Raw genomic sequence first — 54,589 nt, forward strand, 5'->3', positions numbered from 1 at the left:
GTGTAACACTTATTCCTACTTAATAAAACAGAAAAAGCAGCAATCACTCATTTTTGTAAGAGTAATTGCCACTTTTCTTTTCCCGTTTTTCAAAGTGGAAATAAACTTTTCACTTCAGTCATCTTTATACGCTCTGTCATCCTTATGCGCTCTGCTCGTCCTCCAGCCTCCACCTGGACAGCACCCTGCCGAACTGTTTGGCGATGAGCCCCACCATGACTGCCGCTGCCACGGTCCCCTCCCGGACACCCTGGAGGCTGCCTGTGAAGACGAGAGACAGCAGGATGGCGGTAAGGACGAGAGTTACATCAAAGCACACCTTCATGTAGCCGAACCTGAGGGAGGGGACAGCCCTGCAGATGGCCAGCACCACCCCTTCCCCGGCCAGTACCACCACGCCGGCTTTCACCTCCAGGCTGACACCGGCTGCCACAAGCAGGATGCCTGCAAGGCAGACGAGCCACTGCTGCCAGTATGTGTGGCACGAGATCCCCTGCACGGCCCACACGCCGAAATCCGTCAGATAGCCGAAGAAAAAGGCTACCGGGAGCTGCATGAGCTGGATGGGATGATAGTTTTTCCGAAGGATCAGGATCTGCAGGAGGATGAAGACGCAGTGCATGGCAATGGTGGCTGTCCCCACAGTCAGAGGAGAAAAAAGGCTCAACACATAGGGAACGCTGGATATGGGAGAAGTGCCGAGGCTTGCCTTGATGGAAAAGGCCACGCCGAAGGACATGATGGTCAGGCCCGCAAAAAGGAGCAGATAGCGCTTTAGAATGTAAGTAGTCAGTTTGTTCAATACGGTCATTCCTTTCTGAAAATGTGGCATCACCGAGGGATGCCGAAATGTCTGTCAGAGGAAAGAGGGACTCTTGATTTACCTGCTGACTTCTCTATTATAACATTTTCGGGAGAAACTGTACCTGCCTATATGGCCGCAAGGCTGCGATTTTTAAAAGAAAAGTGCAACAAACAAAAATGAAAACAATAATTATCAGATAAATAATTGACTAATGCAAGAAAAGGAACTACAATTATAGAAAAGATACGAAGGGAGGCGGAAGCTATGACGAGAGAAATTCTTTTGATCATTCTTTTTGCGGCAGCGCTGGTGGCAGTGTGCTGGATGCTCATGGAATACTGGCTTGGCACAAGAGGATTTGGGATGAACGGAGAGATCGGAAGACTCCGTTTTGGAAGCAGGACTGCCTTTGCTCTCGCTCAGTTCTGGAAGCGAGTGGACGAGGCGAAGGATATCCCCGATGAACCGCTGAAGCGGGAAATGGGGTTGGCTGACAACGGTCTTCCGTCCGGAGAAAAATAAGGAGTGAAGGAGTGACGCTGTTATGACAGAAGAACTGATCCATGAACTGAAGCATGTAAAAAACGCACTTGTAAATAAGGAGATGAAAGGGGAAGCCTGGGAGGAAAAGCAGCAGATGATCCGCAAGCTGGAGGACGTCACCAGCTACCTGAAGGACGCCCTGGGACAGGGAATTGAATTCTGACGGGTGCCGGGAGCCTGGGAAGTACAGAGGCGCTGGTGCTTGACATGGACGGACTTCTGTCCGACTCGGAGGCAAGGGAATGAGAGGATAAGAAAAAGCATGGACGGAGGCAAAAAGGCCGCTTCCTGTCCATGCTTTTATCGTCTGTCAGAAGACCAGGGCTCTGTCTCCCGCTCTCTTAGTTGAAATCCGGAACCTTTGAGAGGGCGGCTGCGTCAGCCACCAGAGTCACATCGTTGTGCATCTGGAGGATGGAGGCAGGGACGGCGGGAGTGACCGGGCCGAAGAAGGCATCCCTCACGATGTCAGCCTTGCCCTCGCCGTTTACGACCAGGAGGATCTTCCTTGCCTGCATGATGGTCTTGATACCCATTGTGTATGCCTGGCGGGGGACATCGTCTGCGGAGGCGAAGAACCGTTTGTTTGCCTCGATGGTGCTCTCCTGGAGGTCTACACAGTGGGTCTCCTTCTCAAAGGCCTCACCCGGTTCGTTGAATCCGATGTGCCCGTTGTGTCCCAGGCCCAGAAGCTGCAGGTCCACGCCGCCCAGAGACTGGATCAGCCTCTCATAGCGGGCGCACTCCCTGGCGCTGTCGGGCTCTGTGCCGTCCGGGAGATGTGTGTTTTCCGGGAGGATATTTACATGGTCGAAAAGATTGTGGTGCATGAAATAGTAGTAGCTCTGGTCATTGTCTTTTGTGAGCCCTTTGTACTCGTCCAGGTTCACTGTGGTGACTGCGGAGAAATCCAGGTCTCCCTTCCTGTACCAGTCCACCAGCTGCTCGTATGTACCGATGGGGGTGGAGCCTGTGGCAAGACCCAGCACGCAGTCAGGCTTCATGATGATCTGGGCGGAAATGATATTTGCCGCCTTGCGGCTCATGTCGCGGTAGTCTGTAGCTCTGTAGATTTTCATATGGATAACCTCCTCAAAAATATTTTATATAGATGTAGATCAGGCTTTTTCAGACAAGGACAGCCTCTGCAAAGTATTCCGGCATGTGGAAGGAAGGCACCGGGGAGGTGATGGGGGCGTAGGCCGCATAGTGCTCGATGTCCGCTGCCTCGGATATCTTGTAGAAGTTGCAGTAAAAGGTGCTTCCCTTTTCCAGCTTCACAGGCCCGTATATGCGCTCCAGCACAGAAAGCGGGATGTGGAAGGAAGCGCTCCAGCGGTCCTCCTCGATGACGGCCCTGGCCTGGAACTGCTCGGCCTCCTCTCTGGAAAAAAAGGACCGGTAGGTCCGGGAGGGACCGTAGCCGGCGAGAAGGGCGCCGTTTGCGTTGATCTCAAAATTCAGATAGGTGCCGGAGGCGTCCTCTTTCTGGGGAAACAGAAGGAAGGCCTCCATGGCGCTGTCCTGGTAGACCGGGTCCAGGTAGGACTGATAGGTTCTCCTTGGATCCTTTTCCTCGCATACCATGCGCACATAAAATCCATCCCCCGGCACAAACCCGATATAGAAGCAGGTGCGGGGAATGGAGGAGGTGCCCCACAGAAGATGAGTGATCTCGAAGGGGGCGACAGTATTCAGTTCTTCTTTGTCTTTTAATATCTTTACATTCATCATGTCTCCAATGTAGCAGACAAAGGAGAGAAAAACAACAGCTTCAAAAAGAAAAATATGAAAGTGCAAAAAAAACAATTTATTGTGCTATAATCATGTCCTTTTCTTCCTGAACGATCCCTGGCGGCTCGCCTTAAGCCTCCCATCTGCCGGAGGCGCCGCAGGGGAGAAAGAGCCCTGAGGCCGTCACAGGAAGAGCAATCTCCTGGGACTGTACATGCCCGCCAAAGGACTTCAGCTCCGTGCTCAGCATGTAGGTGAGCACAGCCGGGGCCAGCCCTGTGGTGTAGGAGTTTACCAGGAAAAAGAGGGGATTGTCTGACAGGACCTTTGTGCACAGCTTGATAATGGGGTGGATGGACTCCTCGATCTTCCAGATCTCTCCTTTTGGTCCCCTGCCGTAGGAGGGCGGGTCCATGATGATGGCGTCGTAGTGGTTACCCCTGCGTATCTCCCTCTCCACGAACTTGGTGCAGTCGTCCACCAGCCACCGTATGGGCGCGTCCTTCAGCCCGGAGGAGACAGCGTTCTCCCGTGCCCAGGTGACCATGCCCTTGGAGGCGTCCACGTGGGTCACGGAGGCCCCGGCCGCAGCGGCAGCCAGTGTGGCGCCCCCTGTATAGGCGAAGAGGTTCAGCACCTTGACAGGGCGTCCGGCCTGCCGTATCTTTTCGGAAAACCAGTCCCAGTTGGCTGCCTGCTCCGGGAAGAGGCCTGTGTGCTTAAAGCTGAAGGGCTTCAGGTTAAAGGTCAGGCTTTTGTAACGGATGGTCCACTGGGAGGGGAGGTCAAAGAACTCCCACTCCCCGCCTCCCTTTTTGCTGCGGTGGTAGTGGGCGTTGCATTTTCGCCAGCCCTTCAGTGTCTTTGGAGTGTCCCAGATGACCTGAGGGTCCGGGCGGATCAGGAGATAGTCGCCCCAGCGCTCCAGCTTTTCTCCTCCGCTGCAGTCCAGCACCTCGTAATCCTTCCAGTTGTCAGCTATCCACATATATCTCAACCTCGCTTCTTCATTATTGATCCTATCTCGCTAACAATAGCTCGCTGTGCGGAGAATTATAGCATACCTTTCACATGCCTTCAATTCCAATGGGAATATGTTTCTGAAATTTGTGGAATATTACGGATATGACCTTTACCTTTTGCACTATCAGTGATAGAATGTTTCTATAAGTGAGCGGAAAGCCCGCGGAAGAAAGGTGGAATACAGTATGATCACAGTCAATGCAATGGGAGATAAATGCCCGGTACCGGTCATCAAGACAAAGAAGGCTATGCAGGCCCTGACAGGCCCGGAGACTATCGAGGTCCTGGTAGACAATGAGATTTCCGTACAGAATGTGACAAAGATGGCTTCCTCAAGCGGCGGAAAGGTGACCTCCGAGAAGCTGGGGGAGGGCGAGTACAAGGTGACGATCCAGATGGAGGGAGCTCCGGCGGCAGCGGATGCAGCCGGGGAGACAGCCTGCATCCCGGATGCGAGAGGCAACATGATCGTCGTCATGGCGTCAGACCGGATGGGAGAGGGAAATGACGAGCTTGGAAAAGTTCTGGCAAAAAGCTTTATTTTTGCGGTGACACAGCTTGAGGAACTGCCTAAGACCATGTTATTCTATAACGGCGGCGCCACGCTCACCTGCGAGGGCTCGGACTGTCTCGAGGACCTGAAATCCCTGGAGGCCCAGGGTGTGGAGATCCAGACATGCGGCACATGCCTGGACTACTACGGACTGAAGGAGAAACTGGCAGTCGGATCTGTGACAAACATGTACAGCATCGTGGAGACGATGGCCGGCGCTGCGAAGATCCTGCGCCCATAGACGGGACGGGAGAGCGAAGGAGGATATTTTTATTATGAAATCAGATGTCAGACTGACCACCCTCAGCAAGACAGCGGGATGAGCGGCCAAAATAGGTCCGGAGACCCTTGCTCAGGTTCTGAGCAAGCTGCCGAAATTCCAAGACGACAATCTGATCGTCGGCATTGAGACGTCCGACGACGCAGCTATCTATAAGGTAACAGACGACATAGCCATGATCCAGACCGTGGACTTTTTTACTCCTATCGTGGATGACCCATACATGTTTGGCCAGATCGCGGCGGCCAATTCCCTGAGTGATGTGTGGGCTATGGGCGGTGAGCCGGCGGTGGCCCTGAACATCGTCGGATTCCCGAACTGCCTTGACCCCGCCATCCTGGGAGATATCCTGGCGGGAGGAGCTGACAAGGTGAAGGAGGCCGGAGCTGTCCTGGTGGGCGGGCATTCCGTACAGGACGATGAGCCCAAGTACGGCCTGTGCGTGTCCGGCTTCGTGCATCCGCAGAGGATATTTAAGAACTACGGGTGCAGGCCGGGGGATGTGCTGGTGCTCACCAAGCAGATCGGGAGCGGTATCATCAACACGGCCGTGAAAGCGGAGATGGCGTCTCCCTCCGCTATACGGGAGACCCAGACTGTGATGGCGTCTCTGAACAAAAAGGCAAAGAAGGTGGCGGAGAGATACCACGTATCAGCCTGCACGGATATCACAGGGTTCGGGCTTCTCGGGCACTGTGTGGAGATGGCAGAGGCCAGTGAGGTGACATTTGAGCTGCGCGTCCGCGACATCGCCTACATGGAGGACGCTATAGACTATGCGAAGATGGGCCTTGTGCCCGCCGGGGCATACAAGAACAGAGGCTACTCCATGAACAAGGTAGAGACCGGAGGCGTGGAGGAGCACTATATCGATCTTCTGTACGACCCGCAGACATCAGGAGGCCTGCTCCTATCTGTGGCGCCGGAGGAGCTGGAGAGTGTGATGCGCGACTTTGAACATGCGCATATGGATACAAAGGTATCCGTGATCGGGAAGGTGGGGCCGAAAAGCGACAAGCTGATCGTCCTCTCCTGACGGTCATATCCAACAGGATGCGAGGAAGGGAATATGGATAAAAGTAAGTTATACCGCAGCATACCCAAGGTGGATGTTCTGCTGGCGGATGAGGAAATACAGGGGCTGATCGGCGCCTACAGCCGGGATACGGTCATGGAGGCGATACGGACGGAGACAGATGCCCTGCGGGCCTTTATCGGGGCCTGCCGGGATGAGGAGGAGGCCCGGGCCAAGACAGAGCGGCTGAAGGCCGATATTGAGGAGCGTGTCAAAGCCATCAATACACCCAATATGAGAAAGGTGATCAACGGTACAGGGACGATCCTGCACACCAATCTGGGCCGGGCCCCTATTTCCGGGGAGCATTTGAAAAAGGCCGCAGACATTGTGAGCGGGTACTCCAATCTGGAATACAACCTGGAGGCAGGGAAGAGAGGGGAGAGATACTCCCATTTTGAGCAGCTTCTGTGCCGGCTCACGGGGGCCGAGGCAGCTATGGCCGTAAACAATAACGCGGCGGCCGTCATGCTCATCCTGAGCTCTCTGGCCAAGGGCGGAGAGGTGGTGGTCTCCAGGGGCGAGCTGGTGGAGATCGGAGGGAAATTCCGTATTCCCGATGTGATGGAGCAGAGCGGCGCCACCCTGGTGGAGGTGGGGACTACGAACAAGACCCACCTCTCAGACTACGAGGAGGCGGTGACAGAGGAGACCAGTGCCCTCCTCAAGGTCCACACGAGCAACTACCGGATCGTCGGATTTACAGAGACCGTGGAGATTGATGAGCTCATCCCGCTGGCCAGGGAGAAGGATATCCCTGTCATCGAGGATCTGGGAAGCGGCGTGCTCATCGACCTTTCCAGATACGGACTTACATACGAGCCCACGGTGCGCAGCTCCATAGAAAAGGGCGCGGACGTGGTCTGTTTCAGCGGGGACAAGCTCCTTGGCGGCCCTCAGGCCGGCATCATCGTGGGGAAGAAGAAATACATCGATATGATGAAGAAAAACCAGCTCACCAGGGCGCTGCGGATCGACAAGTTCACGGCCGCGGCTCTGGAGCTGGTACTCCATGAGTACCTGTCAGAGGAGAAGGCTGTCCGCAATGTGCCGGTCCTTAAGATGATCACACAGCCTGCCCATGAGGTGAAGAGGGCGGCAGACTCCTTTGCGCGGAGACTGAGAAGGCTGCATCTGGCCGCGGGGATAGAGGTGGTCCCCTGCCAGTCCCAGATCGGCGGCGGCTCTCTGCCCCTGGAGAGACTGGACAGCTGGGGGGTGGCCATCTCACCTGAAAGGATCACCGTACCCGAGCTGGAGGAGCGGATGCGCCGCCTGCCGGTGCCCATCATCCCCAGGGTGGTCAATGATACCATACTCATGGACATGCGGACCGTGACAGTGAAGGACGCGGTCCTGGCAGCCCGGGAGCTTGGCGGGCTTGAGGAACTGGAGGTGCCGGAACAGTGAAACATATTATCATCGGAACAGCGGGCCACATCGACCACGGCAAGACCACACTCATAAAAGCCCTCACCGGGAGAAACACGGACCGGTGGGAGGAGGAGCAGCGCCGGGGGATCACCATTGACCTTGGCTTCACCTGGTTTGACCTGCCCGGGGGAGACCGGGCGGGCATCATCGACGTGCCCGGCCATGAGAAGTTCATCAACAACATGGTGGCCGGCGTGGTGGGCATGGACCTGGTTCTCCTTGTGGTGGCTGCGGACGAGGGCATCATGCCCCAGACCCGGGAGCACATGGACATCCTGAATCTGCTGGGTATTGAGAAGAGTATCATCGTCCTGAACAAATGCGACCTGGTGGAGGAGGACTGGCTGGAGCTCGTGGAGGAAGAAATAAAAGAAGAGCTGTCAGGCACCTTCCTGGAGAAGGCGCCGGTAGTGCGGGTTTCCGCTGCGACCGGAGAGGGCCTGCCCTATCTGGTGGAGGTGATCCAGAGGATGGCGGAGGAAGAGGTGGAGGAGAAGGATACGGACACCATTCCCCGCCTGCCTGTCGACAGAGCCTTTTCCCTCCAGGGCTTTGGGACCATCATCACGGGAACTCTCCTCAGCGGGACTATCACCAGGGAAGATACACTGGAGATGTATCCCATCGGAAGGACCAGCAAGATACGGAGCATACAGGTCCATGGAGAGGATGTGGACAAATGCTTTGCCGGACAGAGGGTGGCGGTCAACCTTTCCAATATCAAAAAGAGGGAGATCAAGAGGGGCTGCGTACTGGCACCCCCGGACAGCATGAAAAATACGGACCTTCTGGACGTAAAGATGCGCATCCTGGACTCCTCCATGCGGGTGCTGACCAACCATGCGCGCCTCCATCTCTTCACCGGCACAAGCGAGATCCTCTGCCGCGCGGTCCTGCTGGACCGAGAGGAGATCGGGCCGGGAGAGGACGGATACGTGCAGCTTCGGCTGGAGGAGGAGATTGCCGTAAAGAAGGGGGACAAATTCGTTGTCCGTTTCTATTCGCCTATGGAGACTATCGGAGGCGGCGTGATCCTGGAACCCAATCCGGCTGTCCATCGGCGCTTCCAGCAGCAGGTCATCGAGGACCTGGAGAGGAAGGAGTCCGGCTCTACGGCGGATGTAGTGGAGATGCACGTGCGCTCCCACGGGGAAACCATGATCACCCTGGCGGAGCTGTCCAAGCTGACAGCCCTCACCGCAGATGAGGTTACCCGGGATGTGGAGGAGCTGGAAAAGGAGGGGACTGTCCTGGTATTTCCCATGAGGAAAGACACCTATGTGTGGCACAGGCAGGCCGCGGCTCGTGCCAGAGAGCGGATCCTGGGAGACCTTGCGGATTACGAGAAGAAATATCCCTACCGCTACGGTATGAAGAAAGCGCAGATCCACACGGCGCTTTTCCCGAAGATAAAGCCCAACGTATTCGACCTGTACATCAGCCGGCTGGAGGATGAGCAGGCTGTCAGGAGAGTGGAGGAATTCCTCTGCACGCCGGACTATCAGGTCCGCAAAGACAGTCTCTACCAGCAGGTGTCCGGAGCTCTCCTGGAGGCTATGGAGAAGGCCGGGTTTGACTTTGTGCGGTACGGAGAGATACCTGTAAAGGGAGTGAGCCAGGAGGTGGAGGACGATATCCTGAATATCCTTCTGGAGGAAAAGCAGGTCGTGAAGGTGACAGAGGAGATGTACACCCTGTCATCCTACATGGAGCAGGCAAAAGAGAAAATACGGGAAAAACTGAAGGAGGAGCCTGTGATCACCATCGCCCAGGTCCGCGACATGTTCCACACAAGCAGGAAGAGCGCCAAGCCGATCCTGGAGTACATGGACACTGTCAAGGTCACAAGGAAGACGGGCGCGGAAAGTGAAAGGGTAGCATACTGATGAATTTAAAACAATTGGAGGCGTTTGTGGAGGTGGCGCAGTCCGGCAGCTTCTCGAAAGCGGCGAAGAAGCTGTTCCTGACCCAGCCTACTATCAGCGCCCACATCGCCTCCCTGGAAAAAGAACTGGATACAAGGGTTTTCGTGCGGAACACAAAAGAGGTGGACCTCTCCCCTGAGGGGAAGAAGCTGTACACCTACGCGCGCCAGATCCTGGATCTGACAGAAAAGATAAAAGAAGAGTTCGGCAGACACGAGGAGGAGGCAAAGTGTGTCACGATCGCAGCCTCCACCATTCCCGCGCAGTATCTTCTCCCCGATATCCTGACCAGATTTAACGAGAAACATCCCGGCGAACAGCTCAGGATCCTGGAGTCGGACAGCGCCCAGGTGGCGGAGCAGGTGGCGGAGGGGTCTGTGGACATAGGATTCACCGGGACTGTGCTGGAGAAAAAATTCTGCAAGTACATTCCCTTCTATAAGGACCAGCTTGTGGTCATCACCCCGAACACGGAGAAATACCAGGAGTACAAGAGGATGGGCGGCGATATCTCCTGGATACAGGAAGAGAGCGTCATCATGCGGGAGGAGGGGTCCGGCACCCGCAAGGAGGCGGAAAAGCAGCTTCGCCACCTGGGGATACGGACGGAGCGTCTGCGCATCATCGCCAGCATCGCCAACCAGGAGACCATAAAGAAATCGGTCACCCAGGGCATGGGCATCTCCATACTGTCCAGGCTGGCGGCCAAGAACGAGGTGGAGAGCGGCCGGGTGCTGGAGTTCCCCATTCCCGAGGCGGACGAGGGAAGGGACCTGAACCTTGTGTACAACAAGAACCATCCTCTGACCAGGTCAGCACAGCGGTTTATAAAGACGGTGAAGGAGATCTACGACATTAAATAAGTTTCTGGAGCAAACTTTGGTCAACATAGCAAATTACGTAAAAAAGGGCCTCGCACTGGTTTTTGTGCGGGGCCCTGACATGTCAGGAAGCTATTCAGAATATTTTTTCTTTGCTGTAACAGCTGTTCCCAGTGAAGCAAGCAAAGCAATGAACAGCCAGCAGATAACTATGTGGGTGTCACCTGTCCGGGGAACGGTTTGGGCATCAGCAGTATCGGTGCCGCCGGAGGATGCCGGAGTCCCAGGCGTCTGGCCTGTATTACTTTCAGAAGAGCTCTCCCCTCGGATGACGGCCGTGAATGTTCTGCCGGGCTTTCTATCTGTGGAAGATGGTCGCTGCTCAGTTCAGTAATAGAGAGCATTTCATCCTCTGTGATGACTGAGTCGTATGCTTTTCCCAGCGTGTCGCAGATGACCTGGCGCAGATGCGTGTCGGGGATAAAAATTTCGCTGTCTCCTGCTTTGGCGTCCATAGCGCCAGTTACTGACATTCCTGCTGATAAGGCGGCTGCGATTAATAATAGTAGCTTTTTCTTCATATTTCCGCCATTCCTACTCCCCTTATCCCTCATGTTTCAAGATTAACTATACAAGAGAAAAAAGAGGGGTGTCCAATTGGTAATTTTGATAAAATATCATAGTGATAGAAAAATACAATAAATAAGGCGGCGTATTATGTCCTGCGATCGGAATGGAAGGCTACAGGGCGTTTCCCTGCGGAGAGCGATATTGAGGCAGTAGGGCTGTGTGATTTATAGAAAATACAAATAAGTAAAATCCATATATTGATTTTAACGATTAGACGTAAAGACATAAGGGGAAGTATACTAAGAAGGAAGCCAGAAGACAGATTGGGGGAATGAAAATGATCTATCTGGATAATGCGGCAACGACGATGCAGAAGCCGGAGGAAGTGATCCGGGCGGTGGTGACAGCCATGCAGTCCATGGGAAACGCCGGCAGGGGAGCCCACTCGGCTTCTCTGGAAGCATCGAGGACTATATATGACACGAGAGAGAAGCTCTGTCACTTTTTTGGGGGGAAGGACCCCCGCCAGCTGGTTTTCACCAGCAATTCCACCGAGAGTCTGAACACAGCTATCAAGGGAGTCCTGGATCCCGGAGACCATGTGATCACCACTATGCTGGAGCACAATTCCGTGCTGAGGCCTCTGTATGAGATGGAGGAGAAGGGCGTCCGCCTGACCATCGTGGAAAGCGATAAAAAGGGATGCATTGAGTATGATGATATTGAGAAAGCCATCTGTCCGGAGACGAAGGCCATTGTATGTACGCATGGGTCCAACCTGACAGGCAATCTGGTGGACATTGAGAGAGTAGGGGAGATCGCCTCGGGGCACGGCCTGCTCTTTATTGTGGACGCCTCCCAGACGGCAGGCGTGTTTCCTATCGATGTGGAGAAGATGCACATAGACATCCTCTGCTTTACAGGCCACAAGGGCCTCCTTGGCCCCCAGGGGACAGGTGGCATGTACGTGAGGGAGGGCGTCAAAGTACGGCCTTTAAAGAGCGGCGGCAGTGGCGTTCAGACCTACAGCAGGACCCATCCCTCCCAGATGCCGACAGCTCTGGAGGCGGGTACCATGAACGGACACGGCATAGCGGGACTCCACGCGGCCGTGGAGTATATCGAGCGGACCGGCATGGACAAGATCCGCAAAAGAGAGCAGGAATGCATGTGGGATTTCTACCATGGAGTAAAAGATATTCCCGGCATTACTGTGTACGGAGATTTTTCCGGAGGGGAGAGATGTCCCATTGTCTCCCTCAATATCGGTGACTATGACTCCTCAGAAGTTGGCGATGAACTTCTTACAGAATATGGAATTTCCACAAGACCCGGAGCCCACTGTGCGCCTCTGATGCACCAGGCCCTGGGAACGGTGGAGCAGGGGGCGGTAAGGTTCAGCTTTTCCCACTACACCACGGATGAGGAGGTAGAGACGGCCATAAGAGCCGTCCGGGAGCTTGCGCGGGATGAGGAATAGCAGTTCCCGCAGGCTTTTGGTGAATTTGTTTTCTTGAGTGAAGGAGAGTAAAAGGAGGAAGTACAAATGAATTTTAACTTGTCAGACTCAAAGAAAAAACTTGCGCTGGCAGGGGTGGTATGTGGACTTGTAGCTGCAGCTCTCGCATACTTCGGAAACCCGGCCAATATGGCGATCTGTATCGCCTGCTTTGTCCGCGATACAGCGGGAGCACTGGGCATGCACCAGGCAGATACAGTACAGTATGCCCGCCCTGAGATCATAGGCATCGTTCTCGGCGCCTTCGCGATCTCAGTAGCTACCAGGGAGTATCGTTCCACGGCCGGGTCTTCACCCATGATCCGCTTTATCCTGGGAATGGTCATCATGATCGGTTCCCTGGTATTCCTGGGATGCCCGCTTCGTATGGTGATCCGTATGTCCGCAGGCGACCTGAATGCCTGGGTGGCCCTGATCGGCTTTATCCTGGGCGTTGCCACGGGGGCCTTTGCCCTGAAACAGGGCTTCAGCCTTGGACGGGCTCATGAAGCCCAGAAGTCCAGCGGCGTGGTGCTGCCGGCCATCATGGTGGGCATCCTGCTGCTTGCTCTGTGTACCACGCTTCTCAAGTCCAGCGAGGCAGGACCGGGAAGCATGCACGCGCCCATCATCATCTCCCTCATCGGCGGCCTGATCTTCGGCGCATTTGCCCAGAAATCAAGAATGTGCTTCGCGGGCAGCATCCGAGACGTGGTCCTGATGAAGAACTTTGACCTTCTCACTGTGATCGCGGGCCTTTTTGTTGTCATGCTGATCTACAATATCGCCACAGGAAACTTCAAGCCTGGATTTGACACACCGGGTATCATCGCCCACTCCGAGCACCTGTGGAACATCCTGGGCATGTATGCGGTGGGCTTTGCGGCCGTGCTTGCAGGTGGATGCCCGCTGCGCCAGCTTGTCCTTGCGGGCCAGGGATCCTCAGACTCCGCTGTGACGGTGCTGGGCCTGTTCTTTGGCGCTGCTCTGTGCCATAACCTTGGACTTGCTTCCAGCGGAACAGCTCTCAACGCAGAGACGGGAGAGGTAGTCGCAGGAGCGGCTACACCTGCCGGAAAGGTGGCGGTGATCATCTGTATCATTGTATGCTTTGTCATCGCGTTCACAAATAAAAGAGAGAGTGCAAAATAGTTTCAAATATGTTATTCTAGGAAAGAAGGTAAAATAATATGAAGGAAGTAGATGCAAGAGGTCTTTCCTGCCCGGAGCCTTTGATGCTGACCGCACAGGCCCTGAAGAATGCAGACGGCCCGGTAAAGGTGCTCGTCAGTGAGCCTCACCAGAAGATGAACGTGGAAAAATATGCAAAAGACCACGGGAAGAAGGCAGTGTCAACAGAGAAAGACGGTTGCTTTGAAGTAGTGATCGAGTAATGAGAAAAAAAGAATTAAAGCTGGTAGTAACATTTCACACAACAGCAGACGCTATGGCTATGGAGAAGACGTGCAAGGAAAAAAATGCCCCCGGCCGTCTGATCCCCGTGCCCAGGGCGATATCCGCAGGCTGCGGGCTTGCGTGGTGTGCGGCCCTGGAGGAGCGGGAAGCTCTCCTCATGGTGATGGAGGAGGCGGGGATAGAGAATGAAGCCCTCCACGAGTGCATGGTGTGACAGCAGAGGGAACACCGGCTGAGAGAAAATGAAGAGAGACTGCGCGAGGCGAAGCCCGGCAGTCTCTCTTTTTTTGATGGAGCGCAGTCCGCTTCCCGGCCTGTCAGAGGCCCTTGCAGAAGGTGTCCAGGACGTGGGGGAGCAGCTTGTCGCTCTTCTCTGTCAGGGAGAATTTCCCCTTGAACAGGGACCAGTCGTACAAAAGTGCCCTCTCGTACATGGCGTAGACATCCATCAGCTCGGTGGCGGTGGATGTGGGAGCGAACTCCCCGCGATCCAGCCCCTCCTGGATAAGCTGGGTGACCCACTGGAAATAAAATCTCTTCTTGTCAGAGAGGGATTTCTTGTCCTTGGTGACCAGCTGGGAGGAGTACAGGTATGCCAGCAGGTGGAGGTCCACGCTGCTCTCGATCATGAAAAAGAGCTCGTGGTTCAGGTAGAGCAGCTTGTCGTAAACAGTCATCTCCGGATCCATGGACACAGAGAGCTCTTCGTACTTCTGGTCAAACAGATTGGAGAGAGTGTTCAGGAGTGCTTCCTTCCCCTTGAAATAGTGATAAAAGGTTCCTTTGGAGGTCTTGGAAGCGTTGATGATGTCTTCCACGGTCGTGTTGTCGTAGCCGTTCTTGTAAAAGAGGTTCCACGCTGCCTTTACGATCCGGCTCTTGGTGGACTGCCGTTTCTTTGCCATGTTCTCATCCCTTTCTGAAAGCGGTTAAAGCAAAAGGAGAGCGGTCCTCACCGCTCTCCCTGATTATCCTGATATAAAGAATATCCTCGATATCCCCCGGCTCGGCCTTGTTTAGCCAACCTGGAAGCCGTATTTCAGCGGATCTTCCGGATCGATCAGGTATGTAGCGACACCTGTCAGATATGCGCTTCCTGTGATCATCGGGATAACTGCATCATAGTCAGCAACCTTTGTTGTCTCTTTGATCACGCCCTTGAAGAGGCTTCCCATGAAGCTTTCATAACGGAATTCCTCGCCAACCTTGATCTCTCCCCAGTGATGGAGAGTAGCCAGCTTCGCGCTTGTACCTGTTCCGCAGGGTGAACGGTCAGCCATGGCATCGCCGAAGATAACAACGTTTCTTAAGTCAGCCTTGTCCGGATTCGGAGTCGGTCCGTAGAACTCAACAAGATCAACTGTGTCGATGTCAAGCAGCGGATGCTTTACAGGGATTTCCTTGTTGATGACATCCAGCATCTTCATACCAAGCTCTGTGTAAGCCGGAACGGTCTTTCCGTTGATTTCTCCGATATCAAGCTGTGAGGTGTCGACCAGGGCGAAGAAGCTTCCGCCGAAGGAGATGGTGAAGCTGATCTCTTTTCCGTCGATCGTCACTTTCTGGTTCTCTTTGTAAACAAATGCGGGAACGTTTGTCAGAGTAACGCTCTCAACCTTGCCGTTCTTTACCATGGCCTTTGTGCGGATCAGTCCGGCAGGAGCTTCGAGTACCACGTCGTTCTCGCCCTCGTGGGACTCAACGAAGCCAGCCTCAACAGCTACTGTGACAGCACCGATCGTGCAGTGTCCGCACATGTTCAGGTATCCGCCTGTATCCATGAACATAACGCCAAAGGAAGCCTCTGGGTCAACCGGCTTGCACAGGAAAGCACCAAACATATCGTGATGCCCTCTTGGCTCGAACATCAGAGCAGTACGTACCTGGTCATAGTTCTTCTCCATCCATTTTTTCTTCTCGATCATTGTGTTGCCTTCCGGCTCCGGGAATCCGCCATAAACAACACGGCAGAACTCGCCTTCGGTGTGGGCGTCTACAACCTGCAGAGCAGCCTCAAAGCGGTCGAAGTTAACGTTAGCTTTTAACTCCATAATTACTACCTCCTTAGAATAAGAAAAATAAATGTTTCCTCATAGATAAAATCTATAAGTTTTTTATAAAAACATTTCAGAAACCCCCATGTTTCCTCCATGTCTTATACGAAAAACAGCAGCAAATCGTTGGAAAATTAACGATTAGACCGTATTCTAGTCCCTTGTCTAGTATGCCGTTCACCTTTATATTAACTATTATGGGGGAAATGCCTTGAAAAGTCAATGATTTTTTGTTAATATAAAAGTGTTCAGAAAAGGCTTGAATTCTGAAAAAACCTGTGCTATTGTTAATGAGCATGAGATATAAATACGGGGGTAGATGGGTGACTGGTGTGCCTCCTAGTCTTCAAAACTAGTGTGGGGCGTTAAGAGCGTCCCGGGTGGGTTCGATTCCCACATGCCTCCGCCAGAAAACACCTGATTTCTGTTAAAAAAGTAGCAGAAAGAATTTATAGATAAAATTTATAAAAACTGACCGGAAAGTCTTCTTTTGATTGGTCGAGTGAAGGTTCGATGGGATAAGTAAATGGAAACGGCCGGACCGTATCTGTTTTTGCTTAGATAAAAAAGAAGAAAAGGAGAAGAGTGTCATGGGAAATGTACAGATCTTACTGCGCCAGCATGTGGGCGCACCGTGCGCGGCTATCGTGAAAGCCGGCGATGCAGTGGAAAAAGGCACACTGATCGCCACACCGACTGGACTTGGGGCAAATATTTTTTCCAGTGTTTACGGTGTGGTAGAGGAAGTGACAGATGATCGCATCATCATCAAACCAGACGAAGAACAGAAAGAAGAATTCGTTCCTATCAAAGAGGGGACAAAGCTCGAGATGGTAAAGGAAGCAGGAATCGTTGGAATGGGCGGCGCCGGTTTCCCGACAGGCATTAAGCTGAACATCAACCTTGCTGAGACTCCCATGGGTGAGATGGATCCGGAGATCAACCCGGAGCTGCCAGAAGGATTCAAGCTGGAGCACAGCTACATCCTGATCAATGCGGCAGAGTGCGAGCCCGGACTGGAGCACAACATCCAGCAGCTCGAGGAGCAGACGGATAAAGTAATCCGTGGTGTGAAATATTGTATGGAGATCACACATGCCGACAAAGCAATCTTTGCTATTAAGAAGAAACATCACAAAGCCATCAAGATCCTGGATGCAGCTCTGAAGAGCGAGCCGGACATCTCCATGCACATGATGGCAGATATCTATCCGATGGGCGAGGAGCGTGCCGTAGTAAGAGAGTGCCTTGGCGTGAACCTTACAACAACACAGCTTCCGTCAGCAGCAAGATCCGTGGTTGTAAACCTGGAGACAGTTGCAAAAGTAGCAGAAGCTATCGATGAGAGAAAACCATGCATCACAAAGAATGTAACCGTTCGCGGTAAACTGGTGGGCGGTAATGAAGCACACGTATTCATGGATGTTCCGGTTGGTGTAAGCGTTGGAGAGCTGATCGAGAAGGCTGGCGGTATTGACGGCGAGTACGGCGAGATCATCATGGGAGGAGCTTTCACAGGAAAATCTACAGAACTGGATGCTCCTATCACAAAGACTACCGGCGGTATCCTTGTGACAATGGAATTCCCGGATCTTCACGGCGCAAAGACAGGACTTCTTGTCTGTGCCTGCGGCGGAAGCGAGGAGCGTATGCGTGAGATCGCTTCCAAGATGAATGCCAATGTCATATCTGTATGCAGATGCAAACAGGCTATCGAGAACAAGCCGGGTGCTCCGCTGAAATGCTTAAGACCTGGTAACTGTCCCGGACAGGTTAAGAACAACATGCAGTTTAAGAAAGACGGATGCGAGTACATCATCATCGGTAACTGCTCTGACTGCTCCAACACAGTTATGGCTTCCGGTCCGAAGATGGGACTGAAAGTTTTCCACCAGACAGACCATGTGATGAGGACCATTGGACATCCTCTTTACAGAACACTGAAGATCTCGAAAGAGGTAAGCCAGGACATCGACTTCTAGGATGACCTGGAGAGCTACGGTATTTCTGTCGCAGATAAAGCCTGCGGGAGACACCCCGATACTCCCGCAGGAGAGAAAAGTGAGAGGTATTTTCTCTTTGTCGGCGGCTGAAAATATACACCCTTACCCGTGCAAAGCGCGGGTAAATAACAGCCGGGTATCCCGCAAGAGATACCTGCAGGCAACAAAACAAGGAGGGAAAAAATATGTCAATCACAGCTGAAACAGCTAAAGCACATGCGCATGATCCTGCAGTACTTTGTTGTAGAGCCGAAGGCGGCATTACAATCGAGCCAGCTAATCTGGAAGATCCGGCAATCTTTGACGATCTTGTAGATTCAGGATTACTGAACCTTGATGGATGCCTTACCATCGAGGAAGTATTAGGCGCAAAACTGAAAGAGACCTGCGACTCTCTTTGCCCGCTTACTGCTGACAAAGTAGAGGGAGCAAAGGCTCCGAGCGCACCGGAAGCAGAGGAAGCTCCGGCAGAGGAAGAGGCACCTGCAGCAGCACCGGTTGCGGCAGCACCGACAGCAGCAGGCGGAGTTCTGAAGATCCACATCGGAGAGGGCAAGGACATCAACCTTGAGATCCCGGTTGGAGCTCTTGGAAACGGCGGCGCAGCAGTTGCAGAGGTTCCGGCAGGAGCAGTTGCGGCAGACGCGGCAGCACCGGCAGCAGAGGCTGGCGAGGAGAAGGTTGTAGGAACCTTAACAAGAAAGCACTTCAAGATCACAGAGGTTAAGAGAGGACCTGAGACAAAGATCGAGGGAACAACTCTTTACATCCGTGAGGGAATCGAGCAGGAAGTAATCGACAACCAGGAGCTGGTTAAAGATTTCCACCTGGAGATCATCACTCCTGACAAATATCACACATATTCCGAGACTATCATGGACGTACAGCCCATCGCTACAAAAGAGGGCGACGCTGACCTCGGTACAGGTGTGACAAGAGTTCTGGACGGCGTTGTTATGATGCTGACAGGTACAGATGAAGGCGGAGTTCAGATCGGTGAGTTCGGTTCTTCTGAGGGATACCTTGACGAGAACATCATGTGGGGACGTCCGAGCTGCCCGGATAAAGGCGAGATCTTCATCAAGGGTAACATCGTGATCCAGGAGAAGACAAACATGGAGCGTCGTGGACCTATGGCTGCCCACACAGCTTTTGATGTCATCACACAGGAAATCCGCGAGGTTATGAAAGAGCTTGATGACAGCCTTGTTGCTGAGACTCAGGAACTGAAACAGGTTCGTCGTCCTGGCAAGAAGAAAGTCGTTATCGTAAAAGAGATCATGGGACAGGGAGCTATGCACGACAACTTCATCCTTCCGGTAGAGCCGGTTGGTATCCTTGGTGCAAGGGCTAACGTTGACTTAGGAAACGTTCCTGTATGCGTATCTCCGCTTGAGGTCCTTGATGGATGTATCCACGCTCTGACATGTATCGGACCTGCATCCAAAGAGATGTCCAGACATTACTGGAGAGAGCCTCTCGTTCTTGAGGCCCTTCATGATCCGGAGGTTGACCTTTGCGGCGTTGTATTCGTAGGAAGCCCGCAGATCAATGCAGAGAAGTTCTATGTATCCAAACGTGTAGGCCACACAGTAGAGATGATGGACGTTGACGGAGCATTCGTTACAACAGAAGGCTTTGGAAACAACCACATCGACTTCGCAAGCCATATCGAGCAGATCGGTATGAGAGGTGTTCCGGTTGTAGGAATGTCCTACTGTGCAGTACAGGGCGCTCTCGTTGTTGGTAACAAGTACATGACATACATGGTTGACAACAACAAGTCTGAGTCCGGTATCGAGAACGAGGTTCTCGGATGCAACACTCTGTGTGAAGAGGATGCTATCCGTGCACTGGCTATGCTGAAGACAGCTATGGCAGGCGAGGAAGTAAAGGCTGCTGAGAAGAAGTGGAACCCGAACGTTAAGTCTACAAACGTAGAGCTGATCGAGGCTGCTTATGGCAAGAAGGTTGATCTTGTTGAGAACGAGCAGTCCCTGCCGATGAGCCAGAAGCGTAAGGAAAAATACGACTAATCAGAGGCGGTTGCATGAACAACGAACGTTTGCACTATGGCGACAGGATCATTTACATGGAAGGCGTTGTCGTGGATGTTGACGACTGCAGCATCAGCGTGGACCTGAAAGGACGTCTTGGTTTCTTCAAGGCTCCAAAGAGGATGTTCATATGCGACACAGAGCCGAAGGTGGGACAGGAGGTCGGATGGAACATGAGCTTTCCGGAGCAGCTTGGCCCAGAGGTAAATGAGAAATATGTCAGCAATATAGAAAAAGAAAGACGCAATCAGGAAAAGATGCGTGAGCAAATGGAAAATAAGGAGGTTTCAAAATGAGTTTAACGGTTGTTAAAGGTTTACAATCTGAAATTTTTGTTCCGATTACACCTCCTCCGGTATGGGCGCCTGTAACAAAAGAGCTGAAAGACATGTCTATCGCTCTTGCAACAGCTGCTGGTGTTCATAAGAAATCACAGGAGAGATTCAATCTTGCCGGCGACTTCACATGGAGAAAGATCGAGAACACAACACCATCCAGCGATCTGATGGTATCCCACGGTGGATATGACAACAGTGATGTCAATAAGGACATCAACTGTATGTTCCCCATCGACAGAATTCATGAGCTTGCTGCAGAGGGCTTCATCAGAGCATGTGCTCCTGTACACGCAGGTTTCATGGGCGGCGGCGGAAACCAGGAGAAGTTCAAACATGAGACTGGTCCGGCCATCGCAAAGATGTTTACAGAAGAGGATGTTGACGCAGTAATCCTCACCGCTGGCTGAGGTACCTGCCACCGCTCTGCAGTACTGGTGCAGAGAGCGATTGAAGAGGCTGGAATTCCTACGATCATTATTGCAGCCCTTCCTCCGGTTGTACGTCAGACCGGAACTCCTCGTGCGGTAGCTCCGTTAGTACCTATGGGTGCTAATGCGGGTGGTCCTCACAACGTAGAACAGCAGACACAGATCGTAAAGGCTACTCTGGAGCAGTTAGAGAAGATCTCCACACCTGGAACGATCGTACCGCTGCCGTATGAATACGTTGCTAAGATCTAATATCTGAAATATTGGATTGAGCGTCAGACAGGATTTTAAGGGCAGATGTATGTTGCATCTGCCCTTTTTGTAAAAAAAGCAGGATAAAAAAATAACAATATCATGGAGGTGGTAAAATGGCAGAGCAGGTAAAAGATCTGCGCCGTCTTGTGATCAAGGCCTTCCACATGACAGATGTGGAGTGGGGAGAGCACAACGACATCAATGTAGACGGACATATGACTGTCAGCAAAGAGATGCTGGATAAGCTCGTGGAGGAAGAAAAAGACTACATAGAGAAGATTGACATCCAGATCATTAAGCCAGGCGACCATGACCGCTGGACAAACACGATCATGGACATCATCCCGATATCCACTAAGGTCCTTGGAAAGATAGGGGAGGGCATTACACATACCATCACAGGAGTATACGTGATCCTTACAGGTGTGGATACTGTAGGAAAGCAGTGCCATGAGTTTGGGTCCTCGGAGGGTAATCTGAAGGAGCAGCTCGTCCTCAACAGAGCAGGAACACCTGGAGACGACGATTACATCATATCCTTTGACGTCACCCTGAAGGAGGGCATGGGACAGGAGAGGCCAGGCCCGACAGCAGCTCACAGGGCCTGCGATAAGTTTATCCAGACATATCGCGAGAAGCTGAAGAAATTCAAGGGCGAAAAATGCACAGAGCGCCACGAGTATCACGATATCGTGAGACCTGGCAAGAAGAGAGTACTTATTGTAAAACAGGTGGCTGGACAGGGCGCTATGTACGATACGCATCTGTTTGCGAAAGAGCCATCAGGTGTGGAAGGCGGACGTTCCATCATAGATATGGGCAATATGCCGATCCTTGTGACGCCCAATGAATACAGAGACGGAATTATCCGTTCCATGCAGTAGGAGGTGAACAGTATGGGTATCGGACCATCAACAAAAGAAACATCACTTCATCATTTCAGAGACCCTCTTCTGGATGTGGTTTCTCAGGACACAGATGTGGATCTGATGGGTATCGTTATTGTGGGAACACCGGATGACAACGTAGACAAAATGCTCGTTGGGACTCGTACAGCTGTGTGGGCTGAGGCCATGCGTGCGGACGGCGTGATCATCTCATCGGACGGCTGGGGAAACAGTGACGTGGACTTTACGAACACCTGTGAGCAGCTCGGGACGAGAGGGATAGCCGTGACAGGCCTGAATTTCAGCGGTACTGTGGCCCAGTTTGTTGTCACGAACAATTATCTTGACGGCATCATAGATATAAACAAGAGCGCGGACGGCACAGAGACCAATGTTGTCGGGGAAAACAACGTTGTGGAGCTGGATTGCAAGAAGGCCCTGGCTCTTCTGAAGCTGAAGATGAGAAAGGCGGAGCAGGAGAGATAGGACAGGAAAAAAAGCTGTAAAGAAAAAGCACGACATCTGCTCATGTCGTGCCCTTTCTTCTTGGTATGTCATTGAGAGGTTTTTCCTCGTTGCAATGCAGTTTGTATGTATATATACAAAGCTGGGGAAAAGTATCTCCTTGACGGAGAAAAGTATATATAAATTGTAGTTCACCAATGCAGGACTGCCCTTGGGGAAAGCGGTCGGCATCAGATCAACTGCAACTGCAACCTTTATTAAGATTGGGTTAACTATAGCACAAGATGGCCCGGGTGTCAAGACACCTGGAGAAGGTGGGGAAAAGTTGTATGTTTATACAAATAAAGTGTATTGCCGGATGCTGAATTTGTATAAATTTAATAAAGTGACGTATTATCACTTTATCAGACAAAAGCGACGGCAGACCGCACTTTCTGTAGGCATATGCCCGGAGATGTGGTATAATATCCACGAGACGGCAATCCTGTCGAAACGAAAGGGAGGAATGGAGAAATTGGAAGAAGTGAAAATGGAGCAGCAGACGGCGGCCGATCCGCGGAAGAACCGGTATGTGGTGGACATCCGGCGGGACAAGGCCATGATGATGAAATATATCAAATTCTATAACCGGGTGAAACACCCGCGTGTCACCTTCAACCTGGTTATGACAGGCATCCTGCTGGCGCTTGTGCCGACTCTGGTAAAGAATATGGCGCTGCCCGGCGTGATCGTCTGCTACGGCGTGGGCGCCCTGCTCGTTGCGACGGGACTGTTCCGGCAGTATCTGGCGCTTGGCACGATGAGAGGGGACCCGGCGGTGAAGGAAAACGAGGAGCTCACCTACCTGTTCGGCAATACAGGCGTGCGGGTGCGGCAGAACGGGTCTGTGGACAATATGGGTTACTACAAGACGATCTACCGGATCTGGGAGGATGAAAAGACATACTACGTAGGTATGAACGAGGATGATCTGCTGATCCTGCCGAAGGCAAACTTTACCGAAGGTGAGGAGAGGGACTTTAAGGAGTTTATCCTTGAGAAGAGCGGCGCGGATTACCGCTGGCTGCCTGTGGGGCTCTGGAACCGGTTTAAGAACTTTGGAATGCAGATACGCGGCCACATCACGCGGATGCGGATCGAGGCGCAGGAGAGAGAAAAAGAAAGAAGATAAGAAAAAGGTTCTGTGTGGGATGACCACGCAGAACCTTTTTTTCTCTCATTATGAAGTTTTTATGAGTCTGCTTACGCTGCAGAACCTTTCTTGATAGCGTCGTGCAGATACAGGAACGCTGTGATGTAAACGATAACAGCGATAACCTTGGTCAGTGTATCCAACGGCAGACTGGATACGAAAGCGTATGCGCAGTAAACACCGATGGCGCCAAAGATAGCCTGTGTCCAGCAGGCAACCATGTCGTATCTTCCCTGAGCGATGAACTTCGGGCCATTGCCGAATGCCATCAGGTATGCGCAGGATCCCATCATAGCCGGGAACGCACATCCGGCATCCATACCAAGAGCCAGAACCATAGCCATACAAGGAGCGTACAGACCAACACCGATACTCATCAGAGCGCCGAAGATGAAGTTACCAACAACAGCGATCACGAGCTTCACGCCACGAAGACCAAGCTCTGTACCGATGGTGCCGAATGGGCCGATCGCAAAAACTTTCATCAGGATCACGGTAGCCAGGATGAAGAGACCTACGAACAGCGCGTAACGAACTTTCTTCCGGTCGAACTTGGTTACGATATCGGCCATTACGAAAGAACCAACTACGGAAGCGGCAATCATCAGAACCAGTGTCAGGATATCCATATCTACGAAACCGAAGAACAGGAAAGCCTCCACACATACAGGAACGGTATCGCCTACGTTCAGCGTGCCGGGAACCAGGATATCGTCTACAGACTTCGTCAGCTTAAAAGAAGCAGATGACGGAGCAAAAGAACCGATTCCCAGAGTATCCAGGAAGTTCGCTACAAATCCAGTGATAATGGTTGCGACAAGATTCTTCGGCTGTTTACCTCTCTGCCACAGTTCCTCGCCGGTCATTCCAGTTCCAGGGTCTTTCTCCGGATTTGCGCGGAGCTCTTTGTTCTTGCGGATCATCAGAACAACGTTCAGGATGATACCGATCACGCACAATCCCTTCATGATGTACATTGCCATAAAAACATCCCTCCAGATTATGAATAAAAATTGTTTCAGAGCCCGCCCCCCTAAAGCTACCCCCGATTATAGCGGAGGCGAACCCGGTTATCACTGCCATTGTATCATCAAAAAATTAACAAGTCAACTGAAACTGAGCATTCTGTCTAATTTGAGCGATAAAAACAAACGCCTGATTGTTCAAATTACTGCTTCCGCTCTTATTTGATGAAGCCGAACACGGTCAGCAGAATGATGATCATGAAGAAGGGAACCACGAAGACGGTCAGGAACTTTTCATAGGTGTTCACATGGCCGAACTTTCCGTCGTTGGTGGCCTCCTTCTCGTAGTTCTTAAAGCCCCATACTTTCGCGATGAAGATGCAGACGAGGATGCAGCCGATGGGCATTAGGAGGTAGGCTGTGAAGGTGTCCAGCCAGTCGTAGATGCCCAGGGTCTTGAAGCCGCCTGCATCGATCCAGGGAAGCTTCACACCGCTTAAGAGCCCAAAGCCGAGGGAGGCGAAGATGTTGCCGATGCCGACGATGACAGCCGTCGTGACGGAGGCCTTCAGCCGTCCCATGTGCAGGTTATCCTCAAAGGTGCGCACAGAGATCTCGAAGAAGCTGAACAGCGAGGAGATCACGGCGAAGAGGATGGCCAGGAAGAAGCAGAAGCCGATGATCCGGCCGCCCGGCAGTTTCTCAAAGATGTCCGTCATGACATTGAACACAAGACTGGGGCCTGCGGACTCGATGTCCACGCCGCCGGAAAAGGCGGAGGGAACGATGACGAAGCCGGCCAGGATCGCGGCGGCCGTGTCAAAGACGGAGACCATGACTGCGTCGCTCTTCAGGTTGTTCTGCTTGGGGATGTTGGCGCCCAGGGTCACATAGAGGCCCCAGCCGATGCCCACGGAGAACAGCACCTGCGTCGCTGCCTGGGCGAAGGTGGTGAAACTGAACTTGCTGAAATCAGGAAGCAGGTAATACTTCACGCCCTCGATGGCGTTCTCATTTACAAAGAAGGCCCAGATGCCGCAGATGATGAGCAGGGCAAAGAGGAGCGGCAGCATGACCTTGGAGATCTTCTCCACAATGTTGGTGATGCCGAAATACAGAAGCACCGAGACGAACAGAAGGAGGATCATGGCCCAGACGATGGGCTCTACGGTCGAGGAGGTGAAGCTGTCGAAATAGGCCTGCTTGTCAGCGCCGAAGTCGCCGCCTGTGAGATACTGGAACGCGTACTTGGCGACCCAGCCGCCCACGACGACGTAGTACATGTTGATCATCAGGGTACAGATGTTGGCCATCCAGCCTGCAAAGCCCCACTTTTTGTTGATGCGCTGAAAGGCGCTGACCGTATCCTTGCCTGTATAGCGGCCGATGGCAGTCTCCATCTGTACCATGGGATGACCGATCAGAGCTACCACGATGATGTAGACCACAAGGAATACACCACCGCCCCCCTGGTAGGCAAGATAGGGAAATCTCCAGATGTTTCCAAGGCCGATCGCAGCGCCGGCGGCAACCATGAGGTAGCCAAATCGGGAGCCCCATTGACGAGTTTCCTGGTTTGTCTGATTACTCATAAAGATACTTCCTTTCTTTCGGGAGCCGGCTGTTTCCGCCTTCTGTGCCTCCCTTGATCGAGGGAGAAAATAAAAAAGCGGCACTCTCAGCATTTGCGAGAGCACCGTTACATCTCAATCCTCCCTTCTAGTATATGATGAAAAGAGGCGAGATGTCAATAAAAAACATGAAAAAAGTTAATGTCAGCATTAGAATAACTAATGTTTTGCGCGCAAAAAATCAGTCATCCAGAAGAAAGCTTTTTGCGTACTCCAGAAAGATCCTGGAAGCAGGAGAGAGGTCGTCGTAAGAAGAGTAGCCCAGCCCGAGCTGGCGGAAGGAGCGCGGCTTCAGCCTTCGTTTTATAAAGCTGCCGGTCTGCCCTCTCAGGAGGAGACCGGGGAGGATGGTGATGCCCAGTCCGTGCTCCACCATGGACAGAACGGAGAACTCGTTGATGGAGAGAAATCGGATATCCGGCTTGATGTGGAATTCATTCAGGATCCGGTAAATGTCACTGCCAGGTGCATACTCTGTCGTGACAAAGGGAGCGCCTGTGAATTTCTCCATGGGAACAGCGCTGCAGTCCTCCAGGCTGTGGCCCTTGGGAAGAACGGCAAAAAGCTCATCCTCCATGACTGGCAGAAACTGAAAATGATGTCCCTCCTGGTGGCTGAGGAATCCGATGTCCACCCGGCGCTCCTGGATCCAGTCCGGGAGGTCATCCTCGGCGCCCTCTATGACCTTGAAGACGATATTCGGGTGGCTCTCCCTGAATTTCTGGATGATTTCCGGAATCCAGTGGATAGAGCAGCTTAAGTATGTGCCGATCGTGATGGTGCCGGTGGGGGTGCCCTTCAGCGCGGATATCTCCTGGTGAACGACTTCGTCCGCGTTGAGGAGCGCCCGGACGGAGGGAATAAGGGACTGGGCCTCCGGAGTCAGGACGGCGCCCTTCTTTCCTTTTATAAAGAGTGAAAAACCGACCTCCTTCTCCAGGGCCTTCATCATCTGTGTGACGCCGGACTGGGTGTAGCCAAGCGCCTCGCCTGCCCGGGTAAAGCTGCCGTAGTCGTCAACAGCCAGCATAACTTTCCATCTTTTGATATCCATAACTTGCTTTCCTTCTATATATAATGTATTTTAATAGGGTGCCATGATAGTAAATGGTAGAGGATGAGAGAGAAAAAAACAAGTAAAATATCCATGTAAGATGAATTATTAAAAAAATGTAAAAAAACACTTGAAAACACGAGGTATTTCATATATAATAAAACGGCTGTGACATGATAGCTGTGAAGCGTGAGGTTGCCGCCCCGGCAAAGTCATAAGTGAGGGCGGGTTTTCCGTGGAGCGAATGTCAAGTTAGGAAACTGGCGACAAGTCACTGTACGAAACTACTATAACAGCTGCTGAGATGCAGTAACAACGTGGGTGTTTCTCACGACACACACGGGAGAGTGTACAGTCACCGCTTGTCGTACTAAAGCAAAAGTACGAAAAGGAGGCGACTTTTTTTATGGCAAGTCAAGTAATGAGAATCACACTGAAAGCGTATGATCATCAGCTTGTTGATGCATCCGCGAAAAAGATCATCGAAACTGTAAAGAAGAATGGAGCAAAGGTGAGCGGACCTGTACCGCTTCCGACTAAGAAGGAAGTAGTTACGATCCTGCGTGCTGTCCACAAGTACAAAGACTCCAGAGAGCAGTTCGAGCAGAGGACTCACAAAAGACTGATCGATATCATCACACCGACGCAGAAAACAGTAGACGCTCTGTCAAGACTGGAGATGCCGGCTGGTGTTTATATTGATATCAAAATGAAAAACAAGTAAGCAGTATTCCTAAAATTTAGGATGAACACCAAAAGGTGTTCCGCTGTAAATCACAGGAGGTATTTATAATGAAGAAAGCTATCTTAGCTACAAAAGTCGGAATGACACAGATCTTCAACGAAGACGGCGTGCTGACACCTGTAACAGTTCTTCAGGCTGGCCCTTGTGTGGTAACACAGGTCAAGACTGTTGAGAATGACGGTTACGATGCAGTGCAGGTTGGCTTTGTTGACAAGAAGGACAAGATCATCAACAAGGATAAAAGCGGCAAGAAGGAGATCGTTCACCGCCATGGCCTGACAAAGGCAGAGCAGGGACATTTCGCAAAAGCCGGTGTTTCTGGAAAGAGATACGTAAAGGAGTTCAGATTTGAGAACGCCAGCGAGTATGCTCCGGCACAGGAGATCAAGGCTGATATCTTTGAGGTTGGCGACAAGGTAGACGCCACAGCTATCTCCAAGGGTAAAGGCTTCCAGGGCGCGATCAAGAGACACGGACAGCACAGAGGACCCATGGCTCATGGTTCCAAGTTCCACCGTCACGCAGGTTCCAATGGAGCTGCATCTGACCCGAGCAAGGTGTTCAAGGGCAAGAAGATGCCCGGACAGATGGGTAACAAGAGGATCACGATCCAGAATCTGGAAGTGGTACGTGTAGACGCAGAGAACAATCTGCTGCTCATCAAGGGGTCTGTACCAGGACCGAAGAAATCTCTGGTAACTATTAAAGAAACAGTGAAAGCTGCTAACTAGTTTTTGCGAGGAAGGAGGAACACTTAAGATGGCAAACGTATCTGTTTACAATATCGAAGGTAAAGAAGTTGGTACGATCGACTTAAACGATGCTGTGTTCGGTGTGGAAGTAAATGACCACCTGGTACACATGGCAGTTGTAAGCCAGCTTGCAAATAATCGTCAGGGAACACAGAAGGCGAAGACCCGCTCAGAGGTTTCCGGCGGCGGAAGAAAACCGTGGAGGCAGAAAGGAACAGGCCACGCAAGACAGGGTTCAACGAGAGCTCCCCAGTGGACGGGCGGCGGCGTAGTGTTCGCGCCGGTTCCGAGAGATTACTCTTTCAAGATGAACAAAAAAGAGAAGAGAGCTGCTCTCAAGTCTGCGCTTTCTGCTAAGGTTGCGGAGAACAAGTTCATCGTTATCGATGAGATCGCATTTGCAGACCACAAGACAAAGAATTTTGCAAATGTCCTGAAGAACCTGGATGTGAAGAAAGCATTAGTCGTATTAGAGGACGGAAATACAAACGCTGAGATTTCTGCAAAGAATATCGCTGATGTAAAGACCACGAAGACAAATACAATTAATGTGTACGACATCCTGAAATACAACACAGTCATTACGACAAAGGCTGCTGTTGCAAGCATTGAGGAGGTGTACGCATAATGGCTGATATCAAATATTATGATGTGATCCTTAAACCGGTAGTGACTGAGAAGAGCATGGAGCTGATGGGCGAGAAAAAATACACATTCCTTGTCCACACAGAGGCCACAAAATCTCAGATCAAAGAGGCTGTTGAGAAGATGTTCGCGGGCGCCAAGGTTGCGAAGGTGAACACAATGAACAACGAGGGAAAGAGCAAGAGAGTGCGCGGCACCATGAAGTTCGGAAAGACAGCCAAGACAAAGAAGGCTGTTGTCCAGCTCACAGAGGACAGCGCTGACATCGAGATCTTCGAGGGGTTATAAGACTTGCTGAAGGCGAGCGATAGCGAAGGCTGAAGCTTAGTCGGACCCCGTTCGCGAAACTTGGCGATGCATTGAGCACTTGGCGAGGTTCTTTCGAGCCTAGTGCGAAAGCAGATACTCCGAGCAAAGCGAGGATGTATCTACTATGTGAGCCTAGTTGAGCGAACCTGTAAATCCATTGCGGATAACTCCAATGGATCCACAGCGATAAGCAGCGTGACCTCGGGACCTGCGGTCCCTCAGTCGCGTTACACGCTCAAATTATTTCGCATAAGCCTGCTCACGCAAGCGTGGCAGTCTTATCCGCAATAATTCTCACTCTGCTTATCGCGCATATACGGTGCAATTCCGTGACACAGATAATTAGCATTGAAAGGAGAAGCAATCATGGGAATTAAAACCTATAACCCATATACGCCTTCCAGAAGACAGATGACTGGATCTGATTTCGCTGAAATCACAAAGACGACTCCAGAGAAATCTCTGCTTGCTTCCAAGAGCAGCCAGGCAGGACGTAATAACCAGGGAAAAATCACAGTAAGACACCGCGGAGGCGGAGTTAAGAGAAAATACAGGATCATCGATTTCAAGAGAAGAAAAGATGGTATCCAGGCTACAGTAATCGGTATCGAGTACGACCCGAACAGGTCCGCGAACATTGCGCTGATCTGTTACGAGGACGGCGAGAAAGCATACATCCTGGCTCCCCAGGGACTGACAGACGGCATGAAAGTCATGAACGGACCTGAGGCTGAGGTGAGAGTAGGAAACTGCCTGCCGCTTTCACGCATCCCGGTTGGTACACAGATCCACAACATCGAGCTCTATCCGGGCAAGGGAGGACAGCTTGTTCGTTCCGCCGGAAACAGCGCCCAGTTAATGGCTAAAGAAGGAAAATATGCAACCCTCAGACTTCCGTCTGGTGAAATGAGAATGGTTCCGATCGAGTGCCGCGCATCTGTCGGTGTGGTAGGAAACGGCGATCACAACCTGATCAACATTGGTAAAGCGGGACGCAAACGCTACATGGGCTTCCGTCCTACAGTGCGCGGTTCTGTTATGAACCCGAACGACCATCCGCACGGTGGTGGTGAAGGTAAGACAGGAATCGGCCGTCCGGGTCCGTGTACACCCTGGGGCAAACCGGCTCTTGGTCTTAAGACCCGCAAGAAGAATAAACATTCTAACAAGCTGATCGTAAGAAGACGTGACGGTAAAGGAATCAAATAAATAGTTTCACAAGGAGGTAGAACTAATGGCTCGTTCACTTAAAAAAGGACCATTCGCAGACGCAAGCCTGCTTAAAAAGATCGATGCAATGAACGCATCCGGAGAGAAGTCCGTTATCAAGACATGGTCTCGCCGTTCTACGATCTTCCCGAGCATGGTAGGTCACACAATCGCTGTTCATGACGGAAGAAAACACGTGCCGGTATATGTAACAGAGGATATGGTTGGACACAAGCTTGGTGAGTTCGTTGCGACCAGAACATACAGAGGACATGGAAAAGACGAGAAGAAATCAAGAGTGAGATAAATAAGGCTAATTTGAAAGGAGGGTTCATCCATGGCAAAAGGACATAGATCCCAGATCAAGAGAGAGAGAAATGCTAACAAGGACACAAGACCTTCAGCAAAGTTATCCTATGCTAGGGTTTCTGTTCAGAAGGCATGCTTCGTACTGGACGCCATCAGAGGTAAGGATGTAACAACAGCACTTGGAATCTTAACATACAATCCAAGATATGCTTCAAGTATTATAAAGAAACTGTTAGAGTCAGCAATCGCTAATGCTGAGAACAACAATGGTATGAATGCTGAGAACCTTTACGTTGCAGAGGCTTATGCAAATAAGGGACCAACAATGAAGAGAATCAGACCTAGAGCACAGGGCAGAGCTTACAGGATCGAGAAGAGAATGAGCCACATCACACTTGTGCTTGATGAAAGATAAGGAGGGTATTATGGGACAGAAAGTTAATCCTCATGGTTTAAGAGTCGGCATTATCAAAGATTGGGACTCCAGATGGTACGCAGATAAGGATTTCGCTGACAATCTTGTAGAGGACCATGAAATCAGAAAATTTCTGAAAAAGAGATTATACAGCGCGGGCATTTCCGGGATTGAGATCGAGAGAGCTTCCGACCGTGTGAAGATCATTGTCTACACAGCAAAGCCGGGCGTAGTCATCGGCAAGGGCGGTTCCGAGATCGAGAAAGTGAAAGGCGAGCTTGCAAAATATACAGACAAGAAGCTGGTCGTAGACATCAAGGAAGTGAAGAGACCGGACAAGGATGCACAGCTGGTAGCTGAGAACATCGCTCAGCAGCTGGAGAACCGTATCTCCTTCAGACGTGCGATGAAGTCCTGCATGTCCAGGACAATGAAGGCTGGCGCTCTCGGAGTCAAGACTTCCGTATCAGGACGTCTTGGCGGAGCGGATATGGCCCGTACAGAGTTCTACAGCGAGGGAACGATCCCTCTTCAGACACTGAGAGCAGACATTGACTACGGATTTGCCGAGGCAGACACGACCTACGGAAAAGTTGGCGTAAAGGTTTGGGTCTACAAAGGCGAGGTTCTTCCGGAAAAGGCAGCAAAGGAAGGGAGCGATAAATAATGTTAATGCCAAAAAGAGTAAAACGTCGTAAACAGTTCCGTGGCTCCATGAAAGGAAAAGCGCTTCGTGGAAACACGCTTTCATATGGTGAATATGGTATCGTTGCAACAGAGCCCTGCTGGATCAGATCAAACCAGATCGAGGCTGCCCGTATCGCTATGACACGTTACATCAAGCGTGGCGGTAAAGTGTGGATCAAGATATTCCCAGATAAACCTGTAACTACAAAACCAGCTGAAACACGTATGGGTTCCGGTAAAGGTACCCTGGAGTACTGGGTGGCAGTTGTAAAGCCGGGACGCGTTATGTTCGAGATCGCAGGCGTTCCTGAGGAAGTGGCAAGAGAAGCTCTTCGCCTTGCAACACACAAGTTACCTTGTAAATGTAAAGTCGTTTCTCGCGCAGACTTAGAAGGCGGTGATAACAGTGAAAATTAATGCATTTGTAGAAGATTTAAGAACAAAATCAGCTGCAGAGCTGAACGAAGAATTAGTAGCTGCTAAAAAGGAACTTTTCAACTTACGGTTCCAGAACGCAACAAATCAGCTGGACAACACCAGCAGAATCAAAGAGGTCAGAAAGAACATCGCAAGGATCCAGACTCTGATCACAGAGGCCAAGAGAGGTTAACGAGGTTTTTTCGGGCTCAGCTCTTTGGCCGTTCTCCAAGCGCGGCGAGGAGAACATCCTTAATAAGCCATTTTGAGTAAAACGCAGAGAAAGGAGTAACACCGTGGAAAGAAATCTTAGAAAAACACGTGTTGGCAAGGTAGTCAGCAACAAGATGGACAAAACGATCGTAGTTGCTGTTGAGGATAATGTAAAGCATCCCCTTTACGGAAAGATCGTAAAGAGAACGTACAAATTAAAAGCCCACGATGAGGCAAACGAGTGCAGCATCGGTGACAAGGTAAGGGTTATGGAGACAAGACCGCTGTCCAAGGATAAGAGATGGAGACTTGTCGAGATCATGGAAAAAGTGAAATAGTATAAGGAGGGAAACCTGCATGATACAGCAAGAAAGCAGACTGAAAGTAGCAGATAATACAGGTGCAAAAGAGTTACTCTGCATCCGTGTGCTTGGCGGTTCCACAAGAAGATATGCGAGCATCGGCGACGTGATCGTTGCTTCCGTTAAAGATGCAACACCAGGCGGCGTTGTAAAAAAAGGAGACGTAGTCAAGGCTGTAGTTGTACGTACTGTAAAAGGTACTCGCCGTAAAGATGGTTCCTACATCCGTTTCGACGAGAATGCTGCTGTAATAATCAAAGAAGACAAAAACCCAAGAGGAACCCGTATCTTCGGGCCCGTGGCAAGGGAGCTTCGTGACAAACAGTTTATGAAGATCGTTTCCCTGGCTCCGGAAGTACTTTAAGGAGGTGCGAGAATAAGATGTCAACTATGAAGATCAAAAAAGGCGATATGGTAAAGGTCATTGCCGGAAAAGACAAGGACAAGGAAGGCAAGGTCATCGCTGTTAATCAGAAAGACGGTACAGTTCTCGTGGAGGGTATCAACATGCTGACGAAGCACACAAAGCCGAGTGTTTCCAATCAGAATGGCGGTATCGTTCATCAGGAAGGACCTATTGATATTTCTAACGTAATGTACATCCACAAAGGAAAAGCTACAAGAGTAGGGTTCAAGATGGATGGTGACAAGAAAGTCCGCGTTGCAAAGTCAACAGGCGAAGTAATCGATTAATTGTTGAGGAAGGAGGTCCAGTGCTTTGAGCAGACTGAAAGAACAGTACCAGAACGAGATCATCGACGCGATGAACAAAAAGTTCGGTTATAAAAATATCATGGAAGTGCCGAAGCTTGACAAGGTTGTTATCAACATGGGCGTAGGCGAGGCAAAAGACAATCACAAGGTTTTAGAGTCAGCGATCGCTGATATGGAAAAGATCACAGGACAGAAGGCTGTTATCTGTAAGGCAAAGAAATCTGTGGCAAACTTCAAGATCAGAGAGGGTATGCCCATTGGTTGCAAGGTTACCTTAAGAGGAGAGAAGATGTATGAGTTCGTTGACCGTCTCATCAATCTTGCCCTTCCCCGTGTGCGTGACTTCAGAGGTGTAAACCCGAACGCATTTGACGGAAGAGGTAACTACGCTCTTGGTATCAAAGAGCAGCTCATCTTCCCGGAGATCGAGTACGACAAGGTTGACAAAGTGAGAGGTATGGACGTTATCTTTGTCACAACTGCAAAGACAGACGAAGAGGCTCGCGAGCTGTTAAGACAGTTCAACATGCCGTTTACAAAATAAGGAGGTAAATTATGGCTAAGACAGCAATGAAAATCAAACAGCAGCGCAAGCAGAAATTCTCCACAAGAGAATACAACCGCTGCAGGATCTGCGGTCGTCCGCACGCATATTTGAGAAAATATGGTATCTGCCGTGTTTGCTTCCGCGAACTGGCATACAAAGGACAGATCCCGGGTGTGAAAAAGGCAAGTTGGTAAAGGAGGAAGCAATCCATGACTATGAGTGATCCTATTGCAGATATGCTTACAAGAATCCGTAATGCGAACACTGCAAAACACGATACAGTAGACATCCCTGCATCCAAGATGAAGGTCGCTATCGCGGACATCTTATACAATGAGGGATATATCACAAAATATGAGATCGTAGAAGACGGTGCGTTCAAGACGATCCGTGTGACACTGAAATACGGTGCTGACAAGAATGAGAAGGTCATCTCCGGACTGAAGAGAATCTCCAAGCCGGGTCTGCGTGTGTACGCCAGCAGCGAGGAGCTTCCCAAGGTCCTCGGCGGACTGGGAACAGCGATCATCTCCACAAACCAGGGCGTGATCACTGACAGAGAAGCAAGAAAACTGGGCGTAGGCGGAGAAGTCCTGGCTTTCGTTTGGTAGGCACTGAACACTTGGAGAAAGCAAGCCGTAAGGCGCAGCTTGAACCTAGTGAGAAGGCCGTTCTTCGAGCGGAGCGAGAAGAACATCCTTATAAAAAATAAATGAGCATGCGGGGAAGAGGACACACTACGGCCACTAGGCTCGTGAGGGACCTCGCCAAGTGGGCCGAGTGCACTTTCGCACTAAGCTCGTAAAAAACCTCGCTAAGTGCTCAATGTGACTGAAAACAGAGCAGGCTAGAGCATCTGCTCCGAAAATTTAAGTTAAGGAGGACATGGTATGTCACGTATAGGAAGACTGCCGATCACGATCCCGGCAGGCGTTACTGTTGAGATCGCAGAGAATAATAAAGTGACCGTTAAAGGTCCTAAGGGAACTCTTGAGAAGGAGCTTCCGATCGAAATGGAGATCAAGCAGGAGGGAGACCAGATCGTCGTTACAAGGCCGAATGACCTGAAGAAGATGAAATCCCTTCACGGCCTGACAAGAACACTCATCAACAACATGGTCGTTGGTGTTACAGAAGGGTACAAGAAGGTCCTGGAAGTAAACGGTGTTGGTTACAGGGCTGCAAAATCCGGCAATAAGCTGACACTCAGCTTAGGATACTCTCACCCGGTAGAAATGACCGATCCTGAGGGCGTTGAGACTGTCCTTGAGGGACAGAACAAAATCACTGTCCAGGGAATTGACAAAGAGAAGGTTGGCCAGTATGCGGCTGAGATCAGAGACAAGAGAAGACCGGAGCCATACAAGGGCAAAGGTATCAAGTATGCTGATGAAGTGATCAGACGTAAAGTTGGTAAGACTGGTAAGAAATAAATAAGGAGAGTGTGAAAATGGTTAGCAAGAAATCAAGAACAGAAGTGCGTGTTAAAAAGCACAGAAAATTACGTAACCGTTTAAGCGGTACACCTGAATGCCCACGTTTAGCCGTATTCAGAAGCAATAATCACATGTATGCGCAGATTATTGATGATGTGGCAGGGAACACTCTGGTTGCAGCTTCCACTCTTCAGAAAGATGTGAAAGCAAACCTTGAGAAGACCAATAACGTTGAAGCAGCAGCTGCTCTGGGCAAAGTGATCGCAGAGAAGGCTCTGGAGAAGGGCATCAAGGAAGTCGTATTCGACAGAGGCGGATTTGTATATCACGGAAAGATCCAGGCACTTGCAGACGCAGCTCGTGAGGCTGGACTGGAATTCTAGGAAGGGAGAACACACATGAAACAGGAACGTATTGATGCTAGTCAGTTAGAATTAAATGAAAAAGTAGTGTCAATTAAGCGTGTAACCAAGGTTGTTAAAGGTGGACGCAACATGAGATTTACTGCTCTCGTGGTTGTGGGAGACGGCAACGGCCATGTGGGCGCAGGCTTAGGAAAGGCAACCGAGATCCCGGAAGCAATCCGCAAAGGAAAAGAGGACGCTACAAAGAAGCTGATCACTGTGGCATTAGATGAAAACGGAAGTATCACACATGATCAGATCGGCAAATTCGGAAGCGCTTCCGTTCTTCTGAAGACAGCTCCGGATGGTACCGGAGTGATTGCCGGCGGTCCGGCCCGTGCCGTTATCGAGATGGCAGGAATTAAGAATATCCGTACAAAATCTCTTGGTTCCAACAACAAACAGAATGTAGTGCTTGCCACAATCGAGGGATTGAAGGAAGTAAAGACACCTGAAGAGGTATCCAAGCTCCGCGGCAAATCCATCGAGGAAATCTTAGGCTAAGGAGGCAGATGAAAATGGCAGATTTAAAGATTACTTTAGTAAAATCTACAATCGGTGCTGTGCCGAAGCATAAGAAGACAGTAGAAGCTTTAGGTCTTAAGAAGACAGGCAAGACAGTTGTTTTACCGGACAATGCAGCTACAAGAGGCATGGTAAAGCAGGTGCAGCATTTAGTAAAGGTAGAAGAAGTTTAGATCATCACAAAGTAAGGAGGTGTCATAATGGACTTATCAAATTTAAGACCTGCTGACGGAGCAAAACAGAGCAACAACTTCAGAAGAGGGCGTGGACACGGCTCCGGAAACGGCAAGACTGCCGGCAAGGGACACAAGGGACAGAAAGCCCGTTCCGGCGGCACAAGACCAGGTTTTGAAGGTGGACAGATGCCATTATATAGAAGAATACCGAAGAGAGGCTTCACAAACAGAAACAGCAAGACGATCGTTGGTATCAATGTGAGCGCTCTTGAGGTATTTGACAATGATGCTGTTGTATCTGTAGATACACTCATCGAGAGAGGCATTGTGAAAAATCCTAAGGATGGCGTAAAGATCCTTGGAAATGGTGAACTGACAAAGAAGCTTACAGTTCAGGCAAATGCATTCAGCGCTGGCGCTGCGGCTAAAATAGAGGCTCTTGGTGGAAAAGCAGAGGTGATCTAATGTTTAAGACAGTGAGAAGGGCATTTCAGATCGCGGATATCAGAAAGAAGATCCTGTATACGCTCATGATGCTGGTCGTGATCAGGATCGGATCTGAGCTGCCCACACCTGGTGTGGATCCGGATTTCATCCAGGACTTCTTTGCGCAGAACACTGGTGAGGCGTTCAATTTCTTTAACGCCATCACCGGTGGTTCCTTTGAACAGATGTCCGTACTTGCTCTGAGCATCACACCATATATTACATCATCCATCATTATGCAGCTACTGACCATTGCGATCCCGAAGCTGGAGGAGATGCATAAGGATGGGGAAGACGGACGAAAGAAGATTGCGGCTATCACCCGTTATCTGACTGTTGTCCTGTCACTGATCCAGTCTACGGCTATGGCTGTGGGATTCGGACGTCAGGGACTCCTTAAAGAGTTTAACTTTGTCAATGCGGCCATCGTCGTGCTGACACTGACAGCCGGAAGTGCCTTCCTTATGTGGTGCGGCGAGAGGATCACGGAGAAGGGTGTTGGAAACGGTATCTCTATCGTGCTCGTGATAAACATCATTTCCCGTATCCCCAGTGATATGGCTACTCTTTATGAACAGTTTGTAAAGGGAAAGAGCCTTGCATCCGGCGGACTGGCAGCGCTGATCATCCTTGCGATCATCCTGGCGCTTGTCGTTTTCGTTATCTTTCTGCAGGATGGACAGAGAAGGATTGCTGTACAGTACTCACAGAAAATGCAGGGACGCAGGATGTTTGGCGGACAGTCCACCTACATCCCGCTCCGGGTGAACACTGCAGGCGTGATCCCGATCATCTTCGCATCCTCTTTGATGCAGACTCCCATTCTGATCGCTACCTTTCTTGGAAAGGGCGATGGGGATGGCATTGGAAGTGAGATCCTCCGCGGGCTGAACCAGTCAAACTGGTGTAATCCGCAGCAGCTCCAGTATTCATGGGGCCTGGTGGTATATATCATCCTGACCGTGTTTTTTGCTTATTTCTATACATCCATTACCTTCAATCCAATGGAGATCGCAAATAACATGAAGAAGAGCGGCGGATTTATCCCCGGTATACGCCCGGGCAAACCGACAGTTGAATATCTCACGAAGATCTTAAATTACATCATCTTTATCGGCGCATGTGGACTGATCCTTGTGCAGGTCGTGCCTATACTCTTTAACGGCTGGCTGGGCGCTAACGTCTCCTTTGGAGGTACGTCACTGATCATCATCGTCAGTGTCATCCTGGAGACGATCAAGCAGATCGAGTCACAGATGCTGGTACGCAATTATAAAGGATTTTTAAATAGTTAAGCCCCTTCGGGCTGTGCCTGAGGCAAAGTGCCAGGATGCGATCTGTGCATCGCTGGCATATGAGCCGGGCATGCTTCAGTTTTAAACTCGCGGAAAAATTTTCGCGGGTTAAAATGCTATAAGGAGGAAGTGACATATGAAGATTATCATGTTGGGCGCGCCTGGTGCCGGAAAGGGAACCCAGGCAAAGAAAATCGCTGCAAAGTACGAAATCCCTCACATCTCTACCGGTGACATTTTCCGGGCAAACATCAAGAATGGGACAGAGCTGGGAAAGAAGGCCAAGACATACATGGACCAGGGCCTGCTCGTGCCTGACGAGCTTGTTGTGGACCTTGTTGTGGACCGTGTGAACCAGGAGGACTGCAAGAACGGCTACGTGCTGGACGGCTTCCCAAGGACGATCCCCCAGGCGGAGGCTCTGACAGACGCCCTGGAAAAGCTGGGACAGAAGATGGATTACGCGATCGACGTGGATGTGCCTGATGAAAACATCGTGCGCCGCATGGGCGGAAGACGAGCCTGTGTAGGATGCGGGGCTACATACCACATCGAATATGCGCCCACAAAGAAGGAAGGCATCTGCGACACATGCGGCGGCGAGCTGATCCTGCGGGACGACGACAAGCCGGAGACCGTGCAGAAGAGACTGGATGTGTACCATGAGCAGACACAGCCGCTGATCGACTACTACACAAAGGCGGGCATCCTGAGGACTGTGGATGGCACGGTGGATATCGACGATGTATTCCAGGCTATTGTGGATATTTTAGGAGCGTAAGAGCATGTCGATCACGATAAAATCACCCAGAGAGATCGAGCTTATGGCAGAAGCGGGAAGGATACTCGAGACTGTCCACGATGAACTGGCAAAAGAGCTTCGTCCTGGAATGACTACCCTGGATATAGACAGGATAGGAGAGGAGCTGATACGCAGCTACGGCTGCGTACCCTCCTTTCTGAACTACAACGGATATCCGGCTTCCATCTGCGTCTCCGTAAATGAGGAGGTCGTACACGGTATACCCAGCCCTCACCGCTTTATCCGGGAGGGAGATATCGTGAGCCTGGATGCCGGCGTCATCTACAAAGGATACCACTCTGACGCGGCCAGGACCTACGGCATCGGCCATATCAACGAGGATGCCCGCAGGCTGATCGATGTGACCCGCGAATGCTTTTTTGAAGGTATAAAGTACGCAAAAGAGGGCAATCATCTATTTGACATATCGTCTGCCATCGGACGATATGCAAGCGAGAGGGGTTACGGAGTGGTGAGAGACCTGTGCGGCCACGGGATCGGCACGAATCTCCACGAGTCGCCGGAGATACCCAACTATGAGCAGGGGAGAAAGGGAGTCCTCCTCAAAGAGGGCATGACGCTGGCGATCGAACCCATGATCAATATGGGAACCTGGGAGGTGGAGTGGCTGGATGACGACTGGACTGTCGTCACGAAGGATCATTCTCTCTCAGCACACTATGAGAACACAGTGCTCATTACAAAGGGCGAGCCGGTGCTGCTGTCCCTGTCGGCGTATGGAGAGAGGAAGCAGGATGGAGAGATATAAGACAGGAATGCTGGCCAGATCGCTGGCGGGGCATGATGCGGGGAAAATATATGTTATAATAGGAAGCGACAGCGCATATGTTTATCTGGCAGACGGCAGGCTCCGCACAGTGGATCACCCGAAGAGAAAGAAGAAAAAGCACGTGCAGCCTGTCTGCATTATATGCGGGGAATACAAACCGGATGATGTGGCTGTAAAGAGGATACTGAAAAACTACTTGAACCAGGAAAAAGGAAAACAGGAGGAGTAAGGAGACATGTCAAAAGCTGACGTTATCGAAATCGAAGGAACCGTAGTGGAAAAACTGCCAAACGCAATGTTCCAGGTGGAGCTGGAGAACGGGCACCAGGTGCTGGCCCATATCAGTGGAAAGCTGCGTATGAATTTTATCAAGATCCTGCCGGGGGATAAAGTGACACTGGAGCTGTCACCCTATGACCTCTCCAAGGGAAGGATCATCTGGAGAGACAAGTAAATAAGCTGTAAAATTATCTTAGAAACAACCGGAAAATCTATTGACTTTGCTTGAGTTGCAGTGCTATACTATATAGGCGCGTTTCCCGGGGATTTTTATGCCTTGTTACGGGATTTCCGGTAAAAGCGCTTTGGAACCAAGCAGGCAGTGGATGAAAGGAGGATTTGACGTGAAGGTTAGATCATCAGTAAAACCAATTTGCGAAAAATGCAAAGTGATCAAGAGAAAAGGAAGCATTCGCATTATCTGCGAGAACCCAAAGCATAAACAGCGTCAGGGTTAATTTGGGCGGCTGATAGTATGACACGCCAGGGTGTGTGTGCAGTGCTCATACTATTTAATATACATGAAACACCGACTGAGCGTGGATGATCCACTGAGGAGTTTCTAGTATATTGCTTACAATACCGGCGGTCATTGGCCGATGAGAGATCGGTTGCCGGAAAGGGCGTGAATACCGACACGCCTGGGCTGGGATATCGGAACACATTTTCAGGCAGAGAGAGGTCTGCCTTGTTCTGGTAGGGAACAGGAGGTTGAACCAGTGCCCACAGCCTCAATTTAGGACAATATTAAACAACAAAGATCAAATGGAGGAAAATCACATGGCTCGTATTGCAGGTGTAGACTTACCAAGAGACAAACGTGTAGAAATCGGACTGACTTACATTTACGGTATCGGAAGACCGAGCGCGACACGTATTCTGAAAGAGGCAGGAGTTGATCCGGACATCCGCTGCAGAGATCTGACAGATGAGGATGTAAAGAAGATCAGTGCAGTGATCGACGAGACACAGATGGTAGAAGGTGACCTGAGAAGAGAGATCGCGCTGAACATCAAGAGATTACAGGAGATCGGATGCTACAGAGGTATCCGCCACAGAAAAGGACTCCCGGTTCGCGGACAGAAGACAAAGACAAACGCAAGAACAAGAAAAGGTCCTAAGAGAACAGTTGCTAATAAAAAGAAGTAGGCCGAAAGCAGCTTGATGAGGGCGAGCAATGGCGAAGCCCGAATTTTAGCGCGAGGCCGTTCGCGAACCTTAGCGAAAGCAAACTCGGAGAGTGCAGCTTGAGCATAGTTGAGCGAACCCTCTGCACGATGAAAGTGTATGAGTATTTCTTTGTTCAGGCCGCAGGTCTGAACTACCTTATAAAAGTCAAACGAAGCAAATTTCAAGAAAGTAGGTTAGTTTAAATGGCAAAGAAAGTTACAAAGAAAGTGACAAAGAAACGTGTCAAGAAAAACGTTGAACACGGACAAGCACATATCCAGTCATCTTTTAACAATACGATCGTAACATTAACAGATGCGCAGGGAAATGCTCTGTCATGGGCAAGTGCTGGTGGTCTGGGATTTAGAGGTTCAAGGAAATCTACTCCGTATGCAGCACAGATGGCAGCTGAGACAGCGGCAAAGGCAGCTCTGGTACACGGCTTAAAGACAGTAGATGTTATGGTAAAAGGACCTGGTTCAGGAAGAGAGGCAGCAATCCGCGCCCTTCAGGCATGTGGGATTGACGTTACGAGCATCAGAGACGTAACACCGGTTCCCCACAACGGATGCCGCCCGCCGAAGCGCAGAAGAGTCTAGTCTTCGTATTGTGTTTCGGGTTTGAGTAAGATATTAACGACACAAACAGTGAATTGGATTTCAATATCCCTAGAAATCAGGAGGAAAGCAAAAACATGGCAGTAAACAGAGTTCCGGTTCTTAAAAGATGCCGTTCACTTGGCATGGACCCAGTCTATTTAGGAATTGACAAAAAGTCTAACAGACAGTTAAAGAGATCAAACAGAAAGATGAGCGAGTATGCGCTGCAGCTGCGCGAGAAGCAGAAAGCTAAATTCATCTACGGCGTTCTTGAGAAGCCTTTCAGAAACTACTATAAGAAGGCAAAACAGCAGAAGGGCATGACAGGTACAAACCTGATGGTCCTGCTTGAGTCCAGACTTGACAATGTAGTGTTCCGCATGGGTCTTGCAAGAACACGCCGCGAGGCAAGACAGATCGTAGACCACAAGCACGTGCTGGTCAACGGAAAGCAGGTAAATATTCCTTCTTACCTTGTCAAAGCAGGTGATGTGATCGAGATCAAAGAGAAATGCAAAGGTTCCCAGAGATACAAAGATATCGTGGAGGTTACAGGCGGGCGTCTCGTACCTGCATGGATCGAGGTGGACCATGAGGCTCTGAAGGGAACTGTAAAAGAGCTTCCGACACGCGATGAGATTGACGTTCCTGTAGACGAGATGCTGATCGTCGAGCTGTATTCTAAGAACTAGTCAGAGAATTAACCCTCAGTAAATTATCAGCCCATAAGGAGGGACTATATAGTGTTTGATTTCAATAAACCAAATATCGAAATTACAGAAATGTCAGAAGACAAGAGATATGGAAGATTTGTAGTAGAACCTCTTGAGAGAGGTTACGGTACAACACTTGGAAATTCTCTTAGAAGGATCATGCTCTCATCTCTTCCCGGAGCTGCTATCAGCCAGGTGAAGATTGACGGTGTGCTGCATGAATTCAGTTCTATCCCGGGTGTGAAAGAGGATGTCACAGAGATCATCATGAATCTGAAATCTCTGGCTATAAAGAATACATCTGAGACAGACGAACCAAAGACAGCCTACATCGAGTTCGAAGGAGAGGGTGTCGTAACTGGTGCTGATATACAGGCGGACTCAGACATTGAGATCATGAATCCGGAGACAGTCATCGCTACCTTAAATGGCGGAGCGGACAGCAAGCTTTACATGGAACTGACTATCACAAAGGGCAGAGGATATGTAAGTTCTGATAAAAACAAAAACGAAGACCTTCCCATCGCGGTCATCCCGATCGACTCGATCTACACACCTGTTGAGAGAGTCAATCTTACGGTTGAGAATACCCGTGTGGGACAGATCACAGATTTTGATAAACTGACACTTGATGTGTGGACAAATGGCACGCTTCATCCGGACGAGGCTGTCAGCCTTGCCGCTAAGGTCCTCAGTGAGCACCTGAAGCTGTTTATCGACCTGTCCGAGGTGGCACAGGCTGCTGAGGTCATGATCGAGAAAGAGGATGACGAGAAGGAGAAGGTTCTCGAGATGAGCATTGACGAGCTCGAGCTCTCCGTGCGCTCCTACAACTGTCTGAAGCGCGCAGGCATCAATACAGTGGAAGAGCTGACCAACCGTACACCTGAGGACATGATGAAGGTCCGCAACCTGGGACGCAAATCCCTGGAGGAAGTGCTGGCAAAATTAAAAGAACTCGGCTTAGAGCTGAGCCAGGGTGAGGAATAGAGCACTTAGCGAAAGCGAGCCGAAGGCGACGCTTGAGGTTAGTGCGAATTCCGTTCTCCGAAACTTAACGAGAGCAAGCTGCGCCTGCGGCGCTGCTCGAGTTCTAGTTCGGAGAACTACCTCTTTAACCCCTGTTATATAAAAGTATAACCACGCCCAGCCGCCAGTAAGCCCAAAGATGCGTGGCGGCGGCATTTGGCTAGTAAGCCCGAAGATGCATAACCAGATGTTAAATATTGGAGGATAAGAAAAATGGCAAAATATAGAAAACTCGGCAGAACATCAAGCCAGAGAAAAGCATTACTGAGAAACCAGGTAACAGCTCTCTTAAACAACGGAAAGATCAGGACAACTGAGGCAAAGGCTAAAGAAATCCGCAAGATCGCAGAGGGGCTGATCGCGCTGGCAGTAAAGGAGAAGGACAACTTCGAGGAGGTTACTGTTAAGGCTAAGGTTGCCCGCAAGGACAAGGATGGCAAGAGAGTAAAGGAAGTTGTTGACGGAAAGAAGGTTACAGTATATGACGAAGTAGAGAAGAAGATCAAGAAGGATATGCCTTCCAGACTTCACGCAAGACGTCAGATGCTGAAGGTTCTGTGCCCTGTTACAGAGGTTCCGAAGACACCAGCCGGAAGAAAGAAAAACACAAAAGAGATTGATATGGTAGCAAAATTATTTGACGAGATCGCACCGAAGTACGCAGACCGCAATGGTGGTTATACAAGGATCATCAAGATTGGCCAGCGTAAGGGTGACGCTGCCATGGAGGTCCTGATCGAGCTCGTATAATAGAGCACCCGGCAGATCGATAAACAGGTATAAAAAAGAGTTCCAGCGGAACTCTTTTTTTATGCCTGCTCCATACCTGACCGGGTCAGATGGAATGCTGCAAAAACTGTTCGATATAAAACAAGGCTGCTCCCGCTGCGGGAGTGTACTGTCCGTGAGTCCCGATGATCAGCTTGTCCCGGGACAGGGGGAAGGGAGTGGACAGATTGATGCGGTCAAGGATATAGTCCAGGTCCTCCTGTGCAAAGTAGGGCGCCAGATAACCGCAGAGGATGACCGGGCTGTCGATGATCATATTCAGGTTTTTTACGGCGAAGGCAAGGTGGTCCAGATAGTCCTCCCACAGCCTGACAAGTCTTTCATCCCTCTTTTTCCGGAAAAGCGGAAAGAAGTCCTCTGCCTTCATGCCTGCAGCGCTCTCAAGAGCGTTTGCAGAGCAGTAGGTCTCCAGGCAGCCCCGGCTGCCGCAGTAGCAGAGGGGGCCCTTCGGATCTATGCAGATGTGCTCAAGAGTGCCGCTGTGCATGGAGCTTCCCGGATGGACCGCATGTCCAGTAATGACGGCTCCGCCCAGGTTGTGGTTCAGAAGAAAGACCACGGCACTGTCCAGAGTGGGACGGTTCCACAGCTCCAGATAGGCGGCAGCCTTTGAGTCGTGGGCAAGATGGCACGGATAGGGCAGGCGCAAGGCAAAATCGGAGAGTACCATGTCCGAATTGTCCATGATTGCTCCGTAGGTGACGCAGGCGCCGTCCGGGGAAATTATGCCCTGGGTTGCGAAGGAGATGCCCAGTATCTGGTCAGGCTTGTAGCGGTGCTCCAGAATAAATTCCTGAATTTTTCCTGCAACCTTTTCATAGTAATCGTCTGTGCTGCTGTAGGGAAGAGGGAAGGTGGCGGAAGACAGCTGCTGGCCGTACAGATTGACAGCTATGACATGAAACATGTCTTTCAAGAGACCGACTCCGACAGCAATCTTCACATCAGGGACGACGCGGATGACCTGTGCTTTGCGTCCGCCTGTGGACTCGAAATATCCGTTTCTCTCGATCAGCCCCTCCTGCTCCAGCACATTCAGGTTCTGGCTGACAGTGGACAGCCCCATCTGCAGGTCCTGCACAATCTGCTGCTTGGAGGTCTGCCTTTTCCGATAAATGTACTGATAGACATTTTTCTTGTTTATTTTCTTTAAGGTAATGGTAGTAACACTTTTTTCTGCCATGATACTCTCCTTAATTTCCAACTTAAGTATGAGTCATAATATTAAGTGACGACTATATTTTAATATAGTAAAGTCAGAAAAGCAAACAGAAGACGGAATATAGTAATAATAGACAAAAAATGAATTTTGAAATTATATATTCCGTCCATGGACATATAGATATGAGGATTTTATAATTAACTTATAACTTAGATATAAGCGTAAGTCAAAAGTAAAAGCGTAAAGGAGAAAAGTATGAAACTTACATGGAATGGAATTAAGGAAAAGAAAGAATGGGAAAATGCAGGGATCACCCTGCCGGGTTACGACGTGCAGGCAGCTGCGGAGAAGGAAAGAGAGAAGCCCCGGTGGGCGCATTTTGGGATTGGCAATATCTTCCGCATTTTTATAGGCGGGATCGCGGATGGCATGCTGGAGAACGGTGACATGGACACAGCGCTGACTTGTGTGGAGACGTTCGACCACGAGGTAGTGGACAAAATATACCGCCCATACGATAACCTGGGACTCAGTGTTATCCTGCATGAAAATGGGAAGAGGGATTACAAGGTATTGGGCTGCTTTGGCGAGGCAGTCAAGGCGCAGAGCAGCGACCCTGACCAGTGGGACCGGCTGAAGAAGATTTTTGCTTCGCCTTCCCTGCAGATGGTTTCTTTTACTATTACCGAGAAGGGGTACGCGCTGACAGATGCCAGTGGAAAATACTTTTCCTTTGTGCAGGCGGACATTGAGAGCGGCCCTGAGAAGGCAGGCGGAGCTATGGGCGTAGTCACTGCCATGCTGCTGGAGCGCTACCGCAGCGGAAAGACGCCCCTGGCACTTGTCTCCATGGACAATTGCTCGCAGAACGGAAGCCTGCTTCGCAGCGCGGTCCTGACCATGACAGATGAATGGCTGAAGAGAGGCTATGTGGACGAAGGATTTGCCGCTTATGTGAGAGATGAAAATATCATTGCATTTCCATGGACGATGATCGACAAGATCACACCCCGCCCGAACCCGGATATCGCCGCAGACCTGGAGAAACTGGGCGTGGAAGACATCCGGCCCGTCGAGACATCTAGAAGGACCTACATCGCACCCTTTGTCAATGGGGAGGATCCCCAGTATCTAGTCATTGAGGACCGCTTCCCCAACGGGCGTCCGGCGCTTGAGAAGGGAAAAGGAGTCTATATGGGGGAACGGGAGACTGTAAATAAGTCTGAGCGGATGAAGGTCACGGCACTTCTGAATCCGGTTCATTCCGCCCTGGCTCCCCTGGGCGTACTGCTGGGCGAAGAGTATTTTGCCCATATGATCAACCGCGATCCAAAGCTGATGAAGCTGGGAAGGACCGTGGCATACGGGGAGGGACTTCCGGTGTGTCCTGACCCGGGTATCATCAGCCCTGAGGCATTTGCAGATGAACTATTCCATGTCCGCTTTGTGAATGAATATCTTCTGGATACAAACCTGCGCATAGCTACGGACGAGTCACAGGGACTGGGCGTCCGTTTTGGTGAGACGGTGAAGGCCTACACGGCCAGGTACGGCAGCGCCGGCCGGCTTGTCGGCGCTGCGCTGGGCATTGCCGGATGGCTGCGGTATATGATGGCTGTAGATGACGAGGGGAACTTCTACGTACTGGCTCCGGACCCGATGGCAGACGAGATAACGGAGGCCCTGAAGGACGTTGTGATCGGAAAGCCGGAGACGCTGAAAGACCAGCTGCGGCCCATTCTCTCCAACGAGAAGATTTTCTTTACTGACCTTTATAAAAACGGCCTGGGCGAGAAGATTGAAGGAATGTTCCGGGAGATGATCGCAGGAAGAGGCGCTGTCAGAGCCACTATCGACAAATACATGTAATCGGAGTATCCGGATTTGAAAAGGGAAAAGGAGATAAATATGACGGAACCAGTATTTGCCGCAGATCCGGCCAGACTGCTGATCTCGGCTCTGTTCATCGGGCTTGGCTCTCTCTTTGGAGGAATACTTGAGACCTCCGGGGAGCCCAGTGCGTTGCCCAGGCGCTGATCAGCCGTCTGGGGGAGAAGAAAGCGGGGATAGCTCTTGGGATGACCGGACTTGTGGTGGGGACAACCGTCTTCTTTGAGGCGGGTGTGGTGATCCTCATCCCCCTGGCCTTTGGACTGGCCAGGAAGACAAAGAAATCTACCCTTCTGTATGTCATTCCGCTGCTGGCGGGACTGGCCACCGGGTTTGCCTTTATCCCGCCGTCGGCCGGCTCCGTGCTTGCCATTGTTCTGATACCCCTGGTGCTGATCCTGTGCAGCACAGTCTCCGAGTATATGCCGGTCCCTGCCCCTGCGCGCCCGGTGCTTGAGTTCCTGGGGACTCCCTTTGTGGCCCTCATCATCGCCGTGCTGGCGGCCATGCTCTTTCTGGGGAAAAGACAGGGCTACTCTGGCGACCAGCTCAAACAGATACTGGACCGGTCTCTGAAGCCCACAGGGCAGATCCTTCTTGTCATCACAGGCGGCGGAATCATCCGCTGGGTGCTGCAGGACTGCGGAATGGGAGAAATCATCGGACCTGCGCTGGAAGAGAGCGGCCTTCCGCTGATCTTAGTGGCTTTTCTCATCGCGGCTCTGATAAGAGCCTCTGTGGGAGCTGCCGTGGTGGCCATGACAATGGCCGCCGGTATCATGGCGTCCATGCCGGCGGTGTCAGGGCTTTCCCCGCTGTACCTGGCAGCAATGGTGTGTGCCATCAACGGAGGCGCTACCGCCTTCGGCCATGTAAACGACTCGGGCTTCTGGCTGGTCAGCTCTCTGCTTGAAATCGATGAGAAGACCACACTGAAGTCGTGGACAGTCATGGAGACCCTCATAGGGGTAACGGGTCTGGCCTGTGCGGTCGTTATCAGCCTGTTTGCATAGAAAAGGAGAAACATCCACAGAACTATTGAAATAGGAAGTGACTATAATTGTGCCAAAGATTGTGAAAAAAATAATTATTAACAGTTTATTTATTGTTAAATAATATACTTTTCGAAATAGTAGTTACAAATGAAGAAAAGTATGATAGAATACACTCACTAAAGTCATAACAAATAGATAAAGGAGGGCAACTGCAAAAAGAAACGAGAACATTGAGAAAAACAAAGAGGAAAATATTTGTTAAAAAAATATCAAAAAGTTATTGACAAATATTTAACAATCCTGTATACTTAACCCAGGTTGAAGAAAACAACGAAAAACTATTTACGGAGGAAACCAAAATGGCGAAAAAGAAAGAAGAAGCGGTGGTACCAACTTTTATTGACAGCGTGGAAGCTCTCGAAGCAAAGATGAAGGCAATGAGAGAGGCCCAGAAAGTATTCGCAACCTACACACAGGAGCAGGTAGACAAGATCTTCTTTGAGGCAGCTATGGCGGCCAACAAGATGCGTATCCCTCTTGCCAAGATGGCAGTGGAGGAGACCGGGCGAGGCCTTGTAGAGGACAAGGTCATCAAGAACCATTACGCGGCTGAGTATACATACAACGCATACAAGCACACAAAGACCTGCGGCGTGTTTGAGGAGGACAAGGCATACGGCATCAAGAAGATTGCTGAGCCTGTGGGACTGGTAGCGGCTGTTATTCCGACTACAAACCCGACTTCTACAGCAATCTTTAAGACACTGATCTGTCTGAAGACGAGAAATGCGATCATCATCAGCCCGCATCCGGCTGCAAAGAAATGTACGATCGAGGCTGCAAAGGTCGTTCTGGATGCCGCTGTAAAGGCAGGAGCACCTGAGGGGATCATCGGATGGATCGACGCTCCTTCACTGGAACTGACCACAACAGTCATGAAAGACTCTGACCTGATCCTCGCGACAGGCGGCCCCGGAATGGTCAAATCAGCGTACTCCTCCGGGAAACCTGCCGTAGGTGTTGGACCTGGAAATACACCTGTTATCATTGACGATACAGCAGATATCAAGAACGCAGTTAACTCCATCATCCATTCCAAGACATTCGACAATGGTATGATCTGTGCATCCGAGCAGTCTGTGACCGTCCTGGAGAGCGTTTACGAGGAAGTGAAGAAGGAGTTCGCTTACCGCGGATGCTACTTCCTGAAACCAGGCGAGGAGCTTGACAAGGTCCGCAAGACCATCATCATCGACGGCAAGCTGAACAACAAGATCCCCGGAATGTCAGCCGTGAAGATCGCAGAGATGGCTGGAGTGAAGGTTCCTGCAAACACGAAGATCCTGATCGGCGAAGTTGAGTCTGTGGACATCTCCGAGGAGTTCGCTCACGAGAAGCTGTCACCTGTACTTGCCATGTACAAGGCAAAGACATTTGACGAGGCGCTCGAGAAAGCTGAGAAGCTGGTAGAGGACGGCGGATACGGACATACATCAGCGCTGTATATCGATCCCTCCGAGACAGAGAAGATCGCAAAGCACTCGGCTGCAATGAAGACATGCCGTATCCTCATCAACACACCTTCTTCACAGGGCGGTATCGGTGACCTGTACAACTTTAAGCTGGCACCATCCCTCACTCTTGGATGTGGTTCCTGGGGCGGCAACTCCGTATCAGAGAACGTAGGAGTAAAACATCTGATCAACATTAAGACAGTGGCCGAGAGGAGAGAGAATATGCTGTGGTTCAGAACACCAGAAAAGATCTACTTTAAGAAAGGCTGCATGCCGGTTGCCCTGGATGAGCTGGGAACGATCATGCACAAGAAGAAAGCATTCATCGTTACAGATACCTTCCTCTATCAGAACGGCTACGTGAAACCGATTGAGGAGAAGCTGGACCAGATGGGCATTCAGCATACATGCTTTTACGAGGTGGCTCCGGACCCGACACTGCAGTGCGCACAGAAGGGCGTAGAGCAGATGAAGGCTTTCCAGCCTGACACGATCATCGCGCTGGGCGGCGGCTCTGCCATGGACGCCGGCAAGATCATGTGGGTAATGTACGAGCATCCGGAAGCAGACTTCGCTGATATGGCTATGGATTTCATGGATATCCGCAAGAGGGTATTCACCTTCCCGAAGATGGGCGAGAAGGCTTACTTTGTGGCTATCCCCACTTCCTCCGGTACAGGTTCCGAGGTGACACCCTTCGCCATCATCACAGATGCGACGACTGGCGTAAAATGGCCTATCGCTGACTACGAGCTCCTGCCTGATATGGCGATCGTAGACGTGGACAACATGATGACACAGCCCAAGGGACTGACATGCGCATCCGGTATCGACGTTATGACACATGCCATCGAGTCCTATGTATCCATCATGGCTACAGACTTCACAAAGGGTCTCTCCATGAAGGCTGTTAAGATGGTATTTGACAATCTGCCGTCCGCATACGAGAACGGCGCAAAGGATCCGAAGGCCCGCGAGGCAATGGCAAACGCTTCCTGCATGGCCGGTATGGCGTTCGCAAACGCATTCCTCGGACTGAACCACTCCATGGCTCACAAACTGGGCGCGTTCCACCACCTGCCCCACGGTATCGCAAACGCTGTGATCCTGACCGAGGTCATGAAGTACAATGCAGAGGAAGTTCCGACAAGGATGGGAACCTTCTCACAGTATCAGTATCCCCATGCGCTGGCAGACTACGCGGAGCTTGGACGCTATGCGGGCTGCAAGGGCAATACGGATAAAGAGGTATTCGACGATTTCATCGCAAGGCTGGAAGACCTGAAGGAGAAGATCGGCATCAAGAAGTCCATCAAGGAGTACGGCATCGACGAGAAGTACTTCCTCGACACGCTGGATGAGATGACAGAGCAGGCCTTCAACGACCAGTGTACAGGTGCAAACCCGAGATATCCGCTGATGAAGGAAATGAAAGAAATCTATCTCAAATGCTATTACGGCAAATAGTTTTTCTCATAAGTTTTTCTCACAAAGAGGAGGCGCCCCGAAAGGGGCGCCTTCTTTGCGGTGGGGCGCGGAGAATATGGCGCAAAGGAAATGGCATGAAAAATGAGCCGGCTCCGGGGGATACCCGGTACCGGCCCATTGTTGACCTGTCAGTTTGCCCAATACACTTCCGCGTAATAAACGCCGCATGCCAGCGCGGTCGCATGGTCATTTACAAAGATATCGATCACATTTCCATTGATGGCGCCGCCGGTATCTTCAGCGGTATACACATGTCCGTTGATGATGACCTGTGAGCCAAGCGGGATGACACTGGGATCTACCGCGATGGTCCGTCCCGCTGTGGGGACTGTGCCGCTTGCCGTGCTGCTGCCGCCCCAGCTGCCCGTACAGTAAAAGCAGGGGCAGTAGTGAGTGATGCGGAAGCGTCCCAGACTCTGCTTGCCGTCTGTGGATATACTGCCGCCTCCCGATGAGGAGCTGCCCGAGCTGCCTGATCCTGACGGCTGCTGTGCGGCCGCCTGGGCCGCTGCCCTCTGCTGTGCGAGCAGTGCTTCCGCTTCCTTTGCCTTCTCGATCTGGCTGCTGTACTCTGAAATCTGGTCGGATTTATCGGAAATCTGCTGCTGCAGCTCTGCCTGCTTTGTGTTCAGCTCCTCCTCCATATCCGCCAGGGATGTCTGCTGCTCCCTGAGAGCGTCCCCCTGCTTCTTGATCTCATTCTGGGTATCCTCCAGCTCCTGGAGCATATCTCTGTCATATTCGCTTACATTCTGAACAAAATCTGTCTTGTTCAGGAAATCCGCCATGTCTTCCGCTGAGCATAGGAGCTCAAGGAATGTGGTATCTCCCGCCTCATACATGTATTTGATGCGGAGCTTCATGGCTTCGTACTGTTCCTCGCCTTTTTTCTGTGCTTCATCCATCTGTTTCTGGGTTTCTTCCATAGCAGCGGCAGTTTCTTCCATTTTTGTGGAGAGCTGCTCAATGTCGCTGCTGAGACTATTCAGTTCCTCGTTCAGGCTGCTGACCTCATTTTCGAGGGCGCCCTTTTGTTCTTCCAGTTCTTCCGTAGAAGGTTCTGCGTATACCAGAGTGCCGGTACACCCCATGGCTGCGACACATCCGGCCACAACGCCGGCCCGCAGCATGCGCTTGAATTTCGTACTCATCATATATACATTTCCTTTCTCTCGGCGAGTTCCCTGTGCCCGCATACAAAATTTTCCGTATCCGGACGCTTAACTATTATACAACAAATTGCTTTATTACGCAATTTTTGTTATGATAATTAAGAATTATTTTAGAGAATAAAACAGACCCGGGAGGTAGCGGAGTTTATGAAAAAATATGAAGAAGAAAAGTACAGGATGGAAAACATAGAAGACAAGATTTACCCGTGGGTGAAGGAAGAGCTGCGCGACAGCCACGCACTGAACGGGAAAAATATTTCCGAGAGGGACACCCCCCTGATCTCCTTTGTGGGGGACCTGACAGTACTTCTGGTCATACAGAGAGGAGAAGACGCATATGAGATCATAAAGGACAATATGCTTCCGCCGGACTGTGATATAGAGAGGCTTTACTACAAGGCATGCGAAAATCTTGCCAGAGATGTGGAATTTATCTTCGGCCACACCTGGTATGGAGGCTACGCTGTCCTGGCAGACGGACACCACGAGGCCAGCTCCCTGTGCCTGCGGCATATATGGGATGTGTGTGCGCAGAAGCTGGACGATGACCTGGTGATCATGGCTCCCTCCAAGGATATGGTGCTTTTTGTGCCTGCCGGAGATGAGGAGAAGCTGGGCAGGATGATCGAATTCGGCAGAGAGGCATATGAGAGGAGCGAGGATAAAGTGAGCAGAAGCCTGATGGTCTTTACGAAGGAAGGGAAGGAATTACTGGCATATGACAAAGTGCAGCACTAAAGGGTACATGATAAAAATGGTCGGGCTGGACATGGACGGAACGCTCCTTACCACGGATAAGGAGCTGACAGAGCACACGAAAAAGGTCCTGCGGGAGGCGATTGACAGGGGAGTTGCGGTCGTGCCCGCCACGGGGCGCCCCCTGACAGGAATCCCGGAGGAGGTGCTTAAGTTTCCCGGAGTGCGGTATGCCGTGGCCTCGAACGGCGCCAGGATCGTAGATCTTAAGGAGGGGCGGGTGCTCTGTGAGGACCTTGTCCCCTATGAGACGGGGCGCAGAGTGCTGGAAATATGCAGCCGCTATGACTCGATGCTGGAGATATACTATGACGGGGTGGGCTATGCGGAGAAGGAGAAGCTGGAGCATATTGACGAGTACGTGCCCAGAAGGCCCATGGCCCGCTACATAACAGACTCCAGGCGGCCGGTGGCGGATGTCAGGGCCGTGTATGAGGAGAGAAAGGCCCCCACTGACAAGGTCCAGGCTCTGTTCCGGACGAGGGAAGAATGTAAAAAAGCCTGGAAAGAGGTAGAAAAAGAGGTCCCGGATATTGAAATAACAGGCGCTTTGAGCAATAATATAGAAGTGAATGCAAAGGGCGTGAACAAGGGAAGAGGCCTTCTGCTCCTGGGAGAGCTCCTGGGCATAGGCAGTGAGGAGATCATGGCGGTGGGAGACGGCTCCAACGACATCGCCATGCTCAGGGAAGCGGGGCTGGGAGTTGCCATGGAAAACGCCACGGACGAAGTAAAGGCGGCAGCGGACGTGATCACACTCTCCAATGACCGGGAGGGTGCCGCGGCGGC

Annotated in this window: 67 protein-coding genes, 1 tRNA gene and 1 pseudogene (1 of these 69 cut by a window edge); 57 read left to right on the top strand and 12 right to left on the bottom strand. The window is 51.0% G+C overall.

Features of this window, described 5'->3' with window-relative positions:
• Positions 1-142: 142 nt before the first annotated feature.
• Entirely contained in the window at positions 143-802 is a 660-nt protein-coding gene (locus B5E62_RS08315) for a YczE/YyaS/YitT family protein (protein WP_330398071.1), read from the bottom strand.
• A 267-nt stretch (positions 803-1,069) separates the two neighbouring features.
• Between B5E62_RS08315 and B5E62_RS08320 the strand changes: the two genes are divergently transcribed.
• The gene (locus B5E62_RS08320; RefSeq protein ID WP_087174157.1) at positions 1,070-1,327 is read left to right on the top strand and encodes a hypothetical protein; all 258 of its coding nucleotides are present in this window, start codon (positions 1,070-1,072) and stop codon (positions 1,325-1,327) included.
• A gap of 22 nt (positions 1,328-1,349) precedes the next feature.
• Complete coding sequence (locus tag B5E62_RS17065; protein WP_164488607.1) at positions 1,350-1,511, top strand: hypothetical protein; 162 nt, start codon at positions 1,350-1,352, stop codon at positions 1,509-1,511.
• Positions 1,512-1,689: 178 nt separating this feature from the next.
• Here the strand turns inward: B5E62_RS17065 and nagB are convergent, their stop codons facing one another.
• From nagB to B5E62_RS08335, 3 genes are all read right to left on the bottom strand, one after another.
• Positions 1,690-2,427, bottom strand: coding sequence for a glucosamine-6-phosphate deaminase (gene nagB, locus B5E62_RS08325; protein WP_087174158.1), 738 nt, complete (start codon positions 2,425-2,427; stop codon positions 1,690-1,692).
• Between the two features lie 49 nt (positions 2,428-2,476).
• Positions 2,477-3,079 (bottom strand): carbohydrate-binding family 9-like protein, encoded by a 603-nt coding sequence (locus B5E62_RS08330; protein WP_087174285.1) that lies wholly within the window; start codon positions 3,077-3,079, stop codon positions 2,477-2,479.
• A 133-nt stretch (positions 3,080-3,212) separates the two neighbouring features.
• Entirely contained in the window at positions 3,213-4,070 is an 858-nt protein-coding gene (locus tag B5E62_RS08335; RefSeq protein ID WP_087174159.1) for a class I SAM-dependent methyltransferase, read from the bottom strand.
• Between the two features lie 220 nt (positions 4,071-4,290).
• Between B5E62_RS08335 and yedF the strand changes: the two genes are divergently transcribed.
• Genes yedF through B5E62_RS08360 form a run of 5 tightly spaced genes read left to right on the top strand, consistent with a single transcriptional unit; the run spans position 4,291 to position 10,235 of the window.
• Complete coding sequence (gene yedF / locus B5E62_RS08340; protein WP_087174160.1) at positions 4,291-4,899, top strand: sulfurtransferase-like selenium metabolism protein YedF; 609 nt, start codon at positions 4,291-4,293, stop codon at positions 4,897-4,899.
• Positions 4,900-4,933: 34 nt separating this feature from the next.
• Positions 4,934-5,974 carry a selenide, water dikinase SelD gene (gene selD / locus B5E62_RS08345; RefSeq protein WP_087174161.1) on the top strand — a complete coding sequence of 347 codons (1,041 nt, stop codon included), beginning with the start codon at positions 4,934-4,936 and terminating at the stop codon, positions 5,972-5,974.
• Between the two features lie 33 nt (positions 5,975-6,007).
• Positions 6,008-7,423 (top strand): L-seryl-tRNA(Sec) selenium transferase, encoded by a 1,416-nt coding sequence (selA, locus tag B5E62_RS08350; protein ID WP_087174162.1) that lies wholly within the window; start codon positions 6,008-6,010, stop codon positions 7,421-7,423.
• Positions 7,420-9,333, top strand: a complete 1,914-nt coding sequence (selB, locus tag B5E62_RS08355; RefSeq protein WP_087174163.1) for a selenocysteine-specific translation elongation factor — start codon at positions 7,420-7,422, stop codon at positions 9,331-9,333. Before selA ends, selB begins: the two co-directional genes overlap by 4 nt.
• Positions 9,333-10,235 carry a selenium metabolism-associated LysR family transcriptional regulator gene (locus tag B5E62_RS08360; protein WP_087174164.1) on the top strand — a complete coding sequence of 301 codons (903 nt, stop codon included), beginning with the start codon at positions 9,333-9,335 and terminating at the stop codon, positions 10,233-10,235. The genes selB and B5E62_RS08360 overlap by 1 nt, the downstream gene beginning before the upstream one ends.
• A gap of 167 nt (positions 10,236-10,402) precedes the next feature.
• Here B5E62_RS08360 and B5E62_RS08365 read toward each other — a convergent pair whose 3' ends face one another.
• Positions 10,403-10,708 carry a hypothetical protein gene (locus B5E62_RS08365; protein WP_143468829.1) on the bottom strand — a complete coding sequence of 102 codons (306 nt, stop codon included), beginning with the start codon at positions 10,706-10,708 and terminating at the stop codon, positions 10,403-10,405.
• Between the two features lie 368 nt (positions 10,709-11,076).
• Here B5E62_RS08365 and B5E62_RS08370 point away from each other — a divergent pair.
• From B5E62_RS08370 to B5E62_RS08385, 4 genes and pseudogenes are all read left to right on the top strand, one after another.
• Positions 11,077-12,243, top strand: a pseudogene (locus B5E62_RS08370) (aminotransferase class V-fold PLP-dependent enzyme); the annotation flags it as partial.
• 66 nt (positions 12,244-12,309) lie between these two features.
• Positions 12,310-13,413, top strand: a complete 1,104-nt coding sequence (gene yedE, locus B5E62_RS08375; protein ID WP_087174167.1) for a YedE family putative selenium transporter — start codon at positions 12,310-12,312, stop codon at positions 13,411-13,413.
• Between the two features lie 38 nt (positions 13,414-13,451).
• Positions 13,452-13,655 (top strand): sulfurtransferase TusA family protein, encoded by a 204-nt coding sequence (locus B5E62_RS08380; protein ID WP_087174168.1) that lies wholly within the window; start codon positions 13,452-13,454, stop codon positions 13,653-13,655.
• The gene (locus B5E62_RS08385) at positions 13,655-13,891 is read left to right on the top strand and encodes a DUF3343 domain-containing protein (RefSeq protein ID WP_087174169.1); all 237 of its coding nucleotides are present in this window, start codon (positions 13,655-13,657) and stop codon (positions 13,889-13,891) included. Before B5E62_RS08380 ends, B5E62_RS08385 begins: the two co-directional genes overlap by 1 nt.
• Positions 13,892-13,994: 103 nt before the next feature.
• Here B5E62_RS08385 and B5E62_RS08390 read toward each other — a convergent pair whose 3' ends face one another.
• The gene (locus B5E62_RS08390; protein ID WP_087174170.1) at positions 13,995-14,582 is read right to left on the bottom strand and encodes a TetR/AcrR family transcriptional regulator; all 588 of its coding nucleotides are present in this window, start codon (positions 14,580-14,582) and stop codon (positions 13,995-13,997) included.
• A 111-nt stretch (positions 14,583-14,693) separates the two neighbouring features.
• Positions 14,694-15,728 (bottom strand): proline racemase family protein, encoded by a 1,035-nt coding sequence (locus B5E62_RS08395; protein ID WP_087174171.1) that lies wholly within the window; start codon positions 15,726-15,728, stop codon positions 14,694-14,696.
• Positions 15,729-16,042: 314 nt separating this feature from the next.
• On the opposite strand from B5E62_RS08395, the gene B5E62_RS08400 reads away from it, so the two are divergent.
• The 8 genes from B5E62_RS08400 (at position 16,043) to B5E62_RS08435 (ending at position 23,335) form a co-directional block, all read left to right on the top strand.
• Positions 16,043-16,140: transfer RNA gene (locus tag B5E62_RS08400), tRNA-Sec, on the top strand.
• Positions 16,141-16,321: 181 nt separating this feature from the next.
• On the top strand, positions 16,322-17,713 hold the full coding sequence (gene prdC / locus B5E62_RS08405; RefSeq protein ID WP_087174172.1) for a proline reductase-associated electron transfer protein PrdC: 1,392 nt from the start codon (positions 16,322-16,324) through the stop codon (positions 17,711-17,713).
• 206 nt (positions 17,714-17,919) lie between these two features.
• The gene (prdA, locus tag B5E62_RS08410; RefSeq protein ID WP_087174173.1) at positions 17,920-19,770 is read left to right on the top strand and encodes a D-proline reductase (dithiol) proprotein PrdA; all 1,851 of its coding nucleotides are present in this window, start codon (positions 17,920-17,922) and stop codon (positions 19,768-19,770) included.
• 14 nt (positions 19,771-19,784) lie between these two features.
• On the top strand, positions 19,785-20,087 hold the full coding sequence (locus tag B5E62_RS08415) for a CBO2463/CBO2479 domain-containing protein (protein WP_087174174.1): 303 nt from the start codon (positions 19,785-19,787) through the stop codon (positions 20,085-20,087).
• A complete protein-coding gene (gene prdB / locus B5E62_RS08420) occupies positions 20,084-20,809 on the top strand; it encodes a D-proline reductase (dithiol) protein PrdB (protein ID WP_087174175.1) in 726 nt (241 codons plus the stop codon). Before B5E62_RS08415 ends, prdB begins: the two co-directional genes overlap by 4 nt.
• 116 nt (positions 20,810-20,925) lie before the next feature.
• Entirely contained in the window at positions 20,926-21,696 is a 771-nt protein-coding gene (gene prdD, locus B5E62_RS08425; RefSeq protein ID WP_087174176.1) for a proline reductase cluster protein PrdD, read from the top strand.
• 12 nt (positions 21,697-21,708) lie between these two features.
• Positions 21,709-22,185: a glycine/sarcosine/betaine reductase component B subunit gene (locus B5E62_RS08430; RefSeq protein WP_033124768.1), complete on the top strand. Its 477-nt coding sequence runs from the start codon at positions 21,709-21,711 to the stop codon at positions 22,183-22,185.
• A 433-nt stretch (positions 22,186-22,618) separates the two neighbouring features.
• Complete coding sequence (locus B5E62_RS08435) at positions 22,619-23,335, top strand: YcxB family protein (RefSeq protein WP_162610285.1); 717 nt, start codon at positions 22,619-22,621, stop codon at positions 23,333-23,335.
• A gap of 71 nt (positions 23,336-23,406) precedes the next feature.
• Here B5E62_RS08435 and B5E62_RS08440 read toward each other — a convergent pair whose 3' ends face one another.
• The 3 genes from B5E62_RS08440 to B5E62_RS08450 all read right to left on the bottom strand — a co-directional run bounded on the left by B5E62_RS08440 (position 23,407) and on the right by B5E62_RS08450 (position 27,006).
• Entirely contained in the window at positions 23,407-24,339 is a 933-nt protein-coding gene (locus B5E62_RS08440) for a permease (RefSeq protein WP_242957789.1), read from the bottom strand.
• A 200-nt stretch (positions 24,340-24,539) separates the two neighbouring features.
• Positions 24,540-25,913 carry a sodium-dependent transporter gene (locus B5E62_RS08445; RefSeq protein WP_087174287.1) on the bottom strand — a complete coding sequence of 458 codons (1,374 nt, stop codon included), beginning with the start codon at positions 25,911-25,913 and terminating at the stop codon, positions 24,540-24,542.
• A 220-nt stretch (positions 25,914-26,133) separates the two neighbouring features.
• Positions 26,134-27,006, bottom strand: a complete 873-nt coding sequence (locus tag B5E62_RS08450) for a LysR family transcriptional regulator (RefSeq protein ID WP_087174178.1) — start codon at positions 27,004-27,006, stop codon at positions 26,134-26,136.
• Positions 27,007-27,412: 406 nt separating this feature from the next.
• Between B5E62_RS08450 and rpsJ the strand changes: the two genes are divergently transcribed.
• From rpsJ to rplQ, 32 genes are all read left to right on the top strand, one after another.
• Entirely contained in the window at positions 27,413-27,730 is a 318-nt protein-coding gene (rpsJ, locus tag B5E62_RS08455) for a 30S ribosomal protein S10 (protein WP_033124771.1), read from the top strand.
• A 68-nt stretch (positions 27,731-27,798) separates the two neighbouring features.
• Positions 27,799-28,482 (top strand): 50S ribosomal protein L3, encoded by a 684-nt coding sequence (rplC, locus tag B5E62_RS08460; protein WP_033124772.1) that lies wholly within the window; start codon positions 27,799-27,801, stop codon positions 28,480-28,482.
• A 28-nt stretch (positions 28,483-28,510) separates the two neighbouring features.
• On the top strand, positions 28,511-29,131 hold the full coding sequence (rplD, locus tag B5E62_RS08465; protein ID WP_087174179.1) for a 50S ribosomal protein L4: 621 nt from the start codon (positions 28,511-28,513) through the stop codon (positions 29,129-29,131).
• Positions 29,131-29,436, top strand: a complete 306-nt coding sequence (gene rplW / locus B5E62_RS08470) for a 50S ribosomal protein L23 (RefSeq protein WP_087174180.1) — start codon at positions 29,131-29,133, stop codon at positions 29,434-29,436. The genes rplD and rplW overlap by 1 nt, the downstream gene beginning before the upstream one ends.
• 387 nt (positions 29,437-29,823) lie before the next feature.
• Positions 29,824-30,666 (top strand): 50S ribosomal protein L2, encoded by an 843-nt coding sequence (gene rplB / locus B5E62_RS08475; RefSeq protein WP_033124775.1) that lies wholly within the window; start codon positions 29,824-29,826, stop codon positions 30,664-30,666.
• 25 nt (positions 30,667-30,691) lie between these two features.
• The gene (gene rpsS / locus B5E62_RS08480; RefSeq protein WP_076780555.1) at positions 30,692-30,973 is read left to right on the top strand and encodes a 30S ribosomal protein S19; all 282 of its coding nucleotides are present in this window, start codon (positions 30,692-30,694) and stop codon (positions 30,971-30,973) included.
• A gap of 30 nt (positions 30,974-31,003) precedes the next feature.
• Positions 31,004-31,390, top strand: coding sequence for a 50S ribosomal protein L22 (gene rplV, locus B5E62_RS08485; protein WP_033124777.1), 387 nt, complete (start codon positions 31,004-31,006; stop codon positions 31,388-31,390).
• 10 nt (positions 31,391-31,400) lie between these two features.
• The gene (rpsC, locus tag B5E62_RS08490) at positions 31,401-32,057 is read left to right on the top strand and encodes a 30S ribosomal protein S3 (protein WP_087174181.1); all 657 of its coding nucleotides are present in this window, start codon (positions 31,401-31,403) and stop codon (positions 32,055-32,057) included.
• On the top strand, positions 32,057-32,494 hold the full coding sequence (gene rplP / locus B5E62_RS08495) for a 50S ribosomal protein L16 (RefSeq protein ID WP_087174182.1): 438 nt from the start codon (positions 32,057-32,059) through the stop codon (positions 32,492-32,494). The genes rpsC and rplP overlap by 1 nt, the downstream gene beginning before the upstream one ends.
• A complete protein-coding gene (rpmC, locus tag B5E62_RS08500; RefSeq protein ID WP_033124780.1) occupies positions 32,484-32,687 on the top strand; it encodes a 50S ribosomal protein L29 in 204 nt (67 codons plus the stop codon). Before rplP ends, rpmC begins: the two co-directional genes overlap by 11 nt.
• A gap of 103 nt (positions 32,688-32,790) precedes the next feature.
• Complete coding sequence (gene rpsQ / locus B5E62_RS08505; RefSeq protein WP_033124781.1) at positions 32,791-33,045, top strand: 30S ribosomal protein S17; 255 nt, start codon at positions 32,791-32,793, stop codon at positions 33,043-33,045.
• A gap of 19 nt (positions 33,046-33,064) precedes the next feature.
• Positions 33,065-33,433, top strand: coding sequence for a 50S ribosomal protein L14 (gene rplN, locus B5E62_RS08510; RefSeq protein ID WP_033124782.1), 369 nt, complete (start codon positions 33,065-33,067; stop codon positions 33,431-33,433).
• Between the two features lie 17 nt (positions 33,434-33,450).
• The gene (gene rplX / locus B5E62_RS08515; protein ID WP_033124783.1) at positions 33,451-33,762 is read left to right on the top strand and encodes a 50S ribosomal protein L24; all 312 of its coding nucleotides are present in this window, start codon (positions 33,451-33,453) and stop codon (positions 33,760-33,762) included.
• 25 nt (positions 33,763-33,787) lie between these two features.
• Positions 33,788-34,327: a 50S ribosomal protein L5 gene (gene rplE, locus B5E62_RS08520; RefSeq protein ID WP_033124784.1), complete on the top strand. Its 540-nt coding sequence runs from the start codon at positions 33,788-33,790 to the stop codon at positions 34,325-34,327.
• Positions 34,328-34,338: 11 nt separating this feature from the next.
• Positions 34,339-34,524, top strand: a complete 186-nt coding sequence (locus B5E62_RS08525; RefSeq protein WP_016220062.1) for a type Z 30S ribosomal protein S14 — start codon at positions 34,339-34,341, stop codon at positions 34,522-34,524.
• 15 nt (positions 34,525-34,539) lie between these two features.
• The gene (gene rpsH / locus B5E62_RS08530; protein ID WP_033124785.1) at positions 34,540-34,941 is read left to right on the top strand and encodes a 30S ribosomal protein S8; all 402 of its coding nucleotides are present in this window, start codon (positions 34,540-34,542) and stop codon (positions 34,939-34,941) included.
• A gap of 279 nt (positions 34,942-35,220) precedes the next feature.
• A complete protein-coding gene (rplF, locus tag B5E62_RS08535; RefSeq protein WP_087174183.1) occupies positions 35,221-35,763 on the top strand; it encodes a 50S ribosomal protein L6 in 543 nt (180 codons plus the stop codon).
• A gap of 17 nt (positions 35,764-35,780) precedes the next feature.
• Positions 35,781-36,149, top strand: a complete 369-nt coding sequence (rplR, locus tag B5E62_RS08540; RefSeq protein WP_033124787.1) for a 50S ribosomal protein L18 — start codon at positions 35,781-35,783, stop codon at positions 36,147-36,149.
• A gap of 15 nt (positions 36,150-36,164) precedes the next feature.
• Positions 36,165-36,674, top strand: coding sequence for a 30S ribosomal protein S5 (gene rpsE / locus B5E62_RS08545; protein ID WP_087174184.1), 510 nt, complete (start codon positions 36,165-36,167; stop codon positions 36,672-36,674).
• 14 nt (positions 36,675-36,688) lie between these two features.
• Positions 36,689-36,868 (top strand): 50S ribosomal protein L30, encoded by a 180-nt coding sequence (gene rpmD / locus B5E62_RS08550; RefSeq protein ID WP_076780570.1) that lies wholly within the window; start codon positions 36,689-36,691, stop codon positions 36,866-36,868.
• Between the two features lie 27 nt (positions 36,869-36,895).
• A complete protein-coding gene (gene rplO / locus B5E62_RS08555; RefSeq protein WP_087174185.1) occupies positions 36,896-37,336 on the top strand; it encodes a 50S ribosomal protein L15 in 441 nt (146 codons plus the stop codon).
• Positions 37,336-38,652, top strand: a complete 1,317-nt coding sequence (secY, locus tag B5E62_RS08560; RefSeq protein WP_087174186.1) for a preprotein translocase subunit SecY — start codon at positions 37,336-37,338, stop codon at positions 38,650-38,652. The genes rplO and secY overlap by 1 nt, the downstream gene beginning before the upstream one ends.
• A 136-nt stretch (positions 38,653-38,788) precedes the next feature.
• A complete protein-coding gene (locus B5E62_RS08565; protein ID WP_087174187.1) occupies positions 38,789-39,433 on the top strand; it encodes an adenylate kinase in 645 nt (214 codons plus the stop codon).
• A 4-nt stretch (positions 39,434-39,437) separates the two neighbouring features.
• Positions 39,438-40,223, top strand: a complete 786-nt coding sequence (gene map / locus B5E62_RS08570; protein ID WP_087174188.1) for a type I methionyl aminopeptidase — start codon at positions 39,438-39,440, stop codon at positions 40,221-40,223.
• Positions 40,210-40,473: a KOW domain-containing RNA-binding protein gene (locus B5E62_RS08575; RefSeq protein WP_087174189.1), complete on the top strand. Its 264-nt coding sequence runs from the start codon at positions 40,210-40,212 to the stop codon at positions 40,471-40,473. The genes map and B5E62_RS08575 overlap by 14 nt, the downstream gene beginning before the upstream one ends.
• A 6-nt stretch (positions 40,474-40,479) precedes the next feature.
• On the top strand, positions 40,480-40,698 hold the full coding sequence (gene infA / locus B5E62_RS08580; protein ID WP_004607275.1) for a translation initiation factor IF-1: 219 nt from the start codon (positions 40,480-40,482) through the stop codon (positions 40,696-40,698).
• Between the two features lie 169 nt (positions 40,699-40,867).
• Positions 40,868-40,981 carry a 50S ribosomal protein L36 gene (gene rpmJ / locus B5E62_RS08585; protein ID WP_003022746.1) on the top strand — a complete coding sequence of 38 codons (114 nt, stop codon included), beginning with the start codon at positions 40,868-40,870 and terminating at the stop codon, positions 40,979-40,981.
• Positions 40,982-41,303: 322 nt separating this feature from the next.
• On the top strand, positions 41,304-41,672 hold the full coding sequence (gene rpsM / locus B5E62_RS08590; protein WP_076780581.1) for a 30S ribosomal protein S13: 369 nt from the start codon (positions 41,304-41,306) through the stop codon (positions 41,670-41,672).
• A 224-nt stretch (positions 41,673-41,896) separates the two neighbouring features.
• Positions 41,897-42,292, top strand: coding sequence for a 30S ribosomal protein S11 (rpsK, locus tag B5E62_RS08595; RefSeq protein ID WP_033124796.1), 396 nt, complete (start codon positions 41,897-41,899; stop codon positions 42,290-42,292).
• Positions 42,293-42,387: 95 nt separating this feature from the next.
• Positions 42,388-42,984, top strand: coding sequence for a 30S ribosomal protein S4 (rpsD, locus tag B5E62_RS08600; protein WP_087174190.1), 597 nt, complete (start codon positions 42,388-42,390; stop codon positions 42,982-42,984).
• A gap of 51 nt (positions 42,985-43,035) precedes the next feature.
• A complete protein-coding gene (locus tag B5E62_RS08605) occupies positions 43,036-43,995 on the top strand; it encodes a DNA-directed RNA polymerase subunit alpha (protein ID WP_033124798.1) in 960 nt (319 codons plus the stop codon).
• 252 nt (positions 43,996-44,247) lie between these two features.
• Positions 44,248-44,784 carry a 50S ribosomal protein L17 gene (gene rplQ, locus B5E62_RS08610; protein ID WP_087174191.1) on the top strand — a complete coding sequence of 179 codons (537 nt, stop codon included), beginning with the start codon at positions 44,248-44,250 and terminating at the stop codon, positions 44,782-44,784.
• 85 nt (positions 44,785-44,869) lie between these two features.
• Here the strand turns inward: rplQ and B5E62_RS08615 are convergent, their stop codons facing one another.
• On the bottom strand, positions 44,870-46,006 hold the full coding sequence (locus B5E62_RS08615; protein WP_087174192.1) for an ROK family transcriptional regulator: 1,137 nt from the start codon (positions 46,004-46,006) through the stop codon (positions 44,870-44,872).
• A 234-nt stretch (positions 46,007-46,240) separates the two neighbouring features.
• Here B5E62_RS08615 and B5E62_RS08620 point away from each other — a divergent pair, with 234 nt between their 5' ends.
• The 4 genes from B5E62_RS08620 (at position 46,241) to adhE (ending at position 51,851) form a co-directional block, all read left to right on the top strand.
• Positions 46,241-47,854, top strand: a complete 1,614-nt coding sequence (locus B5E62_RS08620; protein WP_087174193.1) for a mannitol dehydrogenase family protein — start codon at positions 46,241-46,243, stop codon at positions 47,852-47,854.
• 39 nt (positions 47,855-47,893) lie between these two features.
• Positions 47,894-48,022, top strand: a complete 129-nt coding sequence (locus B5E62_RS17530; RefSeq protein ID WP_330398073.1) for a hypothetical protein — start codon at positions 47,894-47,896, stop codon at positions 48,020-48,022.
• A 29-nt stretch (positions 48,023-48,051) separates the two neighbouring features.
• Positions 48,052-48,888 (top strand): GntP family permease, encoded by an 837-nt coding sequence (locus B5E62_RS08625; protein ID WP_330398085.1) that lies wholly within the window; start codon positions 48,052-48,054, stop codon positions 48,886-48,888.
• A 341-nt stretch (positions 48,889-49,229) separates the two neighbouring features.
• A complete protein-coding gene (gene adhE / locus B5E62_RS08630) occupies positions 49,230-51,851 on the top strand; it encodes a bifunctional acetaldehyde-CoA/alcohol dehydrogenase (protein WP_087174194.1) in 2,622 nt (873 codons plus the stop codon).
• A gap of 149 nt (positions 51,852-52,000) precedes the next feature.
• On the opposite strand, the gene B5E62_RS08635 is transcribed toward adhE, so the two are convergent.
• Positions 52,001-53,026 carry a 3D domain-containing protein gene (locus B5E62_RS08635; protein WP_162610286.1) on the bottom strand — a complete coding sequence of 342 codons (1,026 nt, stop codon included), beginning with the start codon at positions 53,024-53,026 and terminating at the stop codon, positions 52,001-52,003.
• Positions 53,027-53,191: 165 nt separating this feature from the next.
• Here B5E62_RS08635 and B5E62_RS08640 point away from each other — a divergent pair, with 165 nt between their 5' ends.
• Together B5E62_RS08640 and B5E62_RS08645 are read left to right on the top strand one after the other, a co-directional pair.
• Positions 53,192-53,782 (top strand): hypothetical protein, encoded by a 591-nt coding sequence (locus B5E62_RS08640; protein WP_087174196.1) that lies wholly within the window; start codon positions 53,192-53,194, stop codon positions 53,780-53,782.
• A 7-nt stretch (positions 53,783-53,789) separates the two neighbouring features.
• Positions 53,790-54,589 carry the 5' portion of a Cof-type HAD-IIB family hydrolase gene (locus B5E62_RS08645; protein ID WP_087174288.1) on the top strand. 79 nt of this gene lie beyond the right edge of the window, so 800 of the gene's 879 nt are visible here — the first part of the coding sequence; the start codon lies at positions 53,790-53,792; the stop codon falls past the right edge of the window.

This window comes from Lachnoclostridium sp. An118, assembly GCF_002160985.1.
Taxonomy (GTDB): domain Bacteria; phylum Bacillota; class Clostridia; order Lachnospirales; family Lachnospiraceae; genus Claveliimonas; species Claveliimonas stercoravium.

Excerpts from the sequence above, each read along its gene's own strand:
- B5E62_RS08320 (WP_087174157.1), top strand. The coding sequence starts at position 1,070 with ATGACGAGAGAAATTCTTTTGATCATTCTTTTTGCGGCAGCGCTGGTG.
- B5E62_RS17065 (WP_164488607.1), top strand. The coding sequence starts at position 1,350 with ATGACAGAAGAACTGATCCATGAACTGAAGCATGTAAAAAACGCACTT.
- nagB (WP_087174158.1), bottom strand. The coding sequence starts at position 2,427 with ATGAAAATCTACAGAGCTACAGACTACCGCGACATGAGCCGCAAGGCG.
- B5E62_RS08330 (WP_087174285.1), bottom strand. The coding sequence starts at position 3,079 with ATGAATGTAAAGATATTAAAAGACAAAGAAGAACTGAATACTGTCGCC.
- B5E62_RS08335 (WP_087174159.1), bottom strand. The coding sequence starts at position 4,070 with ATGTGGATAGCTGACAACTGGAAGGATTACGAGGTGCTGGACTGCAGC.
- yedF (WP_087174160.1), top strand. The coding sequence starts at position 4,291 with ATGATCACAGTCAATGCAATGGGAGATAAATGCCCGGTACCGGTCATC.
- selA (WP_087174162.1), top strand. The coding sequence starts at position 6,008 with ATGGATAAAAGTAAGTTATACCGCAGCATACCCAAGGTGGATGTTCTG.
- B5E62_RS08360 (WP_087174164.1), top strand. The coding sequence starts at position 9,333 with ATGAATTTAAAACAATTGGAGGCGTTTGTGGAGGTGGCGCAGTCCGGC.
- B5E62_RS08365 (WP_143468829.1), bottom strand. The coding sequence starts at position 10,708 with ATGGACGCCAAAGCAGGAGACAGCGAAATTTTTATCCCCGACACGCAT.
- yedE (WP_087174167.1), top strand. The coding sequence starts at position 12,310 with ATGAATTTTAACTTGTCAGACTCAAAGAAAAAACTTGCGCTGGCAGGG.
- B5E62_RS08380 (WP_087174168.1), top strand. The coding sequence starts at position 13,452 with ATGAAGGAAGTAGATGCAAGAGGTCTTTCCTGCCCGGAGCCTTTGATG.
- B5E62_RS08385 (WP_087174169.1), top strand. The coding sequence starts at position 13,655 with ATGAGAAAAAAAGAATTAAAGCTGGTAGTAACATTTCACACAACAGCA.
- B5E62_RS08390 (WP_087174170.1), bottom strand. The coding sequence starts at position 14,582 with ATGGCAAAGAAACGGCAGTCCACCAAGAGCCGGATCGTAAAGGCAGCG.
- B5E62_RS08395 (WP_087174171.1), bottom strand. The coding sequence starts at position 15,728 with ATGGAGTTAAAAGCTAACGTTAACTTCGACCGCTTTGAGGCTGCTCTG.
- prdC (WP_087174172.1), top strand. The coding sequence starts at position 16,322 with ATGGGAAATGTACAGATCTTACTGCGCCAGCATGTGGGCGCACCGTGC.
- prdA (WP_087174173.1), top strand. The coding sequence starts at position 17,920 with ATGTCAATCACAGCTGAAACAGCTAAAGCACATGCGCATGATCCTGCA.
- B5E62_RS08415 (WP_087174174.1), top strand. The coding sequence starts at position 19,785 with ATGAACAACGAACGTTTGCACTATGGCGACAGGATCATTTACATGGAA.
- prdD (WP_087174176.1), top strand. The coding sequence starts at position 20,926 with ATGGCAGAGCAGGTAAAAGATCTGCGCCGTCTTGTGATCAAGGCCTTC.
- B5E62_RS08430 (WP_033124768.1), top strand. The coding sequence starts at position 21,709 with ATGGGTATCGGACCATCAACAAAAGAAACATCACTTCATCATTTCAGA.
- B5E62_RS08435 (WP_162610285.1), top strand. The coding sequence starts at position 22,619 with ATGTGGTATAATATCCACGAGACGGCAATCCTGTCGAAACGAAAGGGA.
- B5E62_RS08440 (WP_242957789.1), bottom strand. The coding sequence starts at position 24,339 with ATGGCAATGTACATCATGAAGGGATTGTGCGTGATCGGTATCATCCTG.
- B5E62_RS08445 (WP_087174287.1), bottom strand. The coding sequence starts at position 25,913 with ATGAGTAATCAGACAAACCAGGAAACTCGTCAATGGGGCTCCCGATTT.
- B5E62_RS08450 (WP_087174178.1), bottom strand. The coding sequence starts at position 27,006 with ATGGATATCAAAAGATGGAAAGTTATGCTGGCTGTTGACGACTACGGC.
- rpsJ (WP_033124771.1), top strand. The coding sequence starts at position 27,413 with ATGGCAAGTCAAGTAATGAGAATCACACTGAAAGCGTATGATCATCAG.
- rplC (WP_033124772.1), top strand. The coding sequence starts at position 27,799 with ATGAAGAAAGCTATCTTAGCTACAAAAGTCGGAATGACACAGATCTTC.
- rplD (WP_087174179.1), top strand. The coding sequence starts at position 28,511 with ATGGCAAACGTATCTGTTTACAATATCGAAGGTAAAGAAGTTGGTACG.
- rplW (WP_087174180.1), top strand. The coding sequence starts at position 29,131 with ATGGCTGATATCAAATATTATGATGTGATCCTTAAACCGGTAGTGACT.
- rplB (WP_033124775.1), top strand. The coding sequence starts at position 29,824 with ATGGGAATTAAAACCTATAACCCATATACGCCTTCCAGAAGACAGATG.
- rpsS (WP_076780555.1), top strand. The coding sequence starts at position 30,692 with ATGGCTCGTTCACTTAAAAAAGGACCATTCGCAGACGCAAGCCTGCTT.
- rplV (WP_033124777.1), top strand. The coding sequence starts at position 31,004 with ATGGCAAAAGGACATAGATCCCAGATCAAGAGAGAGAGAAATGCTAAC.
- rpsC (WP_087174181.1), top strand. The coding sequence starts at position 31,401 with ATGGGACAGAAAGTTAATCCTCATGGTTTAAGAGTCGGCATTATCAAA.
- rplP (WP_087174182.1), top strand. The coding sequence starts at position 32,057 with ATGTTAATGCCAAAAAGAGTAAAACGTCGTAAACAGTTCCGTGGCTCC.
- rplN (WP_033124782.1), top strand. The coding sequence starts at position 33,065 with ATGATACAGCAAGAAAGCAGACTGAAAGTAGCAGATAATACAGGTGCA.
- rplX (WP_033124783.1), top strand. The coding sequence starts at position 33,451 with ATGTCAACTATGAAGATCAAAAAAGGCGATATGGTAAAGGTCATTGCC.
- B5E62_RS08525 (WP_016220062.1), top strand. The coding sequence starts at position 34,339 with ATGGCTAAGACAGCAATGAAAATCAAACAGCAGCGCAAGCAGAAATTC.
- rpsH (WP_033124785.1), top strand. The coding sequence starts at position 34,540 with ATGACTATGAGTGATCCTATTGCAGATATGCTTACAAGAATCCGTAAT.
- rplF (WP_087174183.1), top strand. The coding sequence starts at position 35,221 with ATGTCACGTATAGGAAGACTGCCGATCACGATCCCGGCAGGCGTTACT.
- rplR (WP_033124787.1), top strand. The coding sequence starts at position 35,781 with ATGGTTAGCAAGAAATCAAGAACAGAAGTGCGTGTTAAAAAGCACAGA.
- rpsE (WP_087174184.1), top strand. The coding sequence starts at position 36,165 with ATGAAACAGGAACGTATTGATGCTAGTCAGTTAGAATTAAATGAAAAA.
- rpmD (WP_076780570.1), top strand. The coding sequence starts at position 36,689 with ATGGCAGATTTAAAGATTACTTTAGTAAAATCTACAATCGGTGCTGTG.
- rplO (WP_087174185.1), top strand. The coding sequence starts at position 36,896 with ATGGACTTATCAAATTTAAGACCTGCTGACGGAGCAAAACAGAGCAAC.
- secY (WP_087174186.1), top strand. The coding sequence starts at position 37,336 with ATGTTTAAGACAGTGAGAAGGGCATTTCAGATCGCGGATATCAGAAAG.
- B5E62_RS08565 (WP_087174187.1), top strand. The coding sequence starts at position 38,789 with ATGAAGATTATCATGTTGGGCGCGCCTGGTGCCGGAAAGGGAACCCAG.
- map (WP_087174188.1), top strand. The coding sequence starts at position 39,438 with ATGTCGATCACGATAAAATCACCCAGAGAGATCGAGCTTATGGCAGAA.
- B5E62_RS08575 (WP_087174189.1), top strand. The coding sequence starts at position 40,210 with ATGGAGAGATATAAGACAGGAATGCTGGCCAGATCGCTGGCGGGGCAT.
- infA (WP_004607275.1), top strand. The coding sequence starts at position 40,480 with ATGTCAAAAGCTGACGTTATCGAAATCGAAGGAACCGTAGTGGAAAAA.
- rpsM (WP_076780581.1), top strand. The coding sequence starts at position 41,304 with ATGGCTCGTATTGCAGGTGTAGACTTACCAAGAGACAAACGTGTAGAA.
- rpsK (WP_033124796.1), top strand. The coding sequence starts at position 41,897 with ATGGCAAAGAAAGTTACAAAGAAAGTGACAAAGAAACGTGTCAAGAAA.
- rpsD (WP_087174190.1), top strand. The coding sequence starts at position 42,388 with ATGGCAGTAAACAGAGTTCCGGTTCTTAAAAGATGCCGTTCACTTGGC.
- rplQ (WP_087174191.1), top strand. The coding sequence starts at position 44,248 with ATGGCAAAATATAGAAAACTCGGCAGAACATCAAGCCAGAGAAAAGCA.
- B5E62_RS08615 (WP_087174192.1), bottom strand. The coding sequence starts at position 46,006 with ATGGCAGAAAAAAGTGTTACTACCATTACCTTAAAGAAAATAAACAAG.
- B5E62_RS08620 (WP_087174193.1), top strand. The coding sequence starts at position 46,241 with ATGAAACTTACATGGAATGGAATTAAGGAAAAGAAAGAATGGGAAAAT.
- B5E62_RS17530 (WP_330398073.1), top strand. The coding sequence starts at position 47,894 with ATGACGGAACCAGTATTTGCCGCAGATCCGGCCAGACTGCTGATCTCG.
- adhE (WP_087174194.1), top strand. The coding sequence starts at position 49,230 with ATGGCGAAAAAGAAAGAAGAAGCGGTGGTACCAACTTTTATTGACAGC.
- B5E62_RS08635 (WP_162610286.1), bottom strand. The coding sequence starts at position 53,026 with ATGATGAGTACGAAATTCAAGCGCATGCTGCGGGCCGGCGTTGTGGCC.
- B5E62_RS08640 (WP_087174196.1), top strand. The coding sequence starts at position 53,192 with ATGAAAAAATATGAAGAAGAAAAGTACAGGATGGAAAACATAGAAGAC.